This is a genomic window from Viscerimonas tarda, assembly GCF_054601255.1.
This window is the reverse complement of the sequence record NZ_BAAHWV010000020.1, coordinates 1-57,671: the sequence shown is the minus strand read 5'-3', so window position 1 is coordinate 57,671 and position 57,671 is coordinate 1. Positions and strand designations below refer to the sequence as shown.

At 42.9% G+C, this 57,671-nt stretch carries 52 protein-coding genes and 4 tRNA genes (1 of these 56 running past the window's edge); 33 read left to right on the top strand and 23 right to left on the bottom strand.

Features of this window, described 5'->3' with window-relative positions; all coding sequences use genetic code 11:
• Positions 1-1,075, bottom strand: the 5' portion of a protein-coding gene (locus ACYPWY_RS10100) for a DUF4831 family protein (RefSeq protein WP_459685406.1). It extends 5 nt beyond the left edge of the window; 1,075 of the gene's 1,080 nt are visible here — the first part of the coding sequence; it begins with the start codon at positions 1,073-1,075; the stop codon falls past the left edge of the window.
• Positions 1,076-1,211: 136 nt separating this feature from the next.
• Here ACYPWY_RS10100 and ACYPWY_RS10095 point away from each other — a divergent pair, with 136 nt between their 5' ends.
• From ACYPWY_RS10095 to ACYPWY_RS10080, 4 genes are all read left to right on the top strand, one after another.
• The gene (locus ACYPWY_RS10095; RefSeq protein ID WP_459685405.1) at positions 1,212-2,432 is read left to right on the top strand and encodes an AAA family ATPase; all 1,221 of its coding nucleotides are present in this window, start codon (positions 1,212-1,214) and stop codon (positions 2,430-2,432) included.
• The gene (locus tag ACYPWY_RS10090; RefSeq protein WP_459685404.1) at positions 2,429-3,001 is read left to right on the top strand and encodes a hypothetical protein; all 573 of its coding nucleotides are present in this window, start codon (positions 2,429-2,431) and stop codon (positions 2,999-3,001) included. Before ACYPWY_RS10095 ends, ACYPWY_RS10090 begins: the two co-directional genes overlap by 4 nt.
• Before the next feature lie 109 nt (positions 3,002-3,110).
• The gene (hpt, locus tag ACYPWY_RS10085; RefSeq protein WP_459685403.1) at positions 3,111-3,659 is read left to right on the top strand and encodes a hypoxanthine phosphoribosyltransferase; all 549 of its coding nucleotides are present in this window, start codon (positions 3,111-3,113) and stop codon (positions 3,657-3,659) included.
• A gap of 20 nt (positions 3,660-3,679) precedes the next feature.
• Positions 3,680-4,264: an adenylate kinase gene (locus tag ACYPWY_RS10080; RefSeq protein WP_459685402.1), complete on the top strand. Its 585-nt coding sequence runs from the start codon at positions 3,680-3,682 to the stop codon at positions 4,262-4,264.
• Between the two features lie 96 nt (positions 4,265-4,360).
• Here ACYPWY_RS10080 and ACYPWY_RS10075 read toward each other — a convergent pair whose 3' ends face one another.
• From ACYPWY_RS10075 to ACYPWY_RS10065, 3 genes are all read right to left on the bottom strand, one after another.
• Positions 4,361-5,455: a Fic family protein gene (locus ACYPWY_RS10075; protein ID WP_459685401.1), complete on the bottom strand. Its 1,095-nt coding sequence runs from the start codon at positions 5,453-5,455 to the stop codon at positions 4,361-4,363.
• A 189-nt stretch (positions 5,456-5,644) separates the two neighbouring features.
• Positions 5,645-6,160, bottom strand: a complete 516-nt coding sequence (locus ACYPWY_RS10070) for a DUF1016 N-terminal domain-containing protein (protein WP_459685400.1) — start codon at positions 6,158-6,160, stop codon at positions 5,645-5,647.
• 38 nt (positions 6,161-6,198) lie between these two features.
• Positions 6,199-6,414 (bottom strand): helix-turn-helix transcriptional regulator, encoded by a 216-nt coding sequence (locus ACYPWY_RS10065; protein ID WP_459685399.1) that lies wholly within the window; start codon positions 6,412-6,414, stop codon positions 6,199-6,201.
• A gap of 187 nt (positions 6,415-6,601) precedes the next feature.
• Here ACYPWY_RS10065 and obgE point away from each other — a divergent pair, with 187 nt between their 5' ends.
• Together obgE and ACYPWY_RS10055 are read left to right on the top strand one after the other, a co-directional pair.
• Positions 6,602-7,753: a GTPase ObgE gene (gene obgE / locus ACYPWY_RS10060; RefSeq protein ID WP_459685398.1), complete on the top strand. Its 1,152-nt coding sequence runs from the start codon at positions 6,602-6,604 to the stop codon at positions 7,751-7,753.
• Between the two features lie 29 nt (positions 7,754-7,782).
• Positions 7,783-9,363 carry a T9SS type A sorting domain-containing protein gene (locus tag ACYPWY_RS10055; protein WP_459685397.1) on the top strand — a complete coding sequence of 527 codons (1,581 nt, stop codon included), beginning with the start codon at positions 7,783-7,785 and terminating at the stop codon, positions 9,361-9,363.
• A gap of 191 nt (positions 9,364-9,554) precedes the next feature.
• On the opposite strand, the gene ACYPWY_RS10050 is transcribed toward ACYPWY_RS10055, so the two are convergent.
• The 14 genes from ACYPWY_RS10050 to ACYPWY_RS09985 form a co-directional block, all read right to left on the bottom strand.
• Complete coding sequence (locus tag ACYPWY_RS10050; RefSeq protein WP_459685396.1) at positions 9,555-11,603, bottom strand: dipeptidyl-peptidase 3 family protein; 2,049 nt, start codon at positions 11,601-11,603, stop codon at positions 9,555-9,557.
• Between the two features lie 286 nt (positions 11,604-11,889).
• Positions 11,890-12,129: a hypothetical protein gene (locus ACYPWY_RS10045; RefSeq protein ID WP_459685395.1), complete on the bottom strand. Its 240-nt coding sequence runs from the start codon at positions 12,127-12,129 to the stop codon at positions 11,890-11,892.
• A gap of 116 nt (positions 12,130-12,245) precedes the next feature.
• Positions 12,246-13,361 carry a universal stress protein gene (locus tag ACYPWY_RS10040; RefSeq protein WP_459685394.1) on the bottom strand — a complete coding sequence of 372 codons (1,116 nt, stop codon included), beginning with the start codon at positions 13,359-13,361 and terminating at the stop codon, positions 12,246-12,248.
• Positions 13,362-13,417: 56 nt separating this feature from the next.
• Complete coding sequence (locus ACYPWY_RS10035; protein WP_459685393.1) at positions 13,418-13,684, bottom strand: DNA-binding protein; 267 nt, start codon at positions 13,682-13,684, stop codon at positions 13,418-13,420.
• Between the two features lie 82 nt (positions 13,685-13,766).
• Positions 13,767-14,450, bottom strand: coding sequence for a phosphatase PAP2 family protein (locus ACYPWY_RS10030; RefSeq protein WP_459685392.1), 684 nt, complete (start codon positions 14,448-14,450; stop codon positions 13,767-13,769).
• Between the two features lie 5 nt (positions 14,451-14,455).
• On the bottom strand, positions 14,456-15,214 hold the full coding sequence (locus ACYPWY_RS10025) for a tetratricopeptide repeat protein (RefSeq protein WP_459685391.1): 759 nt from the start codon (positions 15,212-15,214) through the stop codon (positions 14,456-14,458).
• A gap of 26 nt (positions 15,215-15,240) precedes the next feature.
• The gene (locus tag ACYPWY_RS10020; RefSeq protein WP_459685390.1) at positions 15,241-17,118 is read right to left on the bottom strand and encodes a BatD family protein; all 1,878 of its coding nucleotides are present in this window, start codon (positions 17,116-17,118) and stop codon (positions 15,241-15,243) included.
• 26 nt (positions 17,119-17,144) lie between these two features.
• Positions 17,145-17,861 (bottom strand): tetratricopeptide repeat protein, encoded by a 717-nt coding sequence (locus tag ACYPWY_RS10015; RefSeq protein WP_459685389.1) that lies wholly within the window; start codon positions 17,859-17,861, stop codon positions 17,145-17,147.
• Positions 17,862-17,873: 12 nt separating this feature from the next.
• On the bottom strand, positions 17,874-18,896 hold the full coding sequence (locus ACYPWY_RS10010; protein ID WP_459685388.1) for a VWA domain-containing protein: 1,023 nt from the start codon (positions 18,894-18,896) through the stop codon (positions 17,874-17,876).
• Positions 18,897-18,925: 29 nt separating this feature from the next.
• The gene (locus ACYPWY_RS10005; protein WP_459685387.1) at positions 18,926-19,909 is read right to left on the bottom strand and encodes a vWA domain-containing protein; all 984 of its coding nucleotides are present in this window, start codon (positions 19,907-19,909) and stop codon (positions 18,926-18,928) included.
• A 34-nt stretch (positions 19,910-19,943) separates the two neighbouring features.
• Positions 19,944-21,020 carry a hypothetical protein gene (locus tag ACYPWY_RS10000; RefSeq protein WP_459685386.1) on the bottom strand — a complete coding sequence of 359 codons (1,077 nt, stop codon included), beginning with the start codon at positions 21,018-21,020 and terminating at the stop codon, positions 19,944-19,946.
• Between the two features lie 21 nt (positions 21,021-21,041).
• Complete coding sequence (locus ACYPWY_RS09995) at positions 21,042-21,911, bottom strand: DUF58 domain-containing protein (RefSeq protein WP_459685412.1); 870 nt, start codon at positions 21,909-21,911, stop codon at positions 21,042-21,044.
• Between the two features lie 67 nt (positions 21,912-21,978).
• Positions 21,979-22,971: an AAA family ATPase gene (locus tag ACYPWY_RS09990; RefSeq protein WP_459685385.1), complete on the bottom strand. Its 993-nt coding sequence runs from the start codon at positions 22,969-22,971 to the stop codon at positions 21,979-21,981.
• Positions 22,972-23,209: 238 nt separating this feature from the next.
• Positions 23,210-23,413, bottom strand: coding sequence for a hypothetical protein (locus ACYPWY_RS09985; RefSeq protein ID WP_459685384.1), 204 nt, complete (start codon positions 23,411-23,413; stop codon positions 23,210-23,212).
• A 113-nt stretch (positions 23,414-23,526) separates the two neighbouring features.
• Between ACYPWY_RS09985 and ACYPWY_RS09980 the strand changes: the two genes are divergently transcribed.
• Complete coding sequence (locus ACYPWY_RS09980) at positions 23,527-24,642, top strand: AAA family ATPase (RefSeq protein ID WP_459685383.1); 1,116 nt, start codon at positions 23,527-23,529, stop codon at positions 24,640-24,642.
• Between the two features lie 182 nt (positions 24,643-24,824).
• On the opposite strand, the gene ACYPWY_RS09975 is transcribed toward ACYPWY_RS09980, so the two are convergent.
• A complete protein-coding gene (locus ACYPWY_RS09975; RefSeq protein WP_459685382.1) occupies positions 24,825-26,909 on the bottom strand; it encodes an alginate lyase family protein in 2,085 nt (694 codons plus the stop codon).
• 153 nt (positions 26,910-27,062) lie between these two features.
• Between ACYPWY_RS09975 and ACYPWY_RS09970 the strand changes: the two genes are divergently transcribed.
• The 4 genes from ACYPWY_RS09970 (at position 27,063) to ACYPWY_RS09955 (ending at position 29,576) form a co-directional block, all read left to right on the top strand.
• Positions 27,063-27,266: a hypothetical protein gene (locus tag ACYPWY_RS09970; protein WP_459685381.1), complete on the top strand. Its 204-nt coding sequence runs from the start codon at positions 27,063-27,065 to the stop codon at positions 27,264-27,266.
• 212 nt (positions 27,267-27,478) lie between these two features.
• Positions 27,479-28,135 carry a PAQR family membrane homeostasis protein TrhA gene (gene trhA, locus ACYPWY_RS09965; protein ID WP_459685380.1) on the top strand — a complete coding sequence of 219 codons (657 nt, stop codon included), beginning with the start codon at positions 27,479-27,481 and terminating at the stop codon, positions 28,133-28,135.
• Between the two features lie 89 nt (positions 28,136-28,224).
• Positions 28,225-28,806, top strand: a complete 582-nt coding sequence (locus tag ACYPWY_RS09960) for a LemA family protein (protein ID WP_459685379.1) — start codon at positions 28,225-28,227, stop codon at positions 28,804-28,806.
• Between the two features lie 20 nt (positions 28,807-28,826).
• Complete coding sequence (locus tag ACYPWY_RS09955) at positions 28,827-29,576, top strand: TPM domain-containing protein (protein WP_459685378.1); 750 nt, start codon at positions 28,827-28,829, stop codon at positions 29,574-29,576.
• 289 nt (positions 29,577-29,865) lie between these two features.
• On the opposite strand, the gene ACYPWY_RS09950 is transcribed toward ACYPWY_RS09955, so the two are convergent.
• The 3 genes from ACYPWY_RS09950 to ACYPWY_RS09940 all read right to left on the bottom strand — a co-directional run bounded on the left by ACYPWY_RS09950 (position 29,866) and on the right by ACYPWY_RS09940 (position 35,122).
• On the bottom strand, positions 29,866-33,108 hold the full coding sequence (locus ACYPWY_RS09950; RefSeq protein ID WP_459685377.1) for a glycoside hydrolase family 2 protein: 3,243 nt from the start codon (positions 33,106-33,108) through the stop codon (positions 29,866-29,868).
• 311 nt (positions 33,109-33,419) lie between these two features.
• Positions 33,420-34,328, bottom strand: coding sequence for a ThuA domain-containing protein (locus ACYPWY_RS09945; RefSeq protein ID WP_459685376.1), 909 nt, complete (start codon positions 34,326-34,328; stop codon positions 33,420-33,422).
• 587 nt (positions 34,329-34,915) lie between these two features.
• Positions 34,916-35,122, bottom strand: coding sequence for a winged helix-turn-helix domain-containing protein (locus ACYPWY_RS09940; protein ID WP_459685375.1), 207 nt, complete (start codon positions 35,120-35,122; stop codon positions 34,916-34,918).
• A gap of 223 nt (positions 35,123-35,345) precedes the next feature.
• Here ACYPWY_RS09940 and ACYPWY_RS09935 point away from each other — a divergent pair, with 223 nt between their 5' ends.
• From ACYPWY_RS09935 to ACYPWY_RS09830, 22 genes are all read left to right on the top strand, one after another.
• Positions 35,346-35,792 (top strand): NanQ anomerase/TabA/YiaL family protein, encoded by a 447-nt coding sequence (locus ACYPWY_RS09935; RefSeq protein WP_459685374.1) that lies wholly within the window; start codon positions 35,346-35,348, stop codon positions 35,790-35,792.
• Positions 35,793-36,247: 455 nt separating this feature from the next.
• A complete protein-coding gene (gene rpsU / locus ACYPWY_RS09930; protein ID WP_459685373.1) occupies positions 36,248-36,439 on the top strand; it encodes a 30S ribosomal protein S21 in 192 nt (63 codons plus the stop codon).
• 60 nt (positions 36,440-36,499) lie between these two features.
• Positions 36,500-37,384 carry a tyrosine recombinase XerC gene (locus ACYPWY_RS09925; protein WP_459685372.1) on the top strand — a complete coding sequence of 295 codons (885 nt, stop codon included), beginning with the start codon at positions 36,500-36,502 and terminating at the stop codon, positions 37,382-37,384.
• 14 nt (positions 37,385-37,398) lie between these two features.
• Positions 37,399-37,698: a ribosome hibernation-promoting factor, HPF/YfiA family gene (gene hpf / locus ACYPWY_RS09920; RefSeq protein WP_459685371.1), complete on the top strand. Its 300-nt coding sequence runs from the start codon at positions 37,399-37,401 to the stop codon at positions 37,696-37,698.
• A 419-nt stretch (positions 37,699-38,117) separates the two neighbouring features.
• Positions 38,118-38,192 (top strand) — tRNA-Thr (locus tag ACYPWY_RS09915).
• Positions 38,193-38,314: 122 nt separating this feature from the next.
• Positions 38,315-38,387: transfer RNA gene (locus ACYPWY_RS09910), tRNA-Gly, on the top strand.
• A gap of 36 nt (positions 38,388-38,423) precedes the next feature.
• A complete protein-coding gene (locus ACYPWY_RS09905; protein WP_459685370.1) occupies positions 38,424-38,954 on the top strand; it encodes an NYN domain-containing protein in 531 nt (176 codons plus the stop codon).
• A 12-nt stretch (positions 38,955-38,966) separates the two neighbouring features.
• Positions 38,967-39,039, top strand: a tRNA-Thr gene (locus ACYPWY_RS09900).
• A gap of 95 nt (positions 39,040-39,134) precedes the next feature.
• On the top strand, positions 39,135-40,322 hold the full coding sequence (gene tuf, locus ACYPWY_RS09895) for an elongation factor Tu (RefSeq protein ID WP_459685369.1): 1,188 nt from the start codon (positions 39,135-39,137) through the stop codon (positions 40,320-40,322).
• A gap of 300 nt (positions 40,323-40,622) precedes the next feature.
• Complete coding sequence (locus ACYPWY_RS09890) at positions 40,623-41,315, top strand: hypothetical protein (protein ID WP_459685368.1); 693 nt, start codon at positions 40,623-40,625, stop codon at positions 41,313-41,315.
• Positions 41,316-41,324: 9 nt separating this feature from the next.
• Positions 41,325-41,397: transfer RNA gene (locus ACYPWY_RS09885), tRNA-Trp, on the top strand.
• A gap of 17 nt (positions 41,398-41,414) precedes the next feature.
• Complete coding sequence (gene secE, locus ACYPWY_RS09880) at positions 41,415-41,606, top strand: preprotein translocase subunit SecE (protein ID WP_459685367.1); 192 nt, start codon at positions 41,415-41,417, stop codon at positions 41,604-41,606.
• A 24-nt stretch (positions 41,607-41,630) separates the two neighbouring features.
• Entirely contained in the window at positions 41,631-42,176 is a 546-nt protein-coding gene (gene nusG, locus ACYPWY_RS09875; RefSeq protein WP_459685366.1) for a transcription termination/antitermination protein NusG, read from the top strand.
• A 75-nt stretch (positions 42,177-42,251) separates the two neighbouring features.
• The gene (gene rplK, locus ACYPWY_RS09870; protein WP_459685365.1) at positions 42,252-42,695 is read left to right on the top strand and encodes a 50S ribosomal protein L11; all 444 of its coding nucleotides are present in this window, start codon (positions 42,252-42,254) and stop codon (positions 42,693-42,695) included.
• 20 nt (positions 42,696-42,715) lie between these two features.
• The gene (gene rplA, locus ACYPWY_RS09865) at positions 42,716-43,414 is read left to right on the top strand and encodes a 50S ribosomal protein L1 (RefSeq protein WP_459685364.1); all 699 of its coding nucleotides are present in this window, start codon (positions 42,716-42,718) and stop codon (positions 43,412-43,414) included.
• Positions 43,415-43,428: 14 nt separating this feature from the next.
• Entirely contained in the window at positions 43,429-43,944 is a 516-nt protein-coding gene (rplJ, locus tag ACYPWY_RS09860) for a 50S ribosomal protein L10 (RefSeq protein WP_459685363.1), read from the top strand.
• Between the two features lie 48 nt (positions 43,945-43,992).
• Positions 43,993-44,367, top strand: a complete 375-nt coding sequence (gene rplL, locus ACYPWY_RS09855; RefSeq protein ID WP_459685362.1) for a 50S ribosomal protein L7/L12 — start codon at positions 43,993-43,995, stop codon at positions 44,365-44,367.
• Between the two features lie 100 nt (positions 44,368-44,467).
• Positions 44,468-48,280: a DNA-directed RNA polymerase subunit beta gene (rpoB, locus tag ACYPWY_RS09850; protein ID WP_459685361.1), complete on the top strand. Its 3,813-nt coding sequence runs from the start codon at positions 44,468-44,470 to the stop codon at positions 48,278-48,280.
• Between the two features lie 108 nt (positions 48,281-48,388).
• Complete coding sequence (rpoC, locus tag ACYPWY_RS09845; protein ID WP_459685360.1) at positions 48,389-52,672, top strand: DNA-directed RNA polymerase subunit beta'; 4,284 nt, start codon at positions 48,389-48,391, stop codon at positions 52,670-52,672.
• A 204-nt stretch (positions 52,673-52,876) separates the two neighbouring features.
• Positions 52,877-53,701, top strand: coding sequence for an outer membrane protein assembly factor BamD (locus tag ACYPWY_RS09840; RefSeq protein WP_459685359.1), 825 nt, complete (start codon positions 52,877-52,879; stop codon positions 53,699-53,701).
• 33 nt (positions 53,702-53,734) lie between these two features.
• Positions 53,735-54,067, top strand: a complete 333-nt coding sequence (locus ACYPWY_RS09835) for a DNA-directed RNA polymerase subunit omega (RefSeq protein ID WP_459685358.1) — start codon at positions 53,735-53,737, stop codon at positions 54,065-54,067.
• A 3-nt stretch (positions 54,068-54,070) separates the two neighbouring features.
• Positions 54,071-54,529 carry a DUF4293 domain-containing protein gene (locus ACYPWY_RS09830; RefSeq protein ID WP_459685357.1) on the top strand — a complete coding sequence of 153 codons (459 nt, stop codon included), beginning with the start codon at positions 54,071-54,073 and terminating at the stop codon, positions 54,527-54,529.
• A 461-nt stretch (positions 54,530-54,990) separates the two neighbouring features.
• On the opposite strand, the gene pnp is transcribed toward ACYPWY_RS09830, so the two are convergent.
• Positions 54,991-57,180: a polyribonucleotide nucleotidyltransferase gene (gene pnp / locus ACYPWY_RS09825; protein WP_459685356.1), complete on the bottom strand. Its 2,190-nt coding sequence runs from the start codon at positions 57,178-57,180 to the stop codon at positions 54,991-54,993.
• Positions 57,181-57,671 lie beyond the last annotated feature (491 nt).

Genomic DNA, 57,671 nt, shown 5'->3' with positions numbered 1-57,671 from the left:
GAATTATTTGTTTGATGGCGCCCAGTTCGGGATAGAAAACCACTCTAATCGCTACTTTTCCATTGTTCAGCGCTTTGGGCGCCAAAACATCCTGTGTGCCGTATTGCACCACATCGTATTCTTTTTGCACCATTGTGCGGTTGTCGAATTCAATCTTCAAACTGGCTTTTGCCGGAATATTGAAGATAATACCGCTCGAAAATTTCTTGTCCAGGGCTTTTTGCTCTTTCTCGGTAGGCAATGTGTCGTCTTTGGGCTCTTTGTTTATCAGGGTTAGAGACACCGGAGCGCCAGCCAAATCATTAGGTTCTACAATCCCCAGTTTTTTCGAGAAGCGGAATATTGTTTTTCTATTAATATTCTGTTCATCCGGCACAACCGTAAAAGTTTTTGTCAGGGTTTCGACAAGCTCTGTACCCAAAAACATGGATGTCAGGGCTTTTTCCTGTTCGTTTATCTGGCTTATAACCAATTTGTAAGCCTCTCCATCGGGTGGCATATTGTCGGCTTCACCCGTCAGTATGTTCGATTTGCTTTCGCGCAAATGGTATATCTGTTTAGCAATCAGTTCGGCCTGCTTGGCGCTGGAACCGGCTCGCAAAATTTCTTCCGACAAAAACGATTTGGGGTTGACTGTTACTGTCACCACTTTTGTTTCGGGCGGGGCAAGTGTAGCATTTTCTTTCTGGACGCTCAGCTCTTCGTTTATGGCGCAAATCAATCCATCCTTTGTCAGCGTAACAAAAGGCGCTACGGTATTCGGCTTAAATTCAACCAAGTACGAATTGTTTTTGTCCGGTATGCCGGTTGTGGTCGTTTCAATATTTTCGAGGGTAAAAATAAGCTCATCCTGAACAATGGGGTTTGGTATATTCAGGTATCTTTCGGCATATTGATAAAATTCACCTGCCTTTTTTGTTTTCTTCGATACCGTAACTTTTATATCAATCGCCGTTTTGGGCAAACTGTAAGCCACCCCATAGTCATTGCTTTTAACCGCGCTCATTTTTATGGTATTCTGCGCTAGAAGTGGCATGGAAAGCAAGATTGCGATAAATCCGATATGTCGTTTCATAAGTGTATTGCGTTTTATATAACATAAATCGTTACAAAGCTACTAAAATTTTAGAATTGTTGCTTTTATTCTTTTATTTTTCGTCCATTATTTGTACATTTGTTCAATTTCAATGTTTGAATTTTAGAATAAAGAAATGAGCAAAATAAAGATTAAGAATTTTGGTCCTATCAAAGAAGGATTCCTTGAAAATGATGGATGGCTTGATATTAAGAAGGTTACGGTTTTTGTCGGAAATCAAGGTTCAGGAAAAAGTACTGTAGCTAAGTTAATTTCTACATTTACATGGATAGAAAAGGCTTTGGTAAGAGGCGATTATGATAAAAAATGGTTTGAGAGGAAAAATAGATTAAAAATCTCATTTCTTCCATATCATCGTATAGAAAATTATCTTTATCCCAATACTGATATAGAATATCAAGGGGATGCTTATTCTGTAAAGTATAAAGATGGTTTGATGATTATTCATGAAACAGCAAATGCAGACTATCCTTTACCTCAAATTATGTATGTGCCTGCCGAAAGAAATTTTCTAGCATATATCAAAGGTGTAAAGGAGTTGAAATTATCGTCAGCCTCATTATTGGAGTTCAATACAGAATATGATAATGCAAAAGACAATATGGATGAGGTAATGAGATTACCAATTAATGATACGGATATTGAATATGATAGATTAAATGATACTCTTAATTTAAAAGGGAAAGATTATAAAATAAAAATTACCGAAAGCTCGAGTGGCTTTCAATCTTTTGTGCCTCTTTATTTGGTATCAAGTTATTTAGCAAAATCTGTACAGATACAGAGTGAAAATAAAGAACCTATGAGTAGTGAAGAATTGAATAGGTTCAAAAAAGGCGTACAAGAAATTTGGAGTAATGAGAACTTATCCGATGAACAAAAACGGGTGGCTCTTTCGGTGCTTTCTTCGAAATTCAACAAAACAGCTTTTGTAAATATAGTCGAAGAGCCGGAACAAAACTTATTCCCTTCCTCCCAATGGCAAATGCTTCAAAGTTTGCTGGAATTTAACAATATGAACCCTGGTAATAAGTTGGTAATGACTACGCATAGTCCTTATTTGATTAGTTACTTAACTTTGTTGGTCAAATCAGGACAGTTAAAGTCAAAAATAAATACAGATGTTTTAAAACAAGAATTGGAAAAAATTGTTTCGTTAGGCTCAATTATCAACTCGGAAGATTTGTTGATTTATGAGTTGGACGAAGTAACCGGAACCATTCATGTGCTTGAAACTTATGACGGCTTACCTTCCGATGAAAATAAATTGAATGAAAAGTTGGATGAAGGCAACGAGCTATTTGCTATGTTATTGGAAATACAGAAACAGATATGAGTAGTAAAAGAAGAAAGAATGAGATAAAAAAGAACAAGCGTAATAAGCAGAAAAAAATTCTAACAAAAACCTTGAATTTTTTTGATTCCAAATATCGATATATATCCACAAGTAGGCATTTCGGACTTTGTGATGATGGCCCACCTCTTCATAAACCAGCCTATCTTGATGAAAATCACAAAAATGGTAAGAAATGGATTGCAGTTGTAGAAAATAATCAACAATTTGAAGTGAAATTTATTGCATTAGATAACAGCATTATACTAAGAAAACCTGATGGAAAAAAAGACAGGTGTAGCGATGGACTTTTAACATACTCTTCAACAATTATTTTTGTAGAATTAACGACAGGAACAAATAAAAATTGGAAAAACGACAAGGATGAGCAGTTACGCATCACTATCAAACATTTTGAAACCACAAAAGAGGCGAACCTGTATAAAACGAAAATGGCATATATAGCAAATAGTAATTCTCGAATATTTAGACCAAGTTACCAAATAAAAATGGATAATTTTTTAAAAGATACTGGTTATGATTTAAGAATTGAAAATAGAATAGCTTTGTAACATGCCGCAGCCATCAAATCTCTTTTATTTTTCGTCCAAAAAAATCCCTCCTCATTTATATCTTTTACTTATTTGTTATACCTTTGCGTTCTAAAATATTGCAGCAACTATGAAAGATGTAATAAAAATAAAAGACAAGGAATTTGAACTGTTTATAGCCGAAAAGGTTATAGATGACGCTGTTGCGCGAATCGCTGAGCAAATAAATAAGGATTTGGATGGGAAAGATCCCCTGTTTATTTGTGTGTTGAACGGGTCTTTCATGTTTGCAGCCGAACTGATGAAAAAGGTAACTATCCCCTCCGAGATAACTTTTGTGCGGATGGCTTCGTACAAGGGAACGGCATCTTCGGGCGTGCTGAAAGAAATTTATAGCCTCGAAGAGGAGATTGAGGGACGGACGGTGGTGGTGGTGGAAGATATAGTTGACACGGGCAATACCATGTCGCTCGTTATAGACCAGTTGGCCTGCGATAACCCGAAAGAAATAAAAATAGCCACTCTTTTGTTCAAACCCGACGCATTGAAGTACGATGTGAAACTCGACTATGTGGCGTTGGAAATACCCAACGATTTTATAGTGGGTTATGGGCTCGACTACGACGGTTATGGGCGTAACTTGAGCGATATTTATAAAATAAAACAAAGAAATAATTAAATCTGATAGAATCTGTAATTATGCTGAATATTGTAATTTTTGGAGCTCCGGGCTCGGGTAAAGGTACACAGAGCGAATACCTGATTAAAAGATACGAACTTGCTCATATTTCGACCGGCGATGTGCTGAGAGCCGAACGCGATTCGGGCAGCGAACTCGGTAAACTGGCCGAAAGCTATATGTCGAAAGGACAATTAATCCCCGACGAGCTGATGGTTGATATTTTGGCCGGCGTATTCGACCAAAAAATAAAAGAGGCCGGTTGTAAAGGCGTTATATTCGATGGTTTCCCTCGCACAATACCTCAGGGTGTAGCCTTGGCGGAGATGTTGAAAGAAAGAGGGCAGAAAATTGCCGCCGTGGTGAGCCTCGAAGTACCTGAAGAAGAATTAATCGAAAGGCTGTTGAACAGAGGTCGCCAAACCGGACGCACGGACGACAATTACGACACAATTAAAGCTCGTTTGGGCGTTTACTACAATCAAACAACACCCCTGAAAGACAAATACAAGGAAGAAAGTTTGTTGTACACAATCGAAGGACTGGGCACAAAAGATGAGATTTTTGCCCGTATATCTTCCATCATCGACAAAGTGAATAAATAGGCAATTGCCTCAAAAATAACAAAAACCAAGATCAGGGAAGCCTGTTTTTTGCTTTGGGTCTTGGTTTTTCTTTTTTTCAGTCAAGGCCTCATTCTTTTAGTTGATTTTCCAGTACCCGTTTTTGTCTGCACCTTCACGGGAAAGAATACCTGCATTTTTGAGTTTGTTAATATTGTTTTTTACTGCCCTGTCCGAAATATTTAACCGTTTTGACAACTCCATAATGGTAAATTTTTGATTTTGTTCTATCAATTTTAATATTTCCAACCCAATTACAGGGAACTTTTTCCCGTTTACAAGGAACTTTTGCCCGTTTACAGGGAATTTTTCTGCATTTACAGTGTCATTTTGAGGCTTTACTCCGGCATTTTCAACAAAACTAATATGCAATTCGCGATTTTTCAACACATTATTTTCGCCAAGCAGTAAGTTTGAAAGAAAGCGGATAAGATATTCATCTGTTTTATGAATATTTTGTGTAATATCTGAGTAATTCGCACGAACAAGCGCGTTTTTAAAATACCACGAATGGGCTGCAAACAAATCGTTGTTTATATTCTTAAAGCCGAGTTGTCGAAGATATTTTATTAAAAATACAGCTGTTGTCCGGGTATTTCCCTCGCCGAAAATATGTATCTGCCACAAATAAGCAATGAAATGTGCCAGATGTTCTACGATTTGCGAGGCGCTTAATCCCTTGTAATCGAATGCCTTCTCTTCCTTAAAATCAAATTCCAAAGTCGCTCTGAGGGTCTCGGCGCTTGCATACGATACCGTTGCACCGTTTAGTACCCACTCCTTTTTCGTGATGTCGTAATCGCGTATTTTTCCTGCAAACTTGTAGATTCCATTAAAAAGCCGCCTGTGAATACCCAGATATTCCACCGGCGAGAAAGAAAAGGTATTGACAGATAAAATTTCGGTAATGCGAGAGGATACCTTATCCGCTTCTTCTGTCCGCTCATCAACATCTGCTTGCCTGACAGACTGGGATTTATAATAGCTGTCGATACGGTATTGCACCTCGTTTATGGTGATTTTACCCTCAATATTTTCCTTGGCAGTTTCGATGAGGTAAGCAGATGGCGTTAAACCATCAACCTGCTGCAAACCGATAGCCGTTTGCCAGATTTGGCTCTTTTCTACTCTGTCGGGTTCGCCCTGACGGATATATTCTTCAAAATCATTCATAATTTACTTCCTTTTCGTCATAAATAATTCCCCCTATTTCATTCAAAATCATTTTGTCATTAACGATCTCACCAAACAGACATTCGCTGTTGTGCGTGCAGATTGTTACAAAATACAATCCTTCTTGTGAATAATCATGCCCTTTCAACCGTATTGAACGGCGGTGATGTATATTGGGATTATAATTGATCATGCCGCATTCCTCCTTATCTCATAAAATCGGCGAGCATCAGGGTTTTCTACACGCATCAATACAAGGTAGTGCGACCATGAAAGGGTAAATTTGACAGACAGTATCTGCCGAGTTGTATTTACTTGATTATCTGCCATTTGCGATTCATCAGACAGTGTCTGAAGAATTGGGTAAACAGTATTTGCCTTTTCTGTCAATTGGCTAAACACTGTCGAGCCAATTCTGTTTTTGGAATACATTGTGTAGAACTGCCTCATGTTTTTAAGGTTTGGATACGAAAAACCTTCTCCAAAGCGCTCTGTCAATTTCGCAGAAAGTTCTTTCAATACAGCTTTCCCATACTCCGCACGCTGTTCGCCTTGCTGCTCATCCTCTACAATATATCGCCCTACTTCATAATAAGTATATACCATTGTAAGATTAACGGCGGTCGCCACCTTTTGTCGCGACTGCTCAATGATTACGGCTATTTTGCCGTAGAGTTCGTTCGATTTTTGAATTTTATTCATCATGTTAATCTTTTAAATCATGTAAATTGTGGTTCAGAAAGTCATTCTCTCTTGCTCCTCTTAGTCGAAACAAGCAAATCCCGTATATCCACATCCAACAATTCTGCTATTTCTAATAGCATTTTAAGCGGAGGCTGTGTTACGTTGGAGCACCAGCGCGAAACCGTTGCTACGTCTTTATTTATGGAATCCGCTAACCATTTGCCCGTCTTGTGTTGTTCAACAAGAACTACCTTTAGTCGATTAATCTGTTTCATTGTTTTTTTCTTTTTGATGATAATTGCAAAGATATTGATAGTTTTCGGTTTTACCAAAAAAGTAGTATCTTTGTGTCGGGTTGCTTGGAACAATGAAAACGTAGAGCAGAGTTATTCGCTCATTTCTATATAGTTAGCCATTGTAGCGATTCCTACACACAACAAATATATCTTTAATTAATAGAGAATGGCAGATACAAATTTTGTAGATTATGTAAAAATCTACTGCCGGTCGGGAAAAGGAGGCAGAGGTTCTACGCACTTCCGCCGCGAGAAGTATGTCCCTAAAGGGGGACCGGACGGTGGCGATGGCGGCAACGGCGGACATGTTATCCTTCGCGGCAACCGCAACTACTGGACGCTGTTGCATCTCAAATTTCAACGGCATATTTTGGCCGGACATGGAGAAGGTGGAACCGGCAGCCTTTCGTCGGGTAAAAAAGGCGAATCGAAAATAATAGATGTCCCTTGCGGAACAGTGGCCTACAATGCCGAGACAGGCGAATACCTGTGCGATATTACCGACGACGGGCAGGAAGTAATTCTGCTCAAGGGCGGCCGGGGCGGCCGGGGTAACAACCACTTCAAAACGCCTACCAATCAGGCTCCTCGCTATGCTCAACCCGGCGAACCATTCGAGGAACGAAAAATTATTCTGGAACTGAAAGTCCTGGCCGATGTAGGTTTGGTTGGCTTTCCGAATGCCGGCAAATCGACTTTGCTGTCGGTGATGACGGCGGCAAAGCCTAAAATAGCCAACTATCCGTTCACCACGCTCGAACCCAATTTGGGTATTGTGGGTTATCGCGACCAGCGGTCGTTTGTGATGGCCGACATACCGGGTATCATCGAAGGCGCCAGCGAAGGTAAAGGCTTGGGATACCGTTTCTTGCGGCATATCGAGCGCAATTCGCTGCTGTTGTTTCTGGTGCCTGCCGATGCCGAAGACATTCATAACGAATACCGGATATTGCTGAATGAACTGGCGCAATACAACCCCGATCTGCTCGATAAACGCCGGGTGTTGGCCATCTCAAAATCGGATATGCTGGACGACGAACTGATTGAAGCCATATCGCAGGACTTGCCGGATATACCTTGCATTTTTATTTCCTCTATCGTTGGACAAAATATTCAGCAGTTGAAAGACTTGCTTTGGTCGGAATTAAACAAGGACGGCGATTATCAGAAAGAAAAAACGGTGCATATCACACATCGAAACCTCGAAATTAAAGAAATTGTATTCGATGATGACACGGACGATTTTATCCTTGATGATGACACGGAGGACGATTTTGACGAAGAAGATGGTTTCTATACGGAAGACACAAATGATTAAATAATGGCAATTTTTTGGGGAACTTTATTATGACTAGAATTTTATTCACTTTTCTGTTAGCCGTCTTTTGTACGAGTCTGTATTCGCAGGATTTTCATGAAAAAGATAAGGAAGGTTTGCGCGCTATTCTTCGCCAATCTTCATCCGTAAGCGGCAAATCTAATCTGGAATGTTTGGGATTAACGGCTGCCGATACTGCCAATTGGAGGGTATCGGAAGACTGGATTGCGGCAATACAGAACAAGCTGGGGTTAATTTATATTGACTGGGAATGGACGGTAGATGCTCCGGCCCGTTTAACCAGGTTGGAAATCAATTCTTTTACGGACGAATACCAATTGTCGGGAATAATAGGCGGCAGTTATTTTGAGGAGCTGGAAGTCTTGAATTTTCCGCAATCCAAATTCACTGCGCTAAACATTTTAGATAATCCGAAGCTAAACCGGCTGGATTGTTCAGGGAACGGTTTAACGGAATTGGATTTGACACGAAATGTAAACCTTTTGCAGCTGAATTGCTCGGACAATCAGTTAGCCGGGTTGAATTTATCGGCAAATCTGGATTTGGGCGTTTTAAATTGCTCAAATAATCTTATCACGGAATTAGACCTGTCGAAACAGAAAAGCCTTATCTCGTTGTATTGTTCCGGGAATAAGCTCAATGAACTTTCTCTGTCAACGAATTCAGACTTGGCATCCCTCGATTGCTCCGATAATTCGATTAGCCAACTCAATTTATCAAAAAACAACAAAATTGGCTTTTTATCCTGCTCGGGTAATCCCTTGAACTCGGCTATCGACTTGTCGCAGAAGGAGAGGTTGTTGTCGTTTTATAGTGTCGGCGCTCAATTGAGCGGTTTAATATTGCCTCAAAGCTCCGATTTAAGTTTATTGTATCTTCCTGACAATCAGCTTACCGGCGACCTCGACCTGTCGCAACACACCAAGCTGAATTGGCTAAATGTTTCAAACAACCAATTAACCGAATTGAAAGTGGCCTCACCCCTGAGAACTCTCTACTTCAATGACAATAGCTTGAAATTTTCGGCTATGCAAGTCGGCCCGGTTTCGGATCACGAAATAGCAGTCTATTCTCCGCAAAAAATAATAGATGCCGGAGAAATACATGCGCGAGAAACCATTGATTTGAACAGAGAATACAACATATATGGCAACACGACCACCTATAATTGGTACAACGAAGCCGACCAAGCCATAACGCTTCCCGACCAGGGGGAGGGTCGTTTTGAGGCGAGCCTTGATTTTTACGGAGAAGTTGTAACATGTAAAATGACCAATCTTTCTTTCCCCGACTTGACGGTTAATTATCAGGTGAAAATTTCGGATACAATTACGGGCATCCAAAAAGAGGTGGTTAGAAATGAAATTTTAATCTATCCGAATCCGGTTTCGGAGGTGTTGTATGTGGAAACGTTGAATCCGGTGAATGGGATAGAACTATATAATACAACGGGGCAGATTGTGAAACGAGACTCGCAGGAAACCACACGCTACGAGATAAGTGTAGGCGAATTACCTCCGGGTGTTTATGTACTGAGGACAACCACGGCTTCGGGCAAAAAGATTACTTCTAAGGTTCAAAGGAAGTAGTGGATATGGAGAGATGCAATGATAAAAAAGGCTGTCTCAAAAGTATTCTTTTTAGATTGTCATTGCGGGCTCCGACCCGCAATCTCCTGACATTCAACTGATTTTTATTAGGAGATCCCGTGTCAAGCACGGGATGACAGACTTTTGACACAGCCTCGACAGACTTTTAAGACAGCTCCACATTTTTACCCTCAATAATTATAGCTAGGAAGCCTTGAAAATTCCCGGGCGTACCTCAACATTTGTTCAACGTAGCCCTCCGTGTATGATACTTTCAGGTCGGTAATCTTTCCATTTGCATCCTTTACCGCCTCAAACACCGGATTCACAAAGCCTTTGTAAGGTTTCAGATTGAGTTTAGCGTAACGTTCACGAACTTCCTTATGTAGTTCCGGTTCTACTTTCACACCGTAATTTTCCACCAAAGATTTAGCGCCTTCATAATCGCCTTCCGATTTAACACGTTGTATTTCGGCCAGTAATTGACCTAACAGATTGCGTAATTTAGAGTAATCATTTACAACCACATAGGTTTTGCCATCGCGTTTTTTGTATTCCACCACCTTACCGGATTTCCCTTTTTCAAAAGCCCATTGCGCAATCAACGAACGATTGCGCATGTGTGCTTCTTCAATGTCTTTTCCGGGTTCTATGCGGGTCAATTGAGTTGCCAAACCGTTCATCATATACCTGTAATACTCTGCTTTATAAGCTTCTGCATCGGGAGTTATACCCAGCTCAACCAATTTGGGATCGGCTAAATAATACAGGCCAAACAAATCGGCGCGCGCCTCCTCTATGGTCGAACCGTAGGCCTTCAGGGCATCGGGGTCAACGCCCGGCAACAATTGTCCCGAACCATGTCCCAGTATTTCGTGCAAGTCGGTATGCAAAATATCGGTGATAAATCCGTATTTATGAACCAATTCCTGTTCGGTTTCCGACCAGATGAATTCTTCACCAAAGCCACTGTGTTCGGCAGCCTTATCGTATGCTTCCATAATATTTTCTATCGTAACCGACTTGGAACCATAGTCTTTGCGTATCCAATTTGAATTGGGCAAGTTTATGCCTATCGGTGTGGAGGGATAGCAATCGCCACCCAGTTGGGCAACCGTAATCACCTTGGCCGTTACGCCCTTCACCTTTTCTTTCTTAAATCGCTTATCAACGGGCGAATGATCTTCAAACCACTGGGCATTCGAGCTGATTGTTTCGGTGCGTTTGGTCGCTTCCAGATTTTTGAAATTAACCACCGACTCCCAACTGCCCTTCAAGCCCAGCGGGTCGCCGTACGATTCGGTAAAACCATTCACAAAATCCACGCGCGACAGCGAATCCTGCACCCAGGCAATGGCATAAGCATCAAAAGTTTTCAGGTCGCCGCTCTTGTAGTAAGCAATGAGCGTTTCTATCACTTTCTTTTGTTCATCGTTTTCGGCAACAACAGCAGCCTTCTCCAGCCAGGCGATAATACGCTCTATGGCAGGGGAATACAATCCGCCGACTTTCCATACTTTTTCCACCAGCTTGCCATTTTCCTTCACCAAGCGGCTATTCAGCCCATAAGATACAGGCGTTTGATCCTTGGGGTTCTTCATTTTAGCATAAAAAGCCTCTACCTCGTCCTGCGAAACGCCCTCGCCATAGTAGTTGTTCGCCGATGTCTGAATAAGATCGACGCCTGTTGCCTGATTTACTTTTTTCGGCATCACCGCAGGGTCAAACATAACGGGTTCAATCGTCGCCAAGAACTCATCCACCGATTGATTGGGCGCTACCGGAACGGTTTCTGCCGGAAGTTGTTTCACTTGCTCCTCAAAGAATGCCTTCGAAAATCCGGGTAAAAATTTATCTTCGCCATAATGATGATGAATGCCGTTCGAGAACCAAACACGCTTCAGATACACCTCAAACTCCTGATAATCGGTCGAAGACTTATCCCCCTCGAAGTTTGCATAAATAGCCTCCAAGGTACGGCGAATAGCCAGATTATACCGTCCATTCTGATCGAAAAGAATATCCCGGCCTTCGATTGCCGCCTGCGAGAGGTAATAAATCATTTCTTTCTGCTGCAAACTCAGCGATTCAAAATCGGGAATCTGGTAACGCAAAATCTGTAAATCGGCAAAAGCATCTACTTCATACACAAACTCATTGTCTTGTCCTGCATCTTTTTCCGAGCAAGCGCCCAGCATTACCGATAATCCAGCCATAGCTATTATTAGTTGTTTTTTCATTTATATTATTGTTTAAAAATTTGAGTTCTAAGTTTTTCGTCTCCCCTTGTTCGGTGTAGGCTCCCGCCTTGCGCAAAACCATTGCACGCGATGCAGGCTGGAGTGTCTGCTGTACAACTGCTCGTTAAGGCTGAAAGCCTTTAAGCCTTAGCCTACGGCTATACTTTTCAGGGATTGTGCAACAGACACTGGAGCCTACGCCAAACAAAGGCGCCTCCATTTCGCTGATTCCAATATTCAAAGATATAATTACGTTGTCTGACAGCTATTTCTGTCCAAAATACGCTCAAACGAAGCATTGTTCATCTAATTTATTTAGCTTTTCTTCAGACACTAAGCGACCATTCTTAATATCGTCATCGCTCATTTTTAGCAATTCTGTTTGTTCCGGCGATAGATGGACAATGTTTTCTTCTGTTTGATTCATGGCTAATTGATGTAGCCTCCGAATGAGTTTTTTGTCTTCCAGTCCGGTTATCCATGAAATAATATCGTACTTTTTCCGTGCTATTTGTGCTGTTGACATAATTTTCACTTTACGTTTGATGAGCAAAGATACTCAATAATCGACAATAATATAATACAAAGGAGAGTCAAGAATTTTCTCAATTCTCAACTCTCAATTCTCATTTTTTAATTGTTTTACCCTCTAAGAACCAGAATAGGGGTATCGGAATAAAACAACATTTTCCGGGAGATACTCGGACTGAACATGCGCGCAAAGATGTTTCGTTTGGCAGTTGTCAAGGCGATAATGTCTATTGCCGCTTTTTTAATGTACGAATCCATGCTTGCCAGCATATCACCGCTATCAATCAAGGTGTAATCGGTTTCCACCTCGGGATATTTCTTTTTAAAATAAGACCCTATCCCTTCCATCTTGATTTCGTCCCATTGGTCTTTTTTCTTATTGGCAAAATGCGTCAGATGCACTTTAATTTTGTAGTTCCTCAGGAAGTTCATCATTAAGTCGAACGAAATCAAATCGCGTTGACTAAAATTAGTCAGGAACGCAATATTTTTCACCTCGCTAATTTCCGTAAATTGCGTATTTTCGGGAATTGCAAGCACAGGTATCTGTGTCATCTCAATCACTTCCGCAGTAACACTACCTATCAAATCGGCATCTTTCTGATCTTTTCCACGGGTTCCCATCACAATCATAGCCGGCTTATACTCTTTGGCAAAGGCCACTATTTCTTCTTCCGGCAAGCCTTCCCGCAATACATACGAGTAATTCACGGCTGGAAATTCTCCCGATACGATTTTTTCGTCAATTCGATTACACAGCGTTTTGATGTCGGATCTTACTTTCTCTATTATATTCTGAAAACTGCCGTCTTCTTTTGCCTGATAAGCAAATACCTCGGCCATGGGCAAAGCCGTTGGATAATACGGATTGAAATAAACGTTCAGGATTTTCACTTTTGCGTTTATTTCTTTGGCCATATTAAAGGCTATGCAGCAAGCTTTCAACGAATATTCGGAAAAGTCTACCGGTACCAAGATTCGTTTCCGCCCATCATCTGTTCTGTAGGTTTCAGGTTCGTCGTAGCTGAACAAGTGTCTGTTTTCCACTACGTTCAGCGCTTTTGCCAGGTCGTGTTCATGGATTCTGATACGAACACCCGGCAAAGAATCTTGATTATTATTGACCTCTTCTATCGACACCGTAATCCCCTCACCTTCCAAAACCGCCTTGAGAATCTGCGCTTTTTCCGGTGTATGAATCGCTAATGTTACCAATTTCCCGTCCATAGCTCTTTCAATTAATCCCTTGTTTAAAACTGTCTAAACCTTTGTTTTTGAAAAACTTAGACAGTTGCTTCTTTTTTATTTTTTTCTATTATACCCAAAGCTATATCCAAAATGGTTGTATCGTCTATTGCCACTATCCCGCCATTGGGACCGGGTTCGAGATGGATACCACAGCTTTCGCCTTTATTGTAATTATGACCTCCAAAATAATTTCGGACTGTTTCAACAGAGAGGTTCAACTGGTTTGCAATGTTATGAATACTTCCATCAGGCAAACTATCTTTAACCTTGCGAAGTTCAGTAAACGTTATAGTCTTCGTCATGATGATAAAAATTTTAGGTTAATATTTGATTCCTAAAAATAGTACATCTTTTTAAGAAAACCAATTATTTTGGCAGATAAATTTAAAATAAACTGTAAACTGCGTCAAAAGCTATTGTTATAGCAATCGTTGCGGCAATAATGTTCCCGTGCATGGAAGAATAAACGGGCTTTTGGAGAGACTCCGGCGAGTCTTTAAGTATTTTTTGACGGCTGTATTGATACAACAGGTAAACAAGAAATCCCAATAGCGCTCCCAGTAGCATTCCCCCCGCAATATCGCTGATGAAGTGTACGCCTAAATAAATACGGGAATAACTGTTTACGGCAGCCCACAGAAAAACGCTCCATGTCAGCCACCGGTACCGGTAAACAAGGGCAATGAATGTGGCAACGCCAAAACCATTGGTCGCATGTGAAGAGACAAACCCGAAACGCCCGCCTCTATAATTATTAACGGTCTGCACATAATCCATAAAGTCGGGATGGTGCGTAGGCCTGAACCGGTGAAAATAGGGCTTGATCAGGCTGGCGGAAATCTGGTCGCACAAGGTAACCAGAATGGCAAAGCAAACGATAAACAGCACAGCCTGCTGCCATCTTGTTTTGTAAAAAAGGCTGACTAAAAGGACGATGCACAGCGGTATCCACAACACCTTGCCCGAATAGGTCATCATAAACACATCCCAAAAATCCGTATGACTGTTGTTCAGCCACAAAAACGCATCGCGTTCGTAAGGAAGTATTTGTTCTACGGCGCTACTCATCCGGCTTATATTATTTCCAGTTTGTTACTGGGTATCCAGCCAACATTGCCGTTGTCGATTTCTATCTCAAACCACAATTCGTCCTTTTTGTTGATTTGGACTTTTGTGCCCGAATGCAGGATGAAAAGCTCCTTGCTGTTGGCATCAGGCGAACTTTTTACAGATACCGAACCGGCCATGATGACAGCGGTATTCCGGTCTATAATTTTGTCTTTCAACCTCGACGAGAAGATGTTGGTAAAGATGAGCGATACGAACAAAACAAGGCCTGTATAAAATGCCACTTTCTTCACCAGAATCGAGCGTGTAAAGAAAAACAGGCTCAAGGCAGCCAAAAACAATAAGAAAAATGCCACCGATAATTTTGCCCAATCATTGGAACTCTGCAAATTCTGAATACTGTCGAACCACGATTGGAGGAAGAAGGTATCTACTCCTACTATTTTATCTTCAATTTTTGTGCGGGCAAATTCAAGGTTGTGGCGTGCATCCAAATCGCCCGGGTCAATCAATAGCGCCCTTTCATAATTCAATATCGCTTTGGCCACCTCGCCCTCCCTGAAGTAAGCATTTCCCAGATTGTAATACAGTTCAGCCGATTCCAGACCTTTTTCTTTTTGCCGGCTTATCTCATCCTCAAAAAGCTGAATGGCCTTCGGGTAATCTTCGGCCTGATATGCTTTAACGGCCTCATTCGATGCAGTTTGCGCATGAAGCAGAGAGCCAAAGAACAACAATAGGACGATATATACTGATTTTTTCATTCTTCTATCATTTAAAAACTGCGAAATCATTTTTTTCTTTTTATGATACTTTCCATCTCGCTGATAGCATTCACCGTTTCGGAATATAGCTTATCCATGGTTTCATCGGATTCGGAGGGAGCGTAGCGCGCAAATTCGCCGGTATCGAGAATGTACATAAACCGGGACATCAAGGCCTCGGAAACACCGTATTTCGACAGCTCAAGCTCAATATTGTCCCTGTTCAGCTCAGCTGCCGGAATCAGGAGTTTATCGCTCAGATAACCCCAGGTCGCCCGCAATATTTCTTCATAAAATTTCTCTTTGTTGTGTTCTTTCAGGTGAACGCCCGCAATCTTCAGGCGTTTTGTCGCCACTTTATTCGCTTTTTTAGTCCGCATCAACGCAATGTTTGCATTTTGCTCTATCAGTTTACGGTAATAGACAAACGACAGGACGAACAACAGCAGCGGAATCAAATACCACAAAACGTAGCCCAAGGAACCCACCAAAAAGCCATTGACTTCCGAATAGCTGGCTTTTCCCGTTTTCAGGAAGCGAATATCCTGAATCACTTTCACTTCGTTTTGATTATCGTAGCTGACCGCCGAATTATTTCCGGCATTGGGGTCTTTGTCCACCTTCAGGTTATATTCGGGGGATCTCAGGGTTTTGTATGTCCTCGATTTCAGATCGAAATACGAAAATTCGATGGCCGGAATGGTATAATTGCCCGGATAGCGGGGAATGAACAAGTACTCAATCTTTTTGCTTCCGGTGAGCCCGCTTTCTACTATCTTAAATGTATTATCCACTTTGGGGTCGTAGGATTCAAAACCTGTGGGGAATTTAATTTCCGGCGTTTTTATCAGTTTGAGGTTCCCCGTTCCGGCTATATTCAGCGTAATGGTAATGGCATCGTTTGCTTTCACTTCGGTATCGGATATGCTCGATTTCAGGCTAAACGAACCGACTGCATTGGAGAAGTTGGCCGGCTTGCCTGTCGGCAGAGGCGAAACATCTATGATTACGGGATTGGTTTGAAGGATTCGCTTGACATCGGCCATCACTTCCTGCGGCCCAAAGAACGATTGCACCTTGCGACCCGACGGCACCGAGAAAACCATTTCAATCTTTCCCTGCGGAATGGTTATTTTACCCGACCGTTGCGGAAACAGGAGGCTCCGCCTCAAATCCACAGCATAATAATTGCGACCGTTGTAGTGTTCCAAAGACAATTGCCTGTTGGTGGGCAAATCTTGCTCCTCCACCATAAATCCCTCAAATTCGGGAAATTCTATCTTACCAATATCCCTCACATTCAATGTTGTATAAAACTTGAACGAGATAATAAACGCTTCCTGCTCATACACCTTCGTCTTGGTAACAATAGGCCTGATAAATGCATCGCCGCTATTGATATTTTGTGCATTGGACGATGAGGAGGAAGTTGACGACGAACCGGATGAGGATGAAGCGGACGAGGACGAACTTTGCCCTCCCCTGGCATCCGGTTGAGCCTGAGCCTGAGGAGTTTTATCGGGAGGCAATACTTTTATTGTAAGGGCATTGGAGGTATATGATTTCCCATCTACTTTAATGGTAGCAGCGGGTACCGAAAAACTGCCTTCTTCGCTCGCCACCAGTATGAAAGTATAGGATTCGGAAGAGTCGGAGGTGGTTCTTCCGTTTATAATCTGTACGCTGCTGCTTCGCGAAACCGAAGGCCCGTAAAGCACATCGAAGCCTTTCATTTCATTCGGAAATTGAGGACTGCTCCCCTCTCCGTTACGCAGAATATAGCTAAGCCTGAACTGTTCTCCTTTTACAACAGCAGCCGGAGCGCTTGCCTTGAATGTTACCTCCTGTGGAAAAACTGCAACAACATGGGCAAACAGCGCTATCAGAAGCAGGTATTTTCGCATTTTACTTATACTTTTCTTATTTATAATCACCAATCTTTATTTTGTCGTCTGTTATCTTCGTTTTGTTTTTTCTTTTCCGCAGCTTTCATTTGTTTTACTTTTTCCTGCGTTTCCTTTTCGTCTTGTTCTATCGCCTTTAATACCTGATTGGCGCTTTCGCGCGACATTTGCTCATTTTCCTGTTTCTCAGGTTTCTTTTCTTTCTGATCCTGCTTGTCCTGATTTTGTTGCTGGTCTTTATTCTGGTCCTGCTTGTCCTGCTGGTCTTGCTTGTCTTTGTCCTGGTCTTTATCCTTGTCTTTATCCTTCTGATCCTGAATCATTTTCTGAACAACGGCCAGGTTATACCTCGTTTGTTCGTCTTTCGGATTCAGCCTCAGCGCTTTTTTGTAGGCATCTGCCGACTGTTGCAGGTCTTTTTTCTTCAACATGGTTGTGCCGACATTGTGCCAGGCGGCGCTCATATTGTTGGCATTTCCGGTCTCAACATTCAGGTATTGCTGGTATTCCTTTATCGCTTCATCCCAGTTGTTTTGCTTATAATAGGCATTCCCCAGGTTATACACGGCTTCCTTCGATGTGGGGTCTTTGGCAATCGCTGCTTTGTAGTTACTTTCGGCTACCCGGTAGCGTTGTTCCGTGTATGCTTTGTTTCCCGAACGAATAGAATCCCTGACCGCTTTTTGCGCGGAAAGAGCCATTGTTACAAGAAAAAATAATAGGACAACTATGTTTCGCTTCATAATTAAAATACTTTACTTAAATATCCTGACATTTCGGAATATCCTGTTCTTTTTATCAAACACGCAAACCTCTACAAACAAAAGGATAAGCATTGCCCAGGCAAATACCTGAAACTTTTCGTCGTATTCGGAATAAGCAACCCCTTCGTAATTTTTCTTTTGCAGCTTTTCGAGTTCTGCCTGAAGGTTTTTTAAGGCAGCGTTTGAATTATCGGCATGAACATACAAACCTTTTCCGGCTTTAGCTATGTCCTGGCACATCTTTACATTCAGTTTCGATACAACAATTTTGCCTTCGTTATCCAGCCTGTTTTCATTACTACTTGCCGACACAGGCACCGGAACCCCTTCGGGCGAGCCTATGCCCACCACATTTACCTGTATCCCGTGCGAGGCAGCCTCTTCGGCCATCTCTACGGCATTTCCTTCATGGCTTTCGCCATCGGTGATGAGAATCATTGCCCTGTCAATATCGTTATCGCTTGTAAAACTGTTCATCCCTATATTTATTGCGCTACCTATCGCCGTTCCCTGCACCGGGACAATACTTGGGTCGATAGTTTCGAGGAAGAGCTTGGCCGACTGGTTATCGGCAGTCATTGGCAACTGCACAAAGGCTTCGCCGGCAAAAACAACAATGGCCACCTTATCGTTGCGCCGTTCGTCTATAATGCGGGTCAGTATTTGTTTGGCTTTCGACAGCCTGTCGGGTCGAATATCGCGAGCCAACATCGAGTTGGAAACGTCTATCGCAATAACCAGTTCTATCCCTTTTCGCTCCACTTTCTCTATTTTCGTCCCAAACTGCGGACGGGCAATAACAATAATGCCAAAGACAATAGCCGCAAACGTGAGCCAGAATTTCAGGTACGAACGCTTGAGCGACAATTCGGGCATAAGCTGTTTAATGAGGATTAGTGTCCCCAGTTTTTGCACATCTTTCAGTTTTTGGATGTTCAGGTAAATAAAACCCAACACCAGAAAAGGCAGGATGAGCAGTAAGTACAAATATTCCGGATTTTGAAATCGAAACATAGTCAAATTTATTTTTTACTTTTCTAAATTTATGGAATACTCCGCAACAACGTACGCCTGATCGTTAACTCGATAATCACCAAAGCCAAAGCCAATAAAGCAAACGGAAAATACAATTCCTGTTTCTTTGTTACCTTATTCACACTTATCAGGTATTTCTCCATCGAATCTATTTCACCGTATATTTCCGCCAGTTTCTGATTATTTTCGGCGCGGTAATAATTTCCTCCGGTAATTCCGGCAATTTCGGTCAAGGTTTTTTCGTCAATTTCCACGGGCATGTTTTGTATTCGCTGCCCGTATGGTGTCATTACCGGTGTCGGCGCCATGCCCTGCGAACCTACGCCTATCGTATAAACGCGTATGCCATACGATTTTGCCAATTCGGCAGCCGTCAGCGGAGCTATCTGTCCCCGGTTGTTCGAGCCATCGGTAAGCAAAATCACTACCTTCGATTGCGATTTGCTGTCTTTCAACCTGTTCACGGCATTTGCCAAGCCCAGGCCAATGGCTGTTCCGTCCTCAATCATGCCGTACTTCACTTCATTCAGCAAACTTAGCAGCACGCCGTGGTCGGTGGTCAAGGGGCATTGCGTAAAGCTTTCGCCCGAAAAAATAACCAAGCCTATATTGTCTTTCTCCCTGTCGGTAATAAACTCCGAAGTAACTTTTTTGGCTGCCTCCAACCTGTCGGGCTTAAAGTCTTGCGCCAGCATCGAGCCCGAAACGTCCAAAGCCATCATAATATCAATCCCTTCCGACTCGGATGTTTCCCACGAGTTGACCAGCTGCGGGCGCGCTAAAACGACTATTACAAGCGCAATAGCTGCTGCACGCAATAAAAAGGGGAGATGACGCAGATAAACTCTTATTGATTTGGATTTACCTACGAATGCCGCTACCGAAGACATTTTGAATGAGGCCTGCATCTTCCGTAATTTAGATACATACCACAAAAACAGCGGTATCAACAACAACAATAATAATAAGTATTTCGGACTTTCAAATTCCATCTTCTATATGTTAGCTATTCGCTTTAGATTGTGTTCAGGATTTTTTTATTTCATTCTCCGTATTTGCTTTCGTCAACGGCGCCGGACTTTCCCTATCCGTGTCTTCTTCGTTTTCCTGTACGTTGTCGGTAACAGGAGGTTCGATTTTTGTTTGATTGACAAACAGGTAGGAATTAACCAGGCTCAAATCGTTTTCGTTGGGCAATGGCTTGTATTTTGCAAACTTAACCAAATCGGCCAGTTTAAGCGCCTGCATCAGGCTATCCAGCGCCGAATCGGCTTCGGCATATATTTTTACGGAATCCAAAATTTCGTCTGATGTTTTTTCAAACGCATTTATGTAGAATCGTTTTTCGATATATTCCCTGAGTACGTCTGTCAGTTCGGTATAAAACTGTTTCTCCAATCCCTGTTGCCATACTTTCTCCGATTTGATTTTATCCAGCGCCCGGATAGCGATGACATGCGGGGGCAATATAACCTGCGGTTTGAAGAAATAGCCTTTCTTCTTTTTCCTCAGCCCAAAATACAGGCCAAGCCCCAGAAGAACAAGCAGCAAGAAGATAAGAAGCGCCACCCACAGATAAGCGAGGTAGTCCTGCCAAACAAAAGGAGGCTCCAGATTATCCTTTATATCCGACAAGGCCAACTGTGCAAAATCTATCGAATCGGTTTGCTGGGTATTCAGCCTTTCCAGATAAGCCAACACCGACTCGTGAAGAATCGGGGAACTTACTTTTAATCCAAAACTGTTCGATTTAATTGTGTCAACGCCATCAACAACAGGCATAAACGCAATGTGATACAAGGTAGAATCGAAGGATGTAACAACGTACTTCTGCCTTATGGTCATCACCTCGTTGGCAATAACCGTATCGGGAGCCGAAATCTGTAAAACTTCAATTCCGGTAATCAAGGTATCCTGATACGCCGGAAACAGAATATTGCGCCCTTTGGGAGCGATAACCTCCAGATTAATAACCGCCTGATCCCCGATTAAAATTTCCGCCGGCTGTATTGTTGCTCTGGCCGATGACTTTTGGGCGTAAGCCTCCACGGTCATCCCCCAAAAAGCAATCAAACACAATCCTGTATATATTAAATGTCTCATGCGAATACCTGTTTCCTTCATTTAATTTCTTTTCTTAAACAAGGCCAGAAGAGCTTTTACATAATCTTCATCCGTCCTTATCGAAATATTATCGACCCGGCTCTTGGTAAAAGCTTTCAATTTATAATATTCCTGCTTTTCGAACCAGCGGCTGTACATGCTGCGCGTGTGGCGCGAAGAGGTATCAATCCATGTTTCGTATTTGGTTTCCGCATCAATAATCTTCATTAAACCAACGGCAGGAAGTTCCAGTTCGAGCGGGTCATACACCTGCATCGAAACAATATCGTGCTTGCGATTGGCGATAGTCAATGCATTTTCGTAATCGTAGGTGTTGAGAAAATCCGAAATAAGGAAAGTGGTGCAGCGTTTTTTAATAGCATTGGTCAGGAACCGCAGAGCCATGGCCAGATCGGTGGATTCACCTTCCGGCTTAAAGTCAATCAATTCCCTGATAATGTACAGAATATGTTTCCTCCCTTTCTTTGGCGGAATAAATTTCTCGATTCTGTCCGAAAAAAATACGACACCTATTTTATCGTTGTTCTGAATAGCCGAAAAAGCCAACGTGGCAGCTATTTCCGTTACCACATCTCGTTTGAAGGAGTTGACCGTACCAAAATTCAAACTCTCGGAAACATCAACCAATAGCATAACCGTCAGTTCGCGTTCCTCCTCAAATATTTTTATGAAAGGCTTGTTGTATCTGGCCGTTACGTTCCAGTCGATGTCGCGAATATCATCTCCATACTGATATTCCCTGACTTCCGAAAAGGCCATCCCCCTACCCTTGAAAGCAGAATGATACTCTCCCGCAAAAATATTCTGCGACAGGCCTTTCGTTTTAATTTCGATTTGACGTACTTTTTTTAATAATTCGCTGGTTTCCATTCTAATCTCAATGTGCTGGCTATTCAAAATGAGGGGGGGTGAAGAATTGTTCTTCATTCTCCACTATTTAAGGCACCTCAATTTTATTCAGTATTTCGCTGATTATCTCATCCGAATTTGTGTTATTTGCTTCAGCTTCGTATGTTAATCCTATGCGGTGGCGCAATACATCGTGGCACACGGCACGCACATCCTCGGGAATAACATAGCCTCTGCGCTTGATAAACGCGTAGGCGCGGGAAGCCAAAGCCAAGCTGATTGATGCACGGGGCGAAGCGCCAAAAGCAATCATTCCTTTTAGCGAACCCAGCCCATTGTCGTTCGGGTAGCGGGTTGCAAACACTATATCAATAATGTATTTTTCTATTTTTTCATCCAGATATACATCCTTCACCACTTTGCGGGCTTCGAGTATTTCGTTTGAGTTCAGTACCGGTTTCAATTGTTCGTAGCCCTCGCCAATATTCTGGCGAAGAATCAATTGCTCTTCGTCTTTTTTAGGGTAGCTGATCACCACTTTCAGCATAAAACGATCCACCTGAGCTTCGGGCAATGGATAGGTACCTTCCTGCTCTATCGGGTTTTGAGTGGCCATCACAAGGAAAGGCTGGGGCAATTTGTAGGTCTTTTCACCTATCGTTACCTGACGTTCCTGCATGGCTTCCAGCAAGGCGCTCTGCACCTTTGCCGGAGCACGGTTTATTTCGTCCGCCAACACAAAGTTCGAAAATATCGGACCATGCTTAACGATAAACTCCTCGTTTTTAGGGCTGTATATCATTGTTCCGATAACATCAGCCGGCAACAGGTCGGGCGTAAACTGTATCCGGTTATATTTTGCATCAATCAACGAAGCCAATGTTTTTATTGCCAATGTTTTAGCCAATCCGGGAACCCCTTCGAGCAAAATATGTCCATCCGACAATAAACCTATCAGAAGAGAATCGACAAGATGTTTCTGACCGACAATAACCTTGTCCATCCCCATCGTCAGCATATTAACAAAGGAGCTTTTACTTTCGATCCGCTCGTTCAATTCCCGTATATCAATTTGCGCCATAATTATGAATGTATTATTAGTGTATTAAAGTATGTATTAATTTACCTTTTTCTTTCGTGTAGCAAAAATAGAAATGTTAAACCTTGCGTGCACCCTATTCGGCGTTAAAAATGTTTAAGGTTGGAGGAAAGAAAAACTAAAAATAATTAGCTAATGTACCAATATGCAATGAACCGATGATAAAAGTAAAAAAATGAAAGGAATATGGGAGGGGGATCAGGGCAAACCTTGAAAAATTTTACTGCTTATGTCTTTCGGTAAAGTTGCTGATAGGAGCAGGAGATTCCTCCCTTTGGTCGGAATGACGGTCTCCTTTTTGGGAGAGGGGATGAGGAAGTGGCGGCTTCGCCGCCACTTCCTCATCCCTTAAAGCGCTAACAGGCGAGTCATTCCGACCAAAGGGAGGAATCTCATCCATAACAGTGGTTCTAAAAATTTTCATGCGTTTGCCCTGGGAGGGGGATATGGTGGATTTGAGATTACGCAAAAATGCGTAACGCATTTTTGCGTAATTGAAATAAAAATACTAACTTTGCCACATAAAAAAGATAAACAATGAACCCTTTTAGTTACGGAACTATTGCCAGAGGCGACAACTTTTATGATCGCAAAGAGGAATGTGAGCGCATTGAAAAAACCCTTTCGGGTGGTAACAATTTAGCGCTTTATGCCCCTCGCCGCTTTGGAAAGACTTCACTGGTATTTAAAGCGATAGAAAAATTAGAGAAGCAAGGTTTCATTTGCGTCTATTTCGATTTTATGCCTGTCTTCTCGCCCGAATCTTTTGTTCGACTTTATACAAAAGCCTTGTCGGCGAAGCAGAGCAACTTGGAGAAGTTTGCACAAACATTTGCTTCCATTGTCAAAAATATCCGCCCTTTATTAAGTTTCAATACCGAGGGAATTCCTGAATTTTCTATTGACTTTGCCGGTTCTACGGTGGACGAAACGCTTATTTCTCAATTGCTGGATATGCCCGAAAAGATGGCCGGAGCCAACAAGCGAGCGCTTGTGTTCTTTGACGAATTTCAGGAAGTAGAAAAGCTAAGCGGTATCAACTTCGAGGGCTTGCTACGAAGTAAGATTCAACAGCAACGCACCACAAACTACCTGTTCTTCGGAAGTAAAACCCATTTACTGAAAGAATTGTTCAACGACAAAAAAAGAGCTTTTTACAACGCCGCATCGCAAATGTCCATTGGCCCGTTACCCGAGAAAGATACCATAGACTACCTGCAACGCAAATTTGCTGCTTCGTCAATCACTCTTGATACCGAGACTGCTCAATACATCATCTCTGTGGCGGCGAATATTCCTCATTATATTCAGATGATGGCTGCCGAGATATGGCAATATATGGTGAATAATTTGCAAACGGTTACCAAAGAAATTGTAGATGATTGCGCCAAACGACTATTAATACTTAAAAACGACTATTACTTGGAATTGTTTGATAATCAGTCGCAAAGCAAGAAGCGGTTGCTGCAAGCTTTAACGGTAAATGGCAAAAACATATTCTCTACTACTTACATTACCAGCCATCGTTTACCGGGATCTACTACGCTTCAACGGGCAGTAAAAGGGCTGATTATGGATGGAACAATCGAAAAGATGAATGGCGAATACTTCATTACAGACCCATTCTTCAGGTTGTTTTTGGCGAATACCTAAACAAATGAAAGAGATACCCAAATAAGGGAGCTGTATCAAAAGCCTTTTTCTGAGCTTGTCATTGCGGGATCCGACCCGCAATCTCCTGACATTCAGCTGATGTTTGTTAGGAGATCCCGTGTCAAGTACGGGATGACAGACTTTTGGCACAGCCCCCTTACACTATAATTATCCAAACTCATTTACTCCATAATCACTCTCTTCTCGGCTGTAATATGCTCCTGAGTAGATTTTATTCCGCCATTGCCTGTAAGCGGTTTATTGCCCGCCAACCTGAAATTTGATGTGGCATACGACTCTATACCGTATCCGTTATTGTATTGAATCGTGCTGTTTTTCACAACAATATTACTGTTTACCACCCCCAGGTATTCGGCAAGAAAGCCTCCGTTGCTATTGGCTTCGATTAAACAACCCGATACGGTGATATTATCCGAGCCGATCATTTTGATGCCATACCAGTCGTTCCGCGCCATTTCGCAATCGAGAATAGTTATATTTTTATCCCTGTCCAACGATATGCCGCATCCCATGGGCGAAGCGACAAAGCGGCTGCCCTCTATTCTTGCGCCGATAACATGCGCCAAGAGCACATTGTGGTGATGTCGAGGCCCCGGTACTATCCCCGAGCCGTTGTCGGTGAAATCGCAGGATTTAATGCTTATATTTCCGGCGCCACTAATATAAATACCGTTCAACGAGGCATTCTGTACCGTTATATTCTGGAGAACCAGGTCTTTCATCTGCCCGTCTTTTTTAGAGAGGAAAATAATACCGGTACTTCGAGGCACACCTTTATATAAGCGGTTGATACGGTCGGTATTCGGGTCAATGGCAATTTGAACCGTGTTGCGCGAGCCTTCGATAAGTAAATCGCGGATGGTTACATTGTGCAGGTTTTCATCTTCATTTATCAGCATCCGGTTAACGGCGCCTCCACCATTGTGGATGATAGTTTCGCGGCCCTCTCCGGCCAAAGTTACATTGCTTGGAATGACCAGCGATTCGGAGAGCGAATGAACGCCTTTTTTCAATACCACCCATTTTCCGGTACCGGCAGCCTTATTCAATGCCTCCTGAACCGATTCGCCCGGATTGACAACGATTGACCCTGCCGGTGCGGTAGCCGTGGCGTTGAACAGCGCACCCGCCGGAGAAGCTAATCCTTCCGCCCTTGGTTTCCCGCTATATTTAACCGGAACCGTATTGGGCGCGCGCCAGGCTGTAAGGGCATTGCGACTGCTCTGCGGGCGTATGGAGTCGGCGGCGATTTTTGTATATTTCATTTCCAGCCCCGACGCGGCATAATGACGGTATGCAAATTCATAATCGTCATTCAGTTTCTTGCTCAATTCCGATATTTTTCCGTAGGCGAAAGGCGCTTTGTCAACCATGTATTGAGCGGTATATTCAAAGCCCAAGGCCAGGCGGTTGTTGGCTACCGACCACAAATCGACGCCTTGCGAGTAAGCGATGCGGGCAGCTCCGGCAAATTCGCGCAAACCCATCTGCACATGCCCCTGATCGCGTATTGATTCCTGACATTGACCGCTGGGATACACATATTTCAGAATACTTCCATTGTAGGAGGCGTACAGGTAATTATGAACGGCATTGTCGAACATTTTGCGATTGTCGGTAAATACCGAAATTGCCATAATGGTGCGCTCAATAGCGCCGTTCCAGTTACCGTTCGCCTCGGGGAAATAAAATCGTATCACCGGATAAAATACCGAGCTGAGCATATTGGAAAACGAGTCGATGTCTTTCTGTTGCCATCCGGCATTGCTGTAACGAATAATTTCGGCAGCATTGCAATACACTTGCCCCGAAAGAGCGACAAGCAGCTTGGCATTGTTATCGTCAAAATCCCATATCCCCGACGACCAGGCGTTCATTATTTCTATCGCCTTTTGCGCATAAGCCTTATCGCCTGTTATGTACCAGACAAGGGCGCAATTGTAGGCCATATCGCCGGCGCTGCTCATCAGTTTTCCGCCGATGTCGGGTTTTCCGTACGCCCCTTGTATGATGTGGGGCTCGGTTTGAATAACATAATCGAGGGAAGTTTTTTCCTTCAACTTGTCAAAAGCGCTTTTCCAAGGCTCTTTTCCGAGAAGAACCTGTTGTTTCATAAAATCGAGGTCGGCTTTCGTTTGGTCAATTCCGGGATGAACGAAATGTGAATGACCGTTTTGAGCGTTTAGTGGCATCGAAATAGAAATAAATGATGCCAGGACAAAAAATAAATACTTTAAGATTTTCATGGTTGTTCAATAAAATTCGATTACTTATTAGCTGAATACAATAGAGGCCATAAAGTTATAGAATTAGATTGACAAAACAGCTGTATTTAGAGTTTTTGTTCATAAATAAGTGATAAAATACAACATTCGGCTGGATATAATTCAGGGCAAACCTTGAAAAATTTTAGAACCACTGTTACGAATGAGATTCCTCCCTTTGGTCGGAATGACTCGCCTATCGGCGGTTTAAAGGATGAGGAAGCGGCGGCTTCGCCGCCGCTTCCTCATCCCCTCTACTCAAAAGGAGACAGTTATTCCGACCAAAGGGAGGAATCTCCTGCTCATATCAGCAACTTTACCGAAAGGCATAAGCAGTAAAAATTTTACTGCTTATGCCAGAAATGTAACAGGTCTATAAGTTTCTATTATTTGTATAATACTGAAAATCTAACATATATTAAAAATATAAACCGTGTTAATCTGTATATTCGGTGCAATCTGTGTGCTAACCTGATGCCGACATCCACTATTTGCACTAATATTGTTATTCTTCATTTTTTTCGTACTTTTACGCGATTATAAATATACATATGACACTACGCATCCGTACCTACAGTCGAAACGAAGAAATGGCCAATGCTTTATCGCATGGCGCCGGTATTTTACTGGGCATTGTGGCCGGAGCCATTCTGTTGCATACCGCTCAAAAAAGTGGGAATCCTTGGGCTGTTGCCAGTGTCATTGTCTATTTGTTTGGCATGTTGTCGTCTTATGTAAGCTCTACATGGTACCATGCTTGCACCGATGAAAAAAGAAAAGCCCTGCTTCGTAAATTCGACCATAGCGCCATTTACTGCCACATTGCGGGAACATACGTCCCTTTTACGCTCATTGTGCTTCGTGAAGAAGGTCTTTGGGGCTGGTCGCTTTTCGCATTTATATGGTTGGCGGCAATTGCAGGACTGATAGTTAGCTTCCGAAAATTGAAGAAGCACAGCTACCTCGAAACCGTCTGTTTTGTTGTTATGGGAGCCAGCATTTTTGTGGCATTCAAGCCCCTTACCGAGACGCTTTCGTTGTCGGGACAAATGTCGTCCATCTATTGGCTGATAGCCGGAGGGGTTTCGTACATCGTTGGAGCCATTTTTTATTCGCTGGCAAAAACAAAGTACATGCATACCATTTTTCACCTTTTTGTGCTTGGTGGAAGCGTATGCCATATTATGGCTATTTACATCATTTTGTAAGTCGCATCTCAAGAAAAGAATAAATAAAGAAACAATTTTTATAAGTTACTTGTTTTAATAGACTGTATCACTAACACATTATGATAAAAATGAAACCTTCAAAAATCACATTATTACTGGCCGTTTTTACGTCTGTAATATTATCCGGCTGTTCGTATAACACCATGGTGGAAAAGCAAGAAGCGGTAACATCGCAATGGGCGCAAGTGCAAAATGCCTACCAACGGCGTGCCGATCTTGTTCCTAATTTGGTGGCAACCGTAAAAGGATATGCGGCGCACGAACAACAAACCCTTACGGCAGTAACCGAAGCACGTTCAAAAGTATCGGCTATCAATATCAATGCCAACCAACTGACTTCCGAAAATTTACAGAAATTCCAACAGGCACAAGGCGAACTGAGTAGCGCTTTGAGCCGGTTGATGGTGGTGCGCGAAGCCTATCCCGAGCTGAAGGCAAACACCAATTTCATGGCATTGCAAGACGAGTTGACAGGTACCGAGAACCGTATTTCGGTCGAACGCAATAAATTTAACGAAGCCACAAAAGAGTATAACCAATATATCCGCAAATTTCCGCAAGTAATTTATGCAGGTTGGTTCGATTTTGAGCAGAAACCCTATTTTGAAGCCGACCAGGCAAGTCAAACGGCGCCCAAAGTAGAATTTTGAACCGGTTCATTCATTACGCTATGAAGTATCATCTCGTTTTACTCCTGTTATTTGCCACTTGCTTGCTGCATGGGCAAAACATACCCGACCCGATGTCGCCACCGCGCCTGGTCAACGATTTTGCAGGCATATACAGCGATAAAGGCCGGAATGACTTGGAGCAAATGCTTCGTAACTACAACGATACCACCTCCACACAGATATACGTGGTTACCGTCTCCAACTTGGAAGGATACGATGTATCCGATTATGCCACCCGGCTTGGCGAAAAATGGGGAGTTGGGCAAAAAGGAAAAGACAACGGCGCCGTTATCCTGATAAAACCCCGCATAGGAAATGCAAGAGGTCAGGTGTTTATAGCTACCGGCTACGGACTGGAACCGGTGTTGACGGATGCCCGTTGCGGGCGCATCATCGACCAGTATATGCTTCCATATTTTATGGAAGATAACTATTATGGCGGAACAAAGGCAGCCATTGAAGCAATGATAGCCTACCTGTCGGGACAATTCGAGGCGGATGCCGATGAATCTTCTACCGAAGTGTGGGGTTGTATTGAAGCAATTATTTTTCTCGTACTCCTCTTTTTCATCTTCAACCGGAAAGGAAGAGGTAGAGGAAACAGTTCATCGGGAAATGGCAGGGGCGGATTTTTTCCGCCAATTTCAATGGGCGGTGGCGGAAGAAGGACCGGCGGTAGTTTTGGCGGCGGATTCAGCGGCGGTGGCGGCGGACGATTTGGTGGCGGCGGAGCCGGCAGAAGCTGGTGAACAGGGAACATGCCGGAAATATGGGGGTAAATAGTCGAACACGAGAAGAACGCAAATTACGCAAATTACGCGAATTTACACAAACAGACGTGGCGCGCCACGTTTCTACAATATTGTCATTGCGGGCTCCGACCCGCAATGACAGTTTTTTGTTGTTGGTAGGAGCAAATAAAATTCTTTCCTGTTTAAATTATACTTAAACATAGAAGAGTCTGCTGGTGAGCAATAAAAAAAACGAGGCCATTAAAGCCTCGTTTTTTATACCATCCGAAAAACAGTTCCGCAGGAACTATTTAGCCTCAGGGTCAGTGAGTGTATTTTTCAGCAGAGGCAGAAATTCTTTTCTGTTGTCGCACTTGAAGTATCCCCAAAATGGGCCTCTGTCGCCTTCGGCAATTGTCAGCACAAGGTGGTTCCAGCCTTGTTGCAAGGGCAATTCCCTGTAAACATATTCTTTTCGGGACTTGTCGAATTTATCTACGCTTTTACCGTTGACCAGCAGTTTGCTCTCTTTTGCTTCAATCTGCAAATCGAGTTTCGGCATATTCGGTTCTATCAATAAATCGTCCAATGGGCGGGGGCTCCACACCCAAACGTCAAGTTTCAATGTGCCGTCGGCTGCTTTTTGGAATTTAGCTTTTGCTCCGGCCGGGAATTGCAGTTTATCGTCGCGAAGGAAGAATATATCCGCACTGGATACGTCCACCTTCTCGAAAGGAATACCTGCGTTAACCAAAATTTTGGATAACGTTGTAAATCCTTTTTCGGAGTTAACAAATTCGGTCAAGGTACTTACATAGATGCTTGAATTTCCGTTTTGGTATTTGATAAAAGCAGGCGCTGCTCCCTTGTTTTCTATTTCGCCACGGACAGTTGAGGCCGTTTTGATTTCTTCGGGTCTTTTGTTCCATTTCCGCCAATCGGTGTTACAAGCGTTCAACAACACTTCGCCTTCGTTAACGAGGTCTCCCGCCAAGCCGTACTTGGAAGCATCGGTGTTCTGAAGCTCAACGAAATAGAAGTCGGAATTGTTCAATCCTCTTGTCCACGATTTTGAAACCGGAAGGAATGACGATATAGCCCTGTCTTCGAGCTTAAGCGACAACGGCAACAGTTTGTAGTAGCTGACAATTGTCTGCGGAACGATGCCCCATATCCAAATGTCGGCGCCTTTTCCCGTATTCAGGGTCAATATTTTTTCGTCTTCGGCTTTCAGTGGAGCGCTTCCGTCTATAATATATAAGGTGGATTGTGGAGCCGTTACTTTTGTCGAGAATTTAACGCCTTCCTTATCGAATATACTTTTTACTTTTGAATCCTCGCTTCCGATAAACACAATAGCGCTGTATGTTTTTTGAGGAGCTACATCGGTTTTGTTTTTACCGTAGTCCGGTCCGGGTGTGTTTGCCCATTCCGACCAAGCCGGGCCTCCGGGAGCATTGGCCGCTTTCATGGCCTCGTACATCGGCCAAGTAGCATAAAGCGGTAAACTGGGGTCGTATCCGGGGTTGAATGTCGAGCAATAAGGCCCTACGCGTTCGGGTTGTACACCGGGAACACCCTCTTTGTAATCGGTAAAGAATATACCATCTTCTGTCAGAGAAGGCGTTGTAGTGAGGTCTTTTTTGCCGAAAGGAAGCGGTTTGAGCGCATACCATGCCATATTGAATACGGTAGAATAGGAGGCATTCATTTTCCGTTGATTGGCAATCAGGTTATAGCATTCGTATGCAAGTCCTTTCATGCGCCCCAGTTGCGATTCGTAAGCCTCTTCGCCATTGTATTTCGATACCTGTTCGGGGGTTCCGTAATAGGCCATACTGTGTTCGCCGATACCCCAGGGTTTACCAATTTCAACCCAGCGCTTCATCGAGTTGATGTCGCCATAGTGGCCTACGGTTACGGGCAGAATACCGTCTCCGTCATCTTCGCCGTCTGCCGAAATCCAGGGACGGGTAGGGTCGTTTTCTCTGACAATGTCGCGCCAGTCTATCCAGGCCTGTTTTTGAGGTTCCATCAATTCGGGCTTGTTGTAAACGTGCAGGATAACCGGTTTATTTTCGTTACTGATACTCCAGCCGAAAACCGAAGCGTGGTTTCTGTCGCGTAGCACAAAACGGCGCAAGTGGTCTTTGCTGGTATCCCAGAATTTTTGCGAGTCCATTTTGGGGCCGCCATCGCTTGCCCAGTTGGCTGTTTCGTCAAGAACGCAAATACCCATTTCGTCGGCCACATCCAAATAGAAGCTTGGATATACCTGAGCATGAGGCCTTACGGCATTGCCATTCATGCCTTTGATAGCTGTAAACCAAGCCCATGCATACCTTCTGGTCAACTGAGGAACACCCTGGAAGTGCCATGAATCGCCTTTCAATTCGTAGGGTTTACCGTTCAGGCATTGTTGCGTTCCTTGCAGCGTCCATTCCCGCCATCCAAAGCGTTCGTATTTTGCATCAACGGATTGTTTTTTATTTACAATATTCAAAACGAGGCCATACAGGTTGGGGTTTTCGGGTGTCCAGAGAGCCAGGTCGGCTTCTTTTACCGGAATCTGAATGGTTGTTTTCAGCACATTGTTAGCTTCCAGTACTATTTTTGTTTCGGGAACAGTCAGCGCCTTTTCGCCCAGTATCCAGTTGGGCGCCGGAGCCGAATTGACGTCAGTTCCCGCTTTATTGAGCCATTTTTTTACATCTCCCTGCAGCGTCAGGTTTTCTTTTTTGCCGGTATTGTTTCGTATCGTAACATCCAGTTCGAGCGTGTTTTTCGACACCAGGGGTTTCACATAGATGTTTTCGATATTTATTTCAGGTAGCGCATACAAGAACACATCTTGCCAGATACCGATGATATGGCCACCCCACATCGAACCGGCAGGTATCACCCGGCGACCAACCGTAGAGCGGTCTTCAAACAACGATTGGCTTCTTACGCCCACCAACACCTCAACGCTTTGTCCGGGAGTTGCCACCTCGGTAATATCCACCTCGAAAGGGAGGAAAATATCGAAGTTTTCGGCCAGTTTTTTGTTGTTTACATACACTTCGGTGAATCCCGATACTGCTTCAAAATGAAGTTTGATAACCTTATTAGTCCAGTTGGCCGGTACGGTTATCGTTTTTTTCATCCAAGCCATTTTTACATCGTCCCATGCTTTGGGATAAGAAGGATAGTTGCGGTGGTCGGGGCCGGCCAAATCGCGGTTTCCGTAGGAATTGATATTCCATGGAGAAGGGATTTTAATTTTCACCTTGTCCCAGGCATCCGCTTTAGGCAGCGTCAGGTCGGGAGCAAGCCCTTTTCCTTGTACATAACCCGAAGGCAGGGCAACAGCCTGAAAATCCCACAAGCCATTGATGCATACTTCTTGTCGGAATTCCTTTTCATACTTGTTGATAAAACCTTCGCTCGGAGCAAAAACTTCTTTGTAGATAAGTTTCTTGTTGTTGTTTTCCGGCACGCCCGAAAAAACATTTGTAGAATACCCGATTATTAAAATCAGAGAAAATAACTTTACTAACTGCGCTTTCATGTTTAATAAATAAATTATTGCATTAAAATATATTTTGCTGCAAAGAACGGAGGGAACGATTAATTAAATCACTAATTTTCGATTAATAAATTATTAGATTATTACAAGCGCTTCTATTTTAACAAAAAATAACCGATAAAAACCGATTCAATGACCGGAATGTCGAAAATTGGTTTTTTTGCGACCATAGAGACTGGCGCCGGAAAATAATAGACACACAAGCGCAGATAAACTCCGGCATAGTGTATATTTTTTGCACAAAACATCCCCAACTTTTTCTCCGAAACGAGGGGTACTTATTGTAGGAAAAGCTATTTCCCGTTTTCTTTATACAGCTTGCGATAGCTGACAGTTGATGCTGTGGGAAAATCTGCCGGAACAGCCTGTTTCACTTTCCCTGTTGCCGCCCATTCGCATCCGCGGAGCAGGATTGTTTGAAAACCGGCGCATTGCATGGCCGGATTATCTTCGGCGGTCTTCCCTACGTGCCCCAGCATGATATGAAAAATGCGGGCTTTGCCATAATTGACCGTAAAAATAAGCGGTTCTTCCCGTCCCGAACCATTGGTCTCAGGCTCGGAATAAGCTGTGTAAAGCATATCTTTGATATTGCCGGGGCCACGCATCCGGTCGTAGAGTTCGTCTGTGGCGTGTTTCCATTGTTTGGGCAGTCCTTTTATTATGGGGTGTTTATCGTTTCTGACAGTTAGGACATACTCATGCGCCCTTCCGTGCGAGCCGCCTCGTCCTGCCGATTCGTCTTTAATCAATTGCCCCCCTTGCCAATACACCCAGGGGCCGGAACGTTCGTCCCGATTATTCCAACCACCCAGCGCAATGATTTCGTTATACTCGTTCCAACCGGTAAAAGCATTGTCGGCAGCGTGATAAACAACTACGCCACCCCCTTTTTTTACATATTTCAGAAACCCATCCCGGGTAGCTTTTGGCCAGTTATCGCCATTGTAGTCGAGCAAAACCAGTTTGTAGGGCGAGAAATCAACGATAAAATGGTTCATATCCTTCCCTTTTTCGGGCGAAATGGCAAAATCCACAATGAACAATCCGGTGTTCTCCAGAATTTGTTTCAACACCACATGGCTCACTTGCCAGTTGTGATTGTTCTGGCCGGTTACTATCAGTGTTTTAATGGGTTTTGCAGTTGCCGAAAGGACTGTTGCAAACAGAAAAAAAGCAAGGACTAATTTTTTATAATTCATGGTGATTTTTCAATTGGTTGATGTTTAATTTAGCTATTACTGCTGCAAATATAGTGAATTAGTTAATTGGTTAATTGGTAAATGCGATATAAATAAACGAAGAATGAATATTAGCTTGCCCGTAGGGCATCCATATCAATAGAAAATAGATCAGACAAGTTCCGACAACCCCGTAGCGGGTTGAACACCTACGGCGTTCAGGTTGGTTGTGTAATGTTTTTCTATTGATATGCAAGTCCTAACGGACTATACCTAGGGCAAACGCATGAAAAATTTTACGGCTTATGCCTTTCGGTAAAGTGGCTGATATGAGCAGGAGATTCCTCCCTTTGGTCGGAATGACTGCCTCCTTTTTGGGAGAGGGGATGGGGAAGTGGCGGCAAAGCCGCCACTTCCTACCCCTTTAAACCACTAACAGGCGAGTCATTCCGACCAAAGGGAGGAATCTCATTCGTAACAGTAGTACTAAATTTTTCATGCGTTTGCGCTTATATCGAACCCGGGTTAATTAACGAATTTGCTAATTAAAAAAAGGTAATAGCTTCATTTATGCGCCATTACCTTTTAATCTATGTGTCTAAATTTCCTTAAGCAAGCTCGACAAAAATGTCTTCTGCCGATTCCGTAACACTGATTTTACCTTCGCGAGCCAACCAACCTAATGAGGCGTAGAGGTCTTTTTCTGTTAGTTTGCTAGCTTTTTTCACTTCTTTCAGGCTTTTCTTTCCCGATTCACTCAAGTAAGCCCATACGGTTCCTGCATTTGTTCCGATTTTTTCTTCAAATACTGCCATAACCTAAATCTTTTTAAAGTATTAATAAATTACCTAAATAACGCCACAAAGGTAATAGTTTTTTATATACCAAAACCCATCTGTTTTCAGATTTAACAACATTACAATTATTTTAATAAAAAAAACGGCCATTATAATTGAAATAATTTGAACGGTTGTTTCGATTTGTATTTATTGTTTTACCTTTGTTACACAATTGTATTAACAGCATAAATAAAGAACCATGATTATTGATCACTTGAAAAATTCGGCTCAGTACGAGCAACTCAACCCGCTTTTTAAAAAAGCGTTCGATTACCTGAAATCGCTTGATTTCTCGAAAATAGAAGCCGGTAAAATCCAACTCGAAGGCGCCGATTTATATGTGTCTATCAGCAACAGCAATTTAAAGACCAAAGAAAATGCCAAGCTGGAAGTGCATAACAACTACATCGACATACAACTGCCGGTATCAAAAGCCGAAGGTTTTGGCTGGATTGGCCGTAACGAACTGGCGCAAGAATCGGCTCCATACAATACCGAAAAAGACATCCAGTTTTTCGACGACAAACCAAAAACCTATTTCAACCTCGAACCGGGCAATTTCGCCATCTTCTTCCCCGAAGACGGACACGCACCCTGCGTAGGCGAAGGCGCCGTTTTGAAGATTGTGGTGAAAGTCAGGGTTTAAGGTTCCGTGTAGAGACTGTTTCAAAAGAACGCAAATTACGCAGATTACGCAAATTATTTATTATTGAAATTCAATTAGATAAGGAAATATATAATGGCTTATTTGTGTAAATTTGCGTAATCTGCGTAATTTGCGTTCAAAAATACTTATCTCTAGGTTTTGTAGAGGTGCAGAAGCCGCGATGTTTGCAAATTAACCTCGCTCAAACAGGCGAATAACAAGCTAAATTGATAAAATCTCGAAAAATAATCAATAACAACTTGTCGTATTAATAATTAAGTTTTAAATTTGCAGCCCGAAACAGGAGGGAGGTTTGATTAAAACGTAGCTTAAATATCAGCATAATAAAATGATTCACGAGCCTTGGGAAGGTTTGTGGCTAGTTGTTTAATTAAACACAGAATTAAGAAATTGATTAATAAATTTAGAAAACAAATTAAGAAACAACCATAATTATGATTATTGTACCAATTAAAGAAGGCGAAAATATAGAAAAAGCCTTGAAAAAATTTAAAAGAAAATACGAAAAAACAGGAATTGTAAAAGAATTAAGACGCCGTCAAGCCTTTGAAAAACCGTCAGTTACAAACAGAAAGCAGAAAATACATGCTGCTTATGTTCAAAAACTGAACAGAATAGAAGACTAATTTCTTGCTTTTAAGAAAAAAAAGCCCTATTTTCGTTATCCAATAGAATAGCTTCAAAGGATGACGATAATTCAAAAATATTTAAGTTATCTCCGTTATGAAAAGAATTACTCTTTACATACGGGGATTTCTTATTCTAAAGACCTCAGCCAGTTTGAGGAGTTTTTGAAGTCTCATTCGGAAAGCCTGTCGTTGCTGGATATTGACGGAGATGTGGTGCGGATGTGGATTGCCTCGCTGATGGAATCGGGCATAACGGCACGCACCGTCAACCGGAAGTTAAGCGCACTGAAATCGTTCTACCGCTATTTGGTGCGGATAGGCGAACTGTCGGCAAACCCGATGAAAAAAATCGTAGGGCCCAAAATGAAAAAGCCTTTGCCTTCGTTCGTCAATTACCGCGATATGGAGCAGGTTTTGGATGACGAACAGCCGTCCGACGATTTTGAATCGTGCCGCGATCATACAATTATTGAGCTGTTTTATGTAACCGGAATGCGAAGAGCCGAACTTATCGGCTTGAAGGACGAAGACGTAGAACTCCCGGCCAATCAGATACGCGTTACCGGAAAAAGGAACAAGCAACGAATAATCCCTTTTGGCGAGGGCACAAAAAAACTGCTGGAAGAATACATCGAAAAAAGAAATGAACTGGTACAAAACCCTTCGGGCTACTTCTTTGTTAAAGAAAATGGGGAAGCTGTTTATCCGGCGCTGGTTTACCGGATTGTACGCGCCGCCCTCCAATACATCCCGACATTGGAACAGGCAAGTCCCCACGTTCTGCGCCACTCGTTTGCGACGGGCATGTTGAATAATGGCGCCGAGCTGAACGCCGTAAAAGAATTGTTGGGGCATTCGAGCCTGGCATCTACCGAAGTTTATACACATACTTCATTCGAAGAATTAAAAATGATCTATAAAAAAGCTCATCCAAGAGCGTAAAAAAGGAGGTAAATATGGAAATAAGAATTCAGGCAATTCATTTTGATGCCGCAGAAAAGTTGACAGATTTTATTCAGAAAAAAGTCTCTAAGCTCGAAAAATATTCCGATGGAATTATCGAAGCCGAAGTTACACTAAAAGTGGTGAAACCCGAAACCGCCAACAACAAGGAAGTTTCGATAAAGCTACTTGCAAAAAGCAGCGAGTTTTTTGCAAGCAAAATAGCCGACACATTTGAAGAGGCCGTAGATATGGGTGTAGAAGCCTTGGAAAAACAAATACGGAAGTCGAAAGAGAAGACGAATTTGAAATAAGAAGGAGGAATAATGAAAAAGCCCTGCACGGTTTTAGTGCGGGGCTTTTTCGGTTGTAATTAAATAAAGTGGAACATACCGAAAATGTGTGTGGGTAGATATTCGAACACAGAAAGAACGCAAATTACGCAGATTACACAAATAAATCACTCTTGTTTTGAGAATTGACCGATTTAATAATATATAAATTGCGATAATTCGCGTAATCTGCGCAATTTGCGTTCCTGTATTCCATGTTCTCTGTAGTGATAGTTATCAACCACGGTTCTTTGGGGAGAGCTTAATTTATTCCCAATAGCAATAACAGAAAAAATGAAATGCGCGAAACTGAAAAAATAAACCTCATAAAGTTTTGCAAATAAGAAAATAATTTCTAATTTTGTCGCCGTTTCACGTAAAAGTGGAGCGTTGGTATCAATGCCTCTTTAGCTCAGTCTGGCCAGAGCGCGTGATTTGTAATCTCGGGGTCGGCGGTTCGAATCCGTCAAGAGGCTCGAAGTGAAACGAAGGAGTGGACAGGGGGAAAGTAGTGGTTTTATGATTTATTTTGATAACTTAATTTGTTGTTATCGCTTGTTAATCAAACTATTTTCTTACTTTTGTCCGAAAGAACATTGCGGAAGTAGCTCAGTTGATAGAGCATTAGCCTTCCAAGCTGAGGGTCGCGGGTTTGAGCCCCGTCTTCCGCTCTTTGAATAGTTAATCGTTATAGAAAAGAATAAGTTATGGCAGCATTTGTTTATTTAGATAATTCCAATTTGTGGATAGAAGGAAAACGGTTGGGGGCGGTATATCGTGGTACATCACCGGATATTGTTACTGCAAGCGAAACGAGAGATTTCGATAACACATTCAGGCTTGATTTTGGTAAGGTGCTGGATATAGCGAATAATAAGCCTATCAAAACAGCTAAGTTTTATGGCTCTCGTCCTCCTGAATCAGATTCTGTTTGGAATATGGCGGAAAAAGTAGGGTTTGAGCCTATTATTGTTGACAGGAATTACAACAATAAAGAGAAAGGGGTGGATACTCAGTTGGTCGTTGACATGCTTAGCGATTGTATAGATGCAGATCCTACCAAAGACGTTTTTATTCTTATTGCTGGCGATGCGGATTATATCCCTGTAATACGAAAAATTAAGAGTAAGAATTTTCGTGTGCAAGTGTTGTTTTGGAATCATGCATCAATAGAATTGAAAAAAGAAACGACATTTATATCACTTGACGGATATTTTAATGAAATTCGAGTTAAGTGATAATAATTTTAAGCCAATGTAGCTCAGCTGGTAGAGCACTTCCTTGGTAAGGAAGAGGTCACGGGTTCAAGTCCCGTCATGGGCTCTGATTTTTGTTTTTGTAACGTGTGTTTGCTAAACACATATTTTTTGAATAGTAATAAAACGAGCAATCATTAATTAAATAAATACATTTTTATTATGGCAAAAGAACATTTTAACCGGTCGAAACCACACGTAAATATCGGTACAATCGGTCACGTTGACCACGGTAAAACAACTTTAACTGCTGCCATTACTACCGTATTGGCGAAGAAAGGACTTTCAGAAGTAAAATCTTTCGATCAAATCGATAACGCTCCTGAAGAAAAAGAACGTGGTATCACTATTAATACCTCACACGTAGAGTACGAAACAGCTGTTCGCCACTACGCTCACGTTGACTGTCCGGGACATGCCGACTATGTGAAGAACATGGTAACCGGCGCTGCTCAGATGGACGGAGCTATCATTGTAGTAGCTGCAACCGACGGACCTATGCCTCAAACTCGCGAACACATCCTTCTGGCACGTCAGGTAAACGTACCTAAATTGGTGGTGTTTATGAATAAATGCGACATTGTTGACGACGACGAAATGCTTGAACTGGTTGAAATGGAAATGAGAGAACTTCTTTCATTCTACGATTTCGACGGCGACAACACCCCTGTTATCCGCGGATCTGCTCTTGGAGCATTGAACGGTATTGCACAATGGGAAGAACAAGTAATGGAATTGATGAACAATGTTGACACATGGATTCCACTGCCTCCCCGCGATGTTGACAAACCATTCTTGATGCCGGTTGAAGACGTGTTCTCTATCACAGGTCGTGGTACAGTAGCAACAGGTCGTATCGAAACAGGTATCATCAAGACAAGTGAAGAAGTTCAAATCATCGGACTTGGCTCGGAAGGTAAAAAATCGGTTGTTACCGGTGTAGAAATGTTCCGTAAGATTCTTGACGAAGGTCAGGCTGGTGATAACGTAGGTCTTTTGCTTCGTGGTATCGACAAAGACGAAATCAAGCGTGGTATGGTAATTTGCCATCCCGGAAAGATTACACCTCACACTATCATCAAAGCAGAGGTTTATATCCTGAAAAAAGAAGAAGGTGGCCGTCATACACCATTCCATAACAAATATCGTCCTCAGTTCTATATCCGCACATTGGATGTAACCGGAGAAATTACGCTCCCCGAAGGAACCGATATGGTTATGCCGGGTGATAACCTGACAATTACCGTAGAGCTGATTTACCCGGTAGCATGTAACGTAGGTCTTCGTTTCGCTATCCGCGAAGGTGGACGTACAGTAGGCGCCGGTCAGATCACCGAAATTATTGAATAATACAGACTATTTCATTTGGGAGAGGATGAGAGTAGTTCTCTCCCAAAGAAATAAATGTAATATTTTAGGAATTATTAATTAAGTCGCGATGAATAGTACCTATAGGGATGAGTTACAGACCTTGCTTTTCGAAGCTACAGGAACTCGTAATGTGTTAGACATTCCATTGGATAGATTTGAGGATAAATCCAAGATTGTATTCAAAAAAGTTAGAGGTAGTGTTCGCCTTATGAATGGGATGTTTGCAACAGAAGCCGAAGCAGAGTCTTATATAGATAAGGTTTTAAGCGCGAGGTTGCCATGACAGGGGAGAATGTATTAATTGAGAATTTAGTTTATCTCCATGACTTGTACATTAGATCAAGAGAAGCTATTGCCTTTCTTGAGAATTATGATAGGGAAAAAAAGTCGTATCTTGGGCCTCATAATGAATTGAGGAATGCTTTTGACCATGTCATGAGAATGATTGAAAAGCGAGATGATAGCGCTGGAAGTCATGAGGAATTTAGAGGGGCAGAGAGTCATCTTTTAAGGGCAGGTTATGATGCTTACGAGCTAATTTGCATAATTCATATTGATTACATAAAAAATGTGTTAGGTGAATATTCAAGTGATGAGATTAATGGAGGTTTTCCTGAATATTACAAAAGTATCCGTCCTCAAATTTTTGACATTGAAAAAGCAACAGCAAAAATAAGGGAAATAAAAAGACAAGAAAGAGATTTTGATACAAAAGTCAAGGACAGTGTTTTAGGAAGCGATACTTATGAGTATTATTTTGAGGCTGCAAGCCGTTTGGAAAATTTTGTAAGAGAAGTGGACAGACATATTCCTTCAATAGGAGAATTTCATCAGGAATTAATTAAAAAGCAGGAGAAACAACAAAAAGACGATTTAGAACGCCAGCAAAAAGAGAAAAAATGGAAACTAGTAAATATTATTGGTTGGGCGATTGCCCTATTGGTGTCTATATTGGCTATTTTATTTAGATAAAGACAATTTACGGGTGTAGCTCAGTTGGTAGAGCACTGGTCTCCAAAACCAGGTGTCGGGAGTTCGAGTCTCTCCACCCGTGCAAAATCGTAAGATTAAATGAAGAAGATATTTAACTATATTAAAGACTGTTACAACGAACTTGTATATAAAGTTTCTTGGCCTACAAAAGCAGAGCTATCCAGCAGCGCTATTGTGGTTTTAATTGCTTCCCTCATAATGGCAATCGTATTATTTGGGGTGGACTCATTGTTTGAATGGGCATTGAAACTTTTCTACGGACTTGTATGAACTCTAACTTGAAGATTTAAAAAAATGACTGAAATCGAAAAGAAATGGTACGTTTTGCGTGCTGTTAGCGGAAAAGAAAATAAAGTCAAAGAATATCTTGAGTCAGAGATGAGGAAGACCGACTTAGGAAAGTACATTTCTCAGGTTCTCATCCCAACCGAAAAGACTTATATCGTCCGTAACGGGAAGAAGGTTTTGAGAGAAAAACCTTATCTCCCCGGCTACATCCTGATAGAAGCCGCTTTGGTTGGCGAAGTTGTTCACGAACTAAGGAACATTAATTATGTAGCCGGTTTTCTACCGGATGCAATTAATCCCCAGCCATTGCGTCAATCCGAAGTAAACCGGATATTGGGCACCATGGACGAGTTGGACGAGCAAGAGGGCGAAATGGACATTCAATACATTGTTGGCGAAAACGTGAAGGTTACCAGTGGGCCATTCAACGGATTCTCGGGCATTGTAGAAGAAGTGAATACTGAGAAAAAGAAACTTAAGGTGATGGTTAAAATCTTTGGACGTAAAACGCCATTGGAATTAACCTATATGCAAGTCGAAAAAGAACAATAACAAGTTTTGTTACGTGCTCGGACATTGTTCTTTCTTGATTTCTAAATCAAAAAACAAAATTAAAAACAACAAGAAATGGCTAAAGAAATTGCTGGACAATTAAAACTTCAAATTAAAGGCGGTGCAGCAAATCCATCTCCTCCTGTAGGCCCTGCATTGGGTTCGAAGGGGATTAACATCATGGACTTTTGCAAGCAATTTAATGCCAGAACTCAAGACAAAGCAGGTAAAGTAGTGCCAGTGGTCATTACCTACTATGTTGACAAGTCGTTTGATTTTATTGTTAAGAATCCACCTGTGCCAATACAATTACTTGAGGCGGTTAAGCTTAAAAGCGGATCGGCAGAACCCAATCGTAAAAAAGTAGCTGAAGTAACTTGGGAACAAGTGCAAGCTATCGCCGAAGATAAAATGGGCGATTTAAACTGCTTCACGATTGAATCTGCACTGAAAATGGTTGCCGGTACAGCAAGAAGTATGGGTATCACAGTAAAAGGGGCTTTCCCGGATGTTAAATAACAAAACTTCAATTGAAAGAAATGAGTAAACTTACAAAAAATCAAAAGTTAGCTTTCAGTAAAATTGAAGCGGGAAAATCTTATACACTGAAAGAAGCTTCGGCTTTAGTGAAAGAAATCACAAACACAAAGTTTGACGCTTCGGTTGATGTGGATGTTCGCTTGGGTGTTGACCCGCGAAAAGCTAATCAAATGGTAAGAGGGGTGGTATCTCTGCCCCATGGAACAGGAAAACAGGTGAGAGTGCTGGTATTGTGTTCGCCCGATGCAGAGGCTGCCGCTAAAGAAGCTGGCGCCGACTACGTTGGTCTTGACGAGTACATCGAAAAGATCAAAGGCGGATGGACAGATATTGACGTTATCATCACACAACCTGCAATTATGGGTAAGATAGGCGCTTTAGGCCGTATTTTAGGACCTAGAGGATTGATGCCAAACCCCAAGAGTGGAACTGTAACAATGGATGTTGCAAAAGCTGTATCCGAAGTAAAATCAGGTAAAATTGATTTTAAAGTGGATAAAACAGGTATCATTCATGCTTCAGTAGGTAAAGTGTCGTTTACAGCCGATCAGATAAGAGATAATGCAAAAGAATTTATCGCAACGCTGATTAAACTGAAACCGACAGCTGCTAAAGGTACTTACGTTAAGAGTGTATTTCTTTCAAGTACGATGAGTCCGGGTATCAAAATTGACCCTAAAACCGTAGATGAAAATTAAAAATTGACTGGATTATGAGAAAGGAAGAAAAAAGCGCTATAGTAGAAACAATCGCCACTACCATCAAGGAGTACGATAACTTCTACCTGACTAATATTGCTTCGCTTAACGCGGCAAAAACAAGTCGGTTGAGACGCGAATGCTTTAAGCAAGACATCAAGTTGCTGGTCGTTAAAAACACATTGCTGAATAAAGCCCTGGAATCGCTTGATACCGATTTTTCGGAATTGGCTCCTGCACTTACAGGCAACACGGCAATCATGTTTTCTAATGCCGCCAATGCACCTGCCAAACTGATTGAAAAATTCGCCGGAAAGGACACCGTTCCTTCACTCAAAGCGGCGTATGTTCAAGAAAGCTTCTACGTGGGCGCAGAACACTTGAAAGCATTGATCAATATCAAGAGCAAGAACGAACTTATTGGCGATGTTATTGCAGCATTGCAGGCGCCGGCCAAGAATGTTATCTCGGCTCTTCAATCGGGAGGAACTACTATCCATGGGGTATTAGAGACTCTGTCAAAAAGATAATTTATTTTAATTAACAAGAAGTAATAACAACTTTAAAACATATAAAAAATGGCAGATTTGAAAGCTTTTGCTGAACAACTAGTAAATTTAACTGTAAAAGAGGTTAGCGAATTAGCTGAAATCCTAAAATCAGAATACGGTATCGAACCCGCTGCTGCAGCTGTTGCTGTTGCCGGCCCTGCGGCTGGCCCTGCGGCTGAAGAAGAAGTAAAAACTTCTTTTGATGTAATCCTTAAAGCGGCTGGCGCAAACAAATTAGCAGTGGTTAAAGCTGTTAAAGAATTGGCCGGATTAGGTTTGAAAGAAGCTAAAGATTTAGTTGACGCTGCTCCAAGCGAATTGAAAAAAGGTGTAACAAAAGATGAAGCAGATTCATTGAAAAAACAACTGGAAGAAGCTGGAGCTGAAGTTGAACTTAAATAAAACTGTCCTGTAATCAGGGTATTTGGTTAGGAACCTTCGTTGAGAAGGTTCTTAACCTTTTTGCGTCAAAAATAAATAAGTTCATAAAATAGAGTATCCCATGTCTTCAACAACAAATAAACAAAGAGTCAATTTTGCTTCAATCAAGAATCCGCTACACTATCCGGATTTTCTTGAAGTACAATTAAAGTCGTTTCAAGATTTTTTACAACTTGATACACCACCGGAAAAAAGAAAAAAAGAAGGCCTGTACAAAGTTTTTGCCGAAAACTTTCCGATAACCGATACGCGTAACAATTTTGTTTTAGAGTTCTTGGATTATTTCATCGATCCGCCTCGTTACACAATTGATGAGTGCGTTGAACGCGGATTAACATACAGTGTGCCCCTCAAGGCAAAACTCAAACTGTATTGTACCGACCCCGATCATGAAGATTTTGATACTGTAATTCAAGATGTTTATCTTGGATTAATCCCGTACATGACAGAAAAAGGTACTTTCGTTATAAACGGCGCCGAACGTGTTGTTGTATCCCAGCTTCACCGTTCACCGGGTGTTTTCTTCGCCCAAAGCCTGCACGCAAACGGAACTAAACTGTATTCTGCCCGTATAATACCTTTCAAAGGTTCGTGGATAGAGTTTGCTACCGACATCAACAATGTCATGTATGCATACATTGATAGAAAGAAAAAATTACCGGTTACAACATTACTTCGGGCAATTGGGTTTGAAAGCGACAGAAACATTCTGGAAATATTCGACCTGGCCGAAGAGGTGAAAATAACCAAGCAAAATCTGAAAAAAGTGGTTGGGCGCAAATTAGCAGCCAGGATACTGAAAACATGGATGGAAGATTTTGTTGATGAAGATACCGGAGAGGTTACATCTATAGAACGTAACGAAGTTGTTATAGAACGCGAAACAATACTCGAACAAGATCATCTTGACGAGATTCTGGAATCGGGCGTTTCATCTATCCTTTTACACAAGGAAAGCCAGAACAGCTCCGACTACACCATTATCTATAATACGCTGCAAAAAGACCCGAGTAACTCGGAAATAGACGCGGTTCGTCATATTTACAGGCAGCTGCGAAGCGCCGAACCTGCTGATGACGCCAGCGCGCGTGAAGTTATAAACAGCCTTTTCTTCTCGGAAAAGCGGTATGACCTGGGCGAAGTTGGACGTTACAGATTGAACAAAAAATTGAATCTGTCAACAGGCGACGACATCCGTGTTTTGACCAAAGAAGATATTATCGAAATCATTAAATATCTGATTGAGTTGATAAACTCGAAAGCGATAGTTGATGACATCGACCACTTGAGCAACCGGCGTGTACGCACAGTAGGCGAACAGTTGTACAACCAGTTTGGCGTAGGCCTGAACCGTATGGCGCGTATCATCCGCGAAAGGATGAATGTGCGTGATAACGAGGTGTTTACTCCGGTAGATTTGATTAACGCCAAGACCATTTCGTCGGTTGTTAATACATTCTTCGGCACAAATGCCCTGTCGCAGTTTATGGATCAAACCAACCCCTTGGCCGAAATCACCCACAAACGCCGTATGTCGGCGCTTGGACCCGGTGGACTTTCGCGCGAAAGAGCAGGGTTTGAGGTGCGGGACGTTCACTATACGCACTATGGCCGTTTATGCCCGATTGAAACCCCTGAAGGACCAAATATCGGTTTGATTTCCTCGCTTTGCGTATATGCCAAAATCAATGAACTCGGATTTATTGAAACACCTTACCGGAAGGTAGCTAATTCAAAAGTTGACCTCTCGGAAAAAGGCATTATTTATCTGGCTGCCGAAGAAGAAGAAGAAAAAATTATAGCACAGGGAAACGCCCCCTTGAAAGAAGACGGATCATTTATCCGCACGCGTGTCAAATCGCGTCAGGATGCCGATTATCCGGTAGTTCCTCCGGGAGATGTGGAATTGATGGACGTTTCGCCAACGCAAATCGCATCCATCGCCGCCTCGTTGATTCCTTTCCTCGAACATGATGATGCCAACCGCGCCTTGATGGGCTCGAACATGATGCGTCAGGCTGTTCCGTTGTTGCGTCCCGAGGCGCCTATTGTGGGTACAGGTATCGAAGGACAATTGATTAAGGACTCGCGGACACAAATTGTGGCCGAAGGAGCCGGAGAAGTTGTTTATGTGGATGCCGGCACAGTTAAAATTAAATATGACCGTACAGAAGACGAAGAATTTGTAAGCTTCGAGAATTCTATTAAAACATATACTATTCCGAAATTCAGAAAAACGAATCAGAATACCACCATCGACCTTCGCCCTATTTGTGTAAAAGGCGAGCGGGTTGTTCGCGGTCAGATATTGACCGAAGGTTATTCGACTGAAAACGGAGAATTAGCGCTTGGTAAAAACCTGAAAGTGGCTTTCATGCCCTGGAAAGGCTATAACTTTGAGGATGCGATTGTATTAAACGAACGCATCGTGCGCGAAGACATCTTTACATCCATCCACGTAGAAGAATTTTCGCTGGATGTGCGCGATACAAAACGCGGTGTGGAAGAACTCACCTCGGATATACCGAACGTGAGCGAAGATGCAACCCGCGATTTGGACGAAAGAGGTATTGTCAGGATTGGCGCCCGCGTAGGTCCCGGAGATATTCTTATCGGTAAAATTACGCCGAAAGGAGAATCCGATCCTTCACCCGAAGAAAAATTGCTTCGCGCCATTTTCGGTGATAAAGCCGGCGATGTGAAAGATGCCTCCCTGAAGGCCTCTCCATCGTTGAAAGGCGTTGTTATCGGCACCAATTTATTTTCTAAAGCATCGAAAAAAGGGAAAACAAAACTTTCGGCCAAAGCCATGCTGCCCAAGCTGGATGAAGAGTACGAAGTGAAGATGGGAAAGCTGAAAGGCATACTTGTTGACAAACTGCTTGTGTTGACCGACGGCAAAACATCGCAAGGCGTGAAGGATTACCTGAATGTTGACGTCATTGCAAAAGGCGCCAAGTTTACCAAAGCCGCTCTTGATGCAATAGATTACGAATCTATTCAAGTGAGCAAATGGACGACTGACGAACACAAGAACGAACTGATTAAATATGTGATAGTTAACTATCTGCGCAAGTACAAGGAACTGGATGCCGAACTGAAACGTAAACGTTTCGATTTAATCATCGGCGACGAACTTCCTTCGGGCATTGTGCAGGTGGCAAAAGTATATGTCGCTAAAAAACGTAAGGTTCAAGTAGGGGACAAGATGGCCGGACGCCATGGTAACAAAGGTATCGTGTCGCGTATTGTCCGTCAGGAAGATATGCCTTTCTTACCCGATGGAACCCCCGTTGATATAGTACTGAACCCGCTGGGTGTGCCTTCGCGTATGAACCTGGGACAGATATTTGAAACCGTGCTTGCCTGGGCAGGTAAGGAATTGGGCGTGAAGTTCGCAACACCTATCTTCGACGGTGCAAGCCTCGACGATTTGAATGCATGGACTGATAAAGCCGGAGTTCCCCGCTATGGAAAAGCCTATTTGTGCGATGGCGGAACCGGTGACAGGTTCGACCAGCCGGCAACAGTAGGTATCATCTACATGCTGAAACTGGGACACATGGTCGAAGATAAAATGCATGCCCGTTCAATCGGCCCCTACTCGCTGATAACACAACAACCACTTGGCGGTAAAGCGCAATTCGGTGGACAGCGTTTCGGAGAAATGGAAGTCTGGGCGCTCGAAGCATTCGGCGCAGCCCACATCCTGCAGGAAATCCTGACTATCAAATCGGATGATGTTGTTGGACGTTCAAAAGCATACGAAGCCATTGTAAAAGGTGAGCCAATGCCACTGGCCGGTATCCCCGAGTCGTTGAACGTACTTCTTCACGAAATGAAGGGATTGGGTCTTAGTGTAACACTGGACTAATTGAATAAAGAATGAATAATTGAGAATAAATTTATTCTTAGTTATTCATTTACATAGTGCATTAATAAAATTATAACAAAATACAATTAACTCTTTATACAGTAAAACATGGCTTTTAGAAAAGAAAATAAAGTAAAGAGTAGTTTCTCAAAAATCACACTGAGCTTGGCTTCTCCCGAAGAAATTCTGGAAAACTCGAGCGGTGAGGTATTGAAACCCGAAACAATAAATTACCGTACATATAAGCCCGAACGGGACGGACTTTTTTGCGAACGTATCTTCGGCCCCGTAAAAGACTACGAATGTCATTGCGGGAAATACAAGAGAATACGTTATAAAGGCATCGTCTGCGACCGTTGCGGCGTGGAAGTTACCGAAAAGAAAGTACGGCGCGAACGTACGGGGCATATCCATTTGGTTGTGCCGGTAGCTCATATCTGGTACTTCCGTTCTTTACCTAATAAAATAGGTTACCTGCTTGGCGTGCCGACCAAAAAACTGGATTCCATTATCTATTACGAACGTTATGTCGTTGTCCAAGCCGGAATCAAGGAGGAAGAAGGAATTGCCGAAAAAGACCTGTTGACAGAAGAAGAATACCTGAACATCCTCGATACACTTCCAAAAGAAAACCAATTGCTGGAAGATACCGATCCCAATAAGTTTATTGCGAAAATGGGAGCAGAGGCTGTTTATGATATGCTGTCCCGAATCAACTTGGATTCGCTGGCCAATCAACTTCGCCACAAAGCGAACACCGATACTTCGCAGCAACGCAAGAATGAAGCCTTGAAACAGCTTCAGGTTGTAGAGGCATTTCGCAGTTCAAAAGCTAAAAATCGTCCCGAATGGATGATTATGAAAATCGTTCCGGTTATTCCGCCCGAATTGCGTCCCTTGGTTCCGCTAGACGGAGGCCGCTTCGCCACTTCGGATTTGAACGATCTTTATCGTCGCGTTATTATTCGTAACAACCGTTTGAAACGTTTGATCGATATTAAAGCGCCGGATGTAATCCTGAGGAATGAAAAACGTATGCTTCAGGAAGCGGTCGATTCACTGTTCGATAACTCGCGTAAATCGAGCGCCGTTAAAACCGATGCCAATCGCCCCTTGAAATCTCTTTCGGACAGTTTGAAAGGTAAACAGGGACGTTTCCGCCAGAATTTGCTGGGTAAACGAGTCGATTATTCGGCACGGTCGGTAATCGTTGTCGGCCCCGAACTGAAAATGCATGAGTGCGGTTTGCCAAAAGATATGGCAGCCGAACTATATAAACCGTTTGTTATCCGTAAACTTATCGAACGCGGTATTGTGAAAACGGTAAAATCGGCAAAAAAAATCGTCGATCGCAAAGAGCCGGTCGTATGGGACATCCTCGAATATGTAATGAAAGGACATCCTGTATTGCTCAACCGTGCTCCAACCCTTCACCGTTTAGGTATTCAGGCTTTTCAGCCAAAAATGATTGAAGGAAAAGCCATTCAGTTGCACCCCTTGGCTTGTACGGCGTTCAATGCCGACTTCGACGGCGACCAGATGGCGGTTCACTTGCCATTGGGCAACGAAGCCATTCTGGAAGCGCAAATGTTGATGCTCGCATCGCATAATATCCTGAATCCGGCCAATGGAGCGCCTATCACCGTGCCATCGCAGGACATGGTTTTGGGATTGTATTATATCACCAAAATACGTCCGGGAGCATTGGGCGAAGGCCTGAAATTTTATGGCCCCGAAGAAGCCGTTATTGCCTACAACGAGAAAAAAGTGGATATACATGCCTTGGTAAAAGTGTATGTACGCGACTTGGACGAAAATGGCAACACCGTAACAGTAATGCATGACACCACCGTAGGACGTGTATTGGTCAACCAGCACACCCCTGCCGAAGTGGGCTACATCAACGAAGTGTTGTCGAAAAAATCCCTCCGCGATATTATCGGTAATGTGATTAAGCTGGCCGGTGTAGCAAAAACCGCCGAGTTCTTGGATAACATCAAAGATTTGGGATATATCATGGCCTTTAGAGGCGGTCTTTCGTTCAATCTGGAGGATGTAATCATTCCGGCTGAAAAAGAAAAACTCGTACAGGAAGGATACGATGAAGTTGAGCAAATCCTTGCCAACTACAACGTGGGATTCATCACCTATAACGAACGTTACAATCAGATTATTGATATTTGGACGCACGTAAACTCGAGATTGTCGAACATTTTGATGAAACAGTTGTCGGAAGATAACCAGGGATTCAATTCTGTTTATATGATGCTGGATTCGGGCGCCCGTGGTTCTAAGGAACAAATCCGCCAGCTTTCGGGTATGCGTGGATTGATGGCGAAACCTCAAAAGAGCGGGGCAGAAGGCGCTCAGATTATTGAGAACCCAATCCTCTCCAACTTTAAAGAAGGCTTGTCGGTGCTGGAGTACTTCATCTCTACCCACGGCGCGCGCAAAGGGCTTGCCGATACAGCCCTGAAGACAGCCGATGCCGGTTATCTGACCCGTCGCTTGGTGGATGTGTCGCAAGATGTTATCATCAACGAAGAAGACTGTGGAACACTGCGCGGATTGGTATGTACCGAACTGAAAAACAACGAAGAAGTTGTTGCTTCTTTGTACGATCGTATTCTCGGTCGCGTATCGGTTCACGATATACAACATCCGCTTAGCGGTGAAATCATCGTTCAATCGGGTGAAGAAATCAAGGAAGATGCCGCCGCTATTATCCAAAGTTCGCCTATCGAACGGGTAGAAATACGTTCCGTATTGACCTGCGAATCGAAAAAAGGTGTTTGCGCCAAATGTTACGGCCGTAACCTGGCAACGAATGGTATGGTTCAGAAAGGTGAAGCTGTGGGTGTTATCGCTGCACAGTCCATCGGTGAACCCGGTACACAGTTAACATTGCGTACATTCCACGTTGGGGGTATCGCATCAAATATAGCTGCCGAAAACAGCATTGTTACAAAATATGACGGTATATTGGAAATCGACGACCTGCGTGTAGTTGATGTAACCGACGAAAACGGCAAGAAGCATCAGGTTGTTGTGAGCCGTTTGGTTGAGTTGCGTGTTGTTGATCCGCATACAAAAATCGTACTGCTTACCCACAATATTCCTTACGGAGCAAAACTATTCTTTAAGGACGGAAATACGGTGAAGAAAGGCGATACTATTTGCGAATGGGACCCATTTAACGCCGTAATCATATCGGAAGTAACCGGAAATATCCGCTTCGAGAACTTAATAGAAAATGTTACATACAAAGTTGAGTCCGACGAGCAAACCGGTTTGAGGGAAAAAATCATCATCGAATCCCGCGATAAAACGAAAGCTCCCGAAGCACACATCGTTGACAGCAAAGGAAATATTATCAAGACATACAGTTTGCCATTGAGCGCCCACGTTGTGAAAGAAGAGGGCGATGAAATGAAAGCCGGGGATGTGCTTGTCAAGATACCTCGCGCTGTGGGTAAAGCCGGCGATATAACAGGGGGTCTTCCTCGTGTAACCGAGTTGTTCGAAGCGCGTAACCCATCCAATCCGGCTGTTGTGTCGGAAATAGATGGCGAGGTTTCGTTCGGCAAAATCAAACGTGGTAACAGGGAAATAGTTGTTACGTCCAAAATGGGTGAAACCAAGAAGTACCTTGTTCCGCTGTCGAAACAAATCCTTGTGCAGGAAAATGACTTTGTGAGAGCAGGTATGCCGCTTTCGGACGGAGCGACTACGCCATCGGACATATTGGCAATCATGGGGCCAACCTCAGTTCAGGAATACATTGTGAATGAAGTTCAGGATGTATATCGTCTGCAAGGTGTGAAGATTAACGATAAACACTTTGAAGTGATTGTGCGCCAGATGATGCGTAAAGTAGAAATTGTTGATCCGGGCGATACACGTTTCCTCGAGCAACAAGTCATCGACAAATACGAAATGATGGAAGAAAACGACCGCATCTGGGGCAAGAAAGTTGTTATAGATGCAGGCGATTCAACCGCATTTGAGGCAGGGCAAATTGTAACCGCACGAAAACTCAGAGATGAGAATTCGATGCTGAAACGCCGCGACCTTCGTATCATTGAGGTAAGAGATGCCGTACCGGCTACCGCCAATCAGATACTGCAAGGTATAACCCGCGCCGCGTTGCAAACAACCAGCTTTATGTCGGCCGCTTCGTTTCAGGAAACAACCAAAGTATTGAACGATGCCGCCATCAACGGAAAAGTAGATAAGTTGGACGGATTGAAAGAAAACGTTATTTGCGGACGATTGATTCCTGCCGGAACAGGTCAACGCGAGTTCGAGAAACTTGTTGTTGGCGCCAAAGAAGACTTCGACAGAGTTTCGGCCAACCGTAAAACCGTTGTGGATATTGACACCGTAGAGTGAAATGAAAATAGCTGAATAAAATAGTCGTGAAAGAGGAGCGGATTTATATACCTCCTCTTTCATTCACTAATTAGAAACGTTCAAGATTTTTCACCGAAAAATTTAAACAGACTCTAAATAAGACTAAAATAACAGCCTTTTTTTTACGATACGGAAGCCATTACTTAAATTTGGGTATTAAAACTCTGAATCATATAATTATAAATGAAGAAGATTCTTTTCCTTTTGTCCCTTGTAATTGTGTTCGCAGCTTGTGGCGAATACAATAAGATATTGAAAAGTACAGATTATGAGTTGAAATACACTTATGCCAAGAAATACTTTAACGAGAAAAAATACGGACGCTCCATCACTTTATTGGAGGAGTTGGCGCCTATTTTGAAAGGAACCTCGAATGCTGAAGAATCATTGTTTCTTTTGGCTCAGTCGTTTTACTACGATAAAGATTATGCCTCTGCCACACAGTATTATATTACCTATTACACAACTTATCCGAAAGGCGAATTTGCGGAACTGGCACATTACAATTCGGCATACGGCATGTATCTCGATTCTCCCGACCCTCGTTTAGATCAGGCCAGCACGTATAAAGCCATACAAGAATTTCAGAACTTCCTCGAGCTTTATCCACAAAGCGATAAAGTGCAGTTGGCGCAGGAATACATGTTTGAGTTGCAGGAAAAACTGGCATACAAAGAATACCTGGCCGCCAAGCTGTACTACAACATGGGAAACTACATGGGAAATAACTACGAAGCATGTGTAATTACATCGCGGGAAGCATTGAAAAATTATCCGTTCTCAAAATTAACGGAGGAATTTCAGGTATTGATTCTGAGATCACGTTTCGATCATGCGGTGAACAGTATTGAAGAAAAGAAAGCTTTGCGTTTCAGGGATGTAATAGACGAACATTTTAATTATTTGAATATGTTTCCAAACGGGATATACCTGAAAGAATCCCAAAACTATTATAAAAAGGCAATAGAATACATTGATGAACCTACGCCTGAAATAGAAAATAAATAACAAACGATAACGAAAAAATAACCCGATAAAAATATGGACTACAAAAAATCAAATGCTCCGGGCTCAACCATTACACGAGATATGATGTCTTTGAGTAAAGATACCCAGAATATATATGAGACTGTCAGGATTATAGGAAAGAGATCGAACCAAATATCTGTTGAAATGAAACAGGATTTGGATAAGAAGCTTCAGGAATTTGCGTCTTATGGCGATAATCTGGAAGAAGTTTTCGAGAACAGAGAGCAGATAGAAATCTCCCGCTACTACGAAAAACTGCCTAAATCAACGCTGCTCGCGGCTCAGGAATACGTGGAAGGGAAATTATATTACCGTAATCCGGCCAAAGATAAAGACAATTTCTAAAAGATGATGCAGCGAATACAATCGGTATATCTGTTGCTCGTTGTTGTGTTGATGGGGTTAACGCTCTCATTTCCGTTGGCAACTTTCATCGACAAGGCTGGTAATTTGTTCGAGCTGGCGTCTTGGGGTATTCTCTCCGAATGTCAGATATCGGCATATCCCATCCGGGGAATTATCCCCATTGGATTGATCGTTGCCCTTATCGCTCTTGTGGAGATTTTCTGCTACAAAAAGCGAAAATTGCAGATAAAGCTATCCCACATCAATACCTGTCTGATTATCCTTTTTTATATAACAGTGGCTGTTTATGCCTGTTCCGGTCAACAAAAGTTGGAACTGACATTCCCGAGAATTGAGTTTAGCTTAGCCCTGCCAATAATAGCCCTGATATTTAATGTATTAGCTCTGATTAATATTAAGAAAGACGAAAAACTAATTCGCTCCCTTGATAGAATAAGGTAAAAAGTTTATTGTAGATAAATAATAAAAATCCGGCAGCAGAATGTTAGTTCTTGCTGCCGGATTTTTTTTGCTGGGTTTTGTCTGTCATTGCGGGATCCGACCCGCAATCTCCCGAGCATGGCGCAAAATTCCTTACATTGCACAACGAATTGTAGGGGCGTATGGCATACGCCCGATACACGCACCGTCAAAACGCACTATTGCATGTATTTTGATTATCGTGTGCTGGGCGTATGCCATACGCCCCTACGAACGCAACCGATGTGATTTGATTATTGTGTATTTCGGGCGTATGCCATTCTCCACAATTATTTGCGTGAATTGGCGTAATTGGCGTTCTTTCTGTATTCTGCATTTTCCGTATGCTAATTTCTACAAACATGCCGTCCTCACAAAAAAAGAAGAATCGCACCGAAACCGGCATGATTCTTCTTACAATATATTCTCAATAAGTCCTAAACTTATTGACCTTCTTCTTTCTTTATAACCGGTCTGTCAATAGTCGGTCTGTCAATCGCCGGTTTGTCGGGTCGTGGAGGGCGGGGTAAAAGCGCCTTGCGCGACAGTTTGAACTTACCTGTCTTGGGGTCTATTTCAATCAGTTTTACTTCTACAATATCGCCTTCTTTCAATCCGACCGATTCGATGGTTTCTATTCGTTCCCATGAATATTCGGAGATGTGCAGCAATCCGTCTTTACCCGGAAGGAATTCGCAGAATGCACCGTATGGCATAATGGAGCGAACCTTCGCCTGATAAATTTCGCCGACTTCGGGAACGGTAACGATGGCTTTGATTTTAGCCACAGCCGCTTCGATAGATTCTTTCCGGTTGGAGGATATTTCAACGCGTCCGGTGTTGTCAATTTCTTCGATGGTGATAACACTGCCGGTTTCTTCCTGCAAGCCTTGTATGATTTTTCCACCGGGGCCAATCACAGCGCCAATGAAGTCTTTCGGTATGATAATCACTTCGATGCGAGGAACATTCAATTTGAAGTCTTCTCTTGGTTCGGATAGTGTTTCCAATATCTTGCCCATAATATGGAGGCGACCTTCGCGTGCCTGATTCAAGGCATTTTCGAGAATTTCGTACGACAATCCATCTACTTTAATATCCATTTGTGTGGCGGTAATTCCGTCTTTGGTTCCACAAACCTTAAAGTCCATATCACCCAAGTGGTCTTCGTCTCCGAGAATATCGGAAAGTATGGCGTACTTTGTGCCTTTCTTTTCCGAAATAAGTCCCATGGCGATACCTGTTACCGGTTTTTTGATTTTCACACCGGCATCCATCAGCGCCAGTGTTCCGGCACAAACGGTAGCCATTGACGACGAGCCGTTCGATTCCAATATATCCGATACAATGCGCACAACGTATGGGTAATTCTCGGGGAGCATTGGTTTTAATGCCCGGTGAGCCAGGTTTCCATGACCAATTTCGCGGCGACCTACACCTCTTTGCGGTCTTGCTTCGCCGGTCGAAAATGGCGGGAAGTTGTAATGCAACAAGAAGCGTTCGCGACCATTGTTGAGCACATCGTCGATGATTTTTTCATCCAATTTTGTACCTAATGTTACGGTTGTCAGCGATTGTGTTTCTCCACGGGTGAAGATGGCCGATCCGTGTGGTTCGGGAAGCGGGCTTACTTCGCTCCAGATTGGGCGGATTTGTGTGGTGGTACGCCCGTCCAGTCGTTTACCTTCGTCGAGGATGGAACGGCGCATGGCTTCTTTTTCCACATCGTGGTAGTAACGCGAAATCAAACCGCCTTTTTCAGCCAGCGCTTCTTCTTCCAGGCCGGCTTTGTATTCTTCTACAATGGCGGCGAAATTGTCAACGCGCTCGTGCTTGTTTGTATTGCAGGATGTGGCGATGGCGTAGGCCTTGTCGTAACATTTTGCCCAAACGTCTTTACGCAAATCTTCGTCATTCACTTCGTGGCTGTAGGCGCGTTTTTGGGTGGCGCCGCAAAGTTCGGCCAACTCAAGTTGAACCTGACATTGTTTTTTAATGGCTTCGTGAGCTACTTTAATGGCTTCGAGCATTTCGGCTTCCGACACCTCTTTCATTTCGCCTTCCACCATCATTATATTGTCTAACGTGGCGCCGACCATAATGTCCATATCGGCTTTCGCCAATTGCTCGAATGTAGGATTTATCACAAACTGTCCGTCAACACGCGCCACCCTCGCTTCCGAGATAGGGCCGTTGAATGGGATGTCGGACACGGACAAAGCCGCCGATGCCGCCAATCCGGCCAATGCATCGGGAATATCGACGCCATCGGCAGAATACATGGTTATTGTAACAAAAACTTCGGCATGATAATCGTCGGGGAAGAGCGGGCGAAGCGCACGGTCAACCAAGCGGCATGTCAGAATTTCATAATCGGAGGTGCGACCCTCTCTTCTCGTAAAACCTCCGGGGAAGCGGCCAAAAGCAGAAAACTTTTCTTTGTACTCCACTTGCAACGGCATAAAATCAACGCCCGGATTTGCATCTTTTGCCGCACATACTGCAGCCAGTAACACGGTGTTTCCCAGTGTTACAGTTACCGAACCATTGGCTTGTTTAGCCAATTTTCCGGTTTCAATGGTGATAGCCCTTCCATCACCCAAGTCGATACTCTTTGTAATCGGATTCATCATAAATTTTTTATACTAACTTCTAATTCCCGCAAAGGTAAATAAAGTTTTTCATTCTGTCAGAATGAATTGCAAGAATAGTTGATAGGGATTTGTAATATTGGAACGCGGATTACGCAAATTACACAGATTTCCGCAAATAATTTTATTTTTCGCCCTTTTTTTGTGTGTCTGTCATTGCTGGCCCCGACCCTCAATCCCCCAAGCGCGAACACAACCCCATGCATTGCAGAACGCATCGTAGGGGCGTATGGCATACGCCCAGCACACGCACCATCGAAATGCGCAAATGTTTCATCATTGCATGTATTTTTGATTGTCGTGCATCGGGCGTATGCCATACGCCCCTACAATTGTGTCGTGCAATGCACAGGGCTGAGCTGTGAATTCCTACCAACAATTACACATTCCTACCTTTTTCAATTGGATTTTCACCTTTTTTTCACAAAATCACTTGTTATATAATAAAAACAGCGTATATTTGACGACTGTTT

Excerpts from the sequence above, each read along its gene's own strand:
- ACYPWY_RS09960 (WP_459685379.1), top strand. The coding sequence starts at position 28,225 with ATGAAACCTTCAAAAATCACATTATTACTGGCCGTTTTTACGTCTGTA.
- ACYPWY_RS09980 (WP_459685383.1), top strand. The coding sequence starts at position 23,527 with ATGAACCCTTTTAGTTACGGAACTATTGCCAGAGGCGACAACTTTTAT.
- ACYPWY_RS10045 (WP_459685395.1), bottom strand. The coding sequence starts at position 12,129 with ATGTCAACAGCACAAATAGCACGGAAAAAGTACGATATTATTTCATGG.
- ACYPWY_RS10000 (WP_459685386.1), bottom strand. The coding sequence starts at position 21,020 with ATGAGACATTTAATATATACAGGATTGTGTTTGATTGCTTTTTGGGGG.
- ACYPWY_RS10065 (WP_459685399.1), bottom strand. The coding sequence starts at position 6,414 with ATGAAACAGATTAATCGACTAAAGGTAGTTCTTGTTGAACAACACAAG.
- ACYPWY_RS10055 (WP_459685397.1), top strand. The coding sequence starts at position 7,783 with ATGACTAGAATTTTATTCACTTTTCTGTTAGCCGTCTTTTGTACGAGT.
- ACYPWY_RS10010 (WP_459685388.1), bottom strand. The coding sequence starts at position 18,896 with ATGTTTCGATTTCAAAATCCGGAATATTTGTACTTACTGCTCATCCTG.
- ACYPWY_RS10040 (WP_459685394.1), bottom strand. The coding sequence starts at position 13,361 with ATGGACGGGAAATTGGTAACATTAGCGATTCATACACCGGAAAAAGCG.
- ACYPWY_RS09925 (WP_459685372.1), top strand. The coding sequence starts at position 36,500 with ATGACGATAATTCAAAAATATTTAAGTTATCTCCGTTATGAAAAGAAT.
- secE (WP_459685367.1), top strand. The coding sequence starts at position 41,415 with ATGAAGAAGATATTTAACTATATTAAAGACTGTTACAACGAACTTGTA.
- ACYPWY_RS09995 (WP_459685412.1), bottom strand. The coding sequence starts at position 21,911 with ATGGAAACCAGCGAATTATTAAAAAAAGTACGTCAAATCGAAATTAAA.
- obgE (WP_459685398.1), top strand. The coding sequence starts at position 6,602 with ATGGCAGATACAAATTTTGTAGATTATGTAAAAATCTACTGCCGGTCG.
- ACYPWY_RS10035 (WP_459685393.1), bottom strand. The coding sequence starts at position 13,684 with ATGACGAAGACTATAACGTTTACTGAACTTCGCAAGGTTAAAGATAGT.
- pnp (WP_459685356.1), bottom strand. The coding sequence starts at position 57,180 with ATGATGAATCCGATTACAAAGAGTATCGACTTGGGTGATGGAAGGGCT.
- ACYPWY_RS09890 (WP_459685368.1), top strand. The coding sequence starts at position 40,623 with ATGACAGGGGAGAATGTATTAATTGAGAATTTAGTTTATCTCCATGAC.
- rpoB (WP_459685361.1), top strand. The coding sequence starts at position 44,468 with ATGTCTTCAACAACAAATAAACAAAGAGTCAATTTTGCTTCAATCAAG.
- tuf (WP_459685369.1), top strand. The coding sequence starts at position 39,135 with ATGGCAAAAGAACATTTTAACCGGTCGAAACCACACGTAAATATCGGT.
- ACYPWY_RS09905 (WP_459685370.1), top strand. The coding sequence starts at position 38,424 with ATGGCAGCATTTGTTTATTTAGATAATTCCAATTTGTGGATAGAAGGA.
- ACYPWY_RS10030 (WP_459685392.1), bottom strand. The coding sequence starts at position 14,450 with ATGAGTAGCGCCGTAGAACAAATACTTCCTTACGAACGCGATGCGTTT.
- rpoC (WP_459685360.1), top strand. The coding sequence starts at position 48,389 with ATGGCTTTTAGAAAAGAAAATAAAGTAAAGAGTAGTTTCTCAAAAATC.
- ACYPWY_RS10080 (WP_459685402.1), top strand. The coding sequence starts at position 3,680 with ATGCTGAATATTGTAATTTTTGGAGCTCCGGGCTCGGGTAAAGGTACA.
- ACYPWY_RS10090 (WP_459685404.1), top strand. The coding sequence starts at position 2,429 with ATGAGTAGTAAAAGAAGAAAGAATGAGATAAAAAAGAACAAGCGTAAT.
- ACYPWY_RS10095 (WP_459685405.1), top strand. The coding sequence starts at position 1,212 with ATGAGCAAAATAAAGATTAAGAATTTTGGTCCTATCAAAGAAGGATTC.
- ACYPWY_RS10070 (WP_459685400.1), bottom strand. The coding sequence starts at position 6,160 with ATGATGAATAAAATTCAAAAATCGAACGAACTCTACGGCAAAATAGCC.
- ACYPWY_RS09955 (WP_459685378.1), top strand. The coding sequence starts at position 28,827 with ATGAAGTATCATCTCGTTTTACTCCTGTTATTTGCCACTTGCTTGCTG.
- rpsU (WP_459685373.1), top strand. The coding sequence starts at position 36,248 with ATGATTATTGTACCAATTAAAGAAGGCGAAAATATAGAAAAAGCCTTG.
- nusG (WP_459685366.1), top strand. The coding sequence starts at position 41,631 with ATGACTGAAATCGAAAAGAAATGGTACGTTTTGCGTGCTGTTAGCGGA.
- ACYPWY_RS10075 (WP_459685401.1), bottom strand. The coding sequence starts at position 5,455 with ATGAATGATTTTGAAGAATATATCCGTCAGGGCGAACCCGACAGAGTA.
- rplA (WP_459685364.1), top strand. The coding sequence starts at position 42,716 with ATGAGTAAACTTACAAAAAATCAAAAGTTAGCTTTCAGTAAAATTGAA.
- ACYPWY_RS09830 (WP_459685357.1), top strand. The coding sequence starts at position 54,071 with ATGATGCAGCGAATACAATCGGTATATCTGTTGCTCGTTGTTGTGTTG.
- ACYPWY_RS09935 (WP_459685374.1), top strand. The coding sequence starts at position 35,346 with ATGATTATTGATCACTTGAAAAATTCGGCTCAGTACGAGCAACTCAAC.
- rplL (WP_459685362.1), top strand. The coding sequence starts at position 43,993 with ATGGCAGATTTGAAAGCTTTTGCTGAACAACTAGTAAATTTAACTGTA.
- ACYPWY_RS10005 (WP_459685387.1), bottom strand. The coding sequence starts at position 19,909 with ATGGAATTTGAAAGTCCGAAATACTTATTATTATTGTTGTTGTTGATA.
- ACYPWY_RS10020 (WP_459685390.1), bottom strand. The coding sequence starts at position 17,118 with ATGCGAAAATACCTGCTTCTGATAGCGCTGTTTGCCCATGTTGTTGCA.
- hpt (WP_459685403.1), top strand. The coding sequence starts at position 3,111 with ATGAAAGATGTAATAAAAATAAAAGACAAGGAATTTGAACTGTTTATA.
- trhA (WP_459685380.1), top strand. The coding sequence starts at position 27,479 with ATGACACTACGCATCCGTACCTACAGTCGAAACGAAGAAATGGCCAAT.
- ACYPWY_RS09950 (WP_459685377.1), bottom strand. The coding sequence starts at position 33,108 with ATGAAAGCGCAGTTAGTAAAGTTATTTTCTCTGATTTTAATAATCGGG.
- ACYPWY_RS09940 (WP_459685375.1), bottom strand. The coding sequence starts at position 35,122 with ATGGCAGTATTTGAAGAAAAAATCGGAACAAATGCAGGAACCGTATGG.
- rplJ (WP_459685363.1), top strand. The coding sequence starts at position 43,429 with ATGAGAAAGGAAGAAAAAAGCGCTATAGTAGAAACAATCGCCACTACC.
- ACYPWY_RS09990 (WP_459685385.1), bottom strand. The coding sequence starts at position 22,971 with ATGGCGCAAATTGATATACGGGAATTGAACGAGCGGATCGAAAGTAAA.
- ACYPWY_RS10015 (WP_459685389.1), bottom strand. The coding sequence starts at position 17,861 with ATGAAGCGAAACATAGTTGTCCTATTATTTTTTCTTGTAACAATGGCT.
- ACYPWY_RS09840 (WP_459685359.1), top strand. The coding sequence starts at position 52,877 with ATGAAGAAGATTCTTTTCCTTTTGTCCCTTGTAATTGTGTTCGCAGCT.
- ACYPWY_RS09835 (WP_459685358.1), top strand. The coding sequence starts at position 53,735 with ATGGACTACAAAAAATCAAATGCTCCGGGCTCAACCATTACACGAGAT.
- ACYPWY_RS09985 (WP_459685384.1), bottom strand. The coding sequence starts at position 23,413 with ATGAAAATTTTTAGAACCACTGTTATGGATGAGATTCCTCCCTTTGGT.
- ACYPWY_RS09945 (WP_459685376.1), bottom strand. The coding sequence starts at position 34,328 with ATGAATTATAAAAAATTAGTCCTTGCTTTTTTTCTGTTTGCAACAGTC.
- ACYPWY_RS10025 (WP_459685391.1), bottom strand. The coding sequence starts at position 15,214 with ATGAAAAAATCAGTATATATCGTCCTATTGTTGTTCTTTGGCTCTCTG.
- rplK (WP_459685365.1), top strand. The coding sequence starts at position 42,252 with ATGGCTAAAGAAATTGCTGGACAATTAAAACTTCAAATTAAAGGCGGT.
- hpf (WP_459685371.1), top strand. The coding sequence starts at position 37,399 with ATGGAAATAAGAATTCAGGCAATTCATTTTGATGCCGCAGAAAAGTTG.
- ACYPWY_RS09975 (WP_459685382.1), bottom strand. The coding sequence starts at position 26,909 with ATGAAAATCTTAAAGTATTTATTTTTTGTCCTGGCATCATTTATTTCT.
- ACYPWY_RS10050 (WP_459685396.1), bottom strand. The coding sequence starts at position 11,603 with ATGAAAAAACAACTAATAATAGCTATGGCTGGATTATCGGTAATGCTG.